The 57,671-nt window shown below is 48.2% G+C and carries 53 protein-coding genes and 1 riboswitch (2 of these 54 only partly in view); of the genes, 7 read left to right on the forward strand and 46 right to left on the reverse strand.

Annotated elements, in window-relative coordinates:
• From DCMF_RS08490 to DCMF_RS08555, 14 genes are all read right to left on the reverse strand, one after another.
• Positions 1 to 613, reverse strand: partial view of a pyridine nucleotide-disulfide oxidoreductase/dicluster-binding protein gene (locus DCMF_RS08490; protein WP_148134029.1) — the 5' end (the start) only. The gene continues 1,625 nt to the left of window position 1, outside the view; 613 of the gene's 2,238 nt are visible here — the first part of the coding sequence; its start codon is at positions 611 to 613; the stop codon falls past the left edge of the window.
• Between the two features lie 158 nt (positions 614 to 771).
• Positions 772 to 3,693 carry a molybdopterin-dependent oxidoreductase gene (locus tag DCMF_RS08495; protein ID WP_148134030.1) on the reverse strand — a complete coding sequence of 974 codons (2,922 nt, stop codon included), beginning with the start codon at positions 3,691 to 3,693 and terminating at the stop codon, positions 772 to 774.
• Between the two features lie 187 nt (positions 3,694 to 3,880).
• A riboswitch (molybdenum cofactor riboswitch) is annotated at positions 3,881 to 4,009 on the reverse strand.
• 106 nt (positions 4,010 to 4,115) lie between these two features.
• On the reverse strand, positions 4,116 to 4,460 hold the full coding sequence (locus DCMF_RS08500; protein WP_148137802.1) for a P-II family nitrogen regulator: 345 nt from the start codon (positions 4,458 to 4,460) through the stop codon (positions 4,116 to 4,118).
• 41 nt (positions 4,461 to 4,501) lie between these two features.
• Positions 4,502 to 5,815 (reverse strand): ammonium transporter, encoded by a 1,314-nt coding sequence (locus tag DCMF_RS08505; protein WP_148134031.1) that lies wholly within the window; start codon positions 5,813 to 5,815, stop codon positions 4,502 to 4,504.
• A 336-nt stretch (positions 5,816 to 6,151) separates the two neighbouring features.
• Complete coding sequence (locus DCMF_RS08510; RefSeq protein WP_148134032.1) at positions 6,152 to 6,373, reverse strand: hypothetical protein; 222 nt, start codon at positions 6,371 to 6,373, stop codon at positions 6,152 to 6,154.
• 195 nt (positions 6,374 to 6,568) lie between these two features.
• A complete protein-coding gene (locus DCMF_RS08515; RefSeq protein ID WP_148134033.1) occupies positions 6,569 to 6,877 on the reverse strand; it encodes a DNA-binding protein in 309 nt (102 codons plus the stop codon).
• Positions 6,878 to 7,058: 181 nt separating this feature from the next.
• Positions 7,059 to 8,519, reverse strand: coding sequence for a sigma-54 interaction domain-containing protein (locus tag DCMF_RS08520; RefSeq protein ID WP_148134034.1), 1,461 nt, complete (start codon positions 8,517 to 8,519; stop codon positions 7,059 to 7,061).
• Between the two features lie 84 nt (positions 8,520 to 8,603).
• Entirely contained in the window at positions 8,604 to 9,191 is a 588-nt protein-coding gene (locus DCMF_RS08525) for a TetR/AcrR family transcriptional regulator (protein ID WP_148134035.1), read from the reverse strand.
• Between the two features lie 115 nt (positions 9,192 to 9,306).
• On the reverse strand, positions 9,307 to 10,764 hold the full coding sequence (pdxR, locus tag DCMF_RS08530) for a MocR-like pyridoxine biosynthesis transcription factor PdxR (protein WP_214659199.1): 1,458 nt from the start codon (positions 10,762 to 10,764) through the stop codon (positions 9,307 to 9,309).
• 226 nt (positions 10,765 to 10,990) lie between these two features.
• Positions 10,991 to 11,470 carry a hypothetical protein gene (locus tag DCMF_RS08535; RefSeq protein WP_214659200.1) on the reverse strand — a complete coding sequence of 160 codons (480 nt, stop codon included), beginning with the start codon at positions 11,468 to 11,470 and terminating at the stop codon, positions 10,991 to 10,993.
• A 24-nt stretch (positions 11,471 to 11,494) separates the two neighbouring features.
• The gene (locus DCMF_RS08540; RefSeq protein WP_148134038.1) at positions 11,495 to 12,964 is read right to left on the reverse strand and encodes a sodium:solute symporter family protein; all 1,470 of its coding nucleotides are present in this window, start codon (positions 12,962 to 12,964) and stop codon (positions 11,495 to 11,497) included.
• Positions 12,965 to 13,033: 69 nt separating this feature from the next.
• Positions 13,034 to 14,218, reverse strand: coding sequence for a metal-dependent hydrolase family protein (locus tag DCMF_RS08545; RefSeq protein WP_148134039.1), 1,185 nt, complete (start codon positions 14,216 to 14,218; stop codon positions 13,034 to 13,036).
• A 259-nt stretch (positions 14,219 to 14,477) separates the two neighbouring features.
• Positions 14,478 to 15,926, reverse strand: coding sequence for a trimethylamine methyltransferase family protein (locus tag DCMF_RS08550; RefSeq protein ID WP_148134040.1), 1,449 nt, complete (start codon positions 15,924 to 15,926; stop codon positions 14,478 to 14,480).
• 335 nt (positions 15,927 to 16,261) lie between these two features.
• Entirely contained in the window at positions 16,262 to 16,768 is a 507-nt protein-coding gene (locus DCMF_RS08555; protein WP_236860223.1) for a GNAT family N-acetyltransferase, read from the reverse strand.
• A 278-nt stretch (positions 16,769 to 17,046) separates the two neighbouring features.
• On the opposite strand from DCMF_RS08555, the gene DCMF_RS08560 reads away from it, so the two are divergent.
• The gene (locus tag DCMF_RS08560) at positions 17,047 to 17,772 is read left to right on the forward strand and encodes a hypothetical protein (RefSeq protein WP_214659201.1); all 726 of its coding nucleotides are present in this window, start codon (positions 17,047 to 17,049) and stop codon (positions 17,770 to 17,772) included.
• A 133-nt stretch (positions 17,773 to 17,905) separates the two neighbouring features.
• Here DCMF_RS08560 and DCMF_RS08565 read toward each other — a convergent pair whose 3' ends face one another.
• The 4 genes from DCMF_RS08565 to DCMF_RS29140 form a co-directional block, all read right to left on the reverse strand.
• Positions 17,906 to 18,352, reverse strand: coding sequence for a hypothetical protein (locus DCMF_RS08565; protein WP_148134042.1), 447 nt, complete (start codon positions 18,350 to 18,352; stop codon positions 17,906 to 17,908).
• 21 nt (positions 18,353 to 18,373) lie between these two features.
• Complete coding sequence (locus DCMF_RS08570) at positions 18,374 to 18,886, reverse strand: hypothetical protein (protein WP_148134043.1); 513 nt, start codon at positions 18,884 to 18,886, stop codon at positions 18,374 to 18,376.
• 231 nt (positions 18,887 to 19,117) lie between these two features.
• Entirely contained in the window at positions 19,118 to 19,426 is a 309-nt protein-coding gene (locus DCMF_RS08575) for a hypothetical protein (RefSeq protein ID WP_148134044.1), read from the reverse strand.
• Positions 19,427 to 19,501: 75 nt separating this feature from the next.
• Positions 19,502 to 19,675: a hypothetical protein gene (locus DCMF_RS29140; RefSeq protein WP_214659202.1), complete on the reverse strand. Its 174-nt coding sequence runs from the start codon at positions 19,673 to 19,675 to the stop codon at positions 19,502 to 19,504.
• A gap of 237 nt (positions 19,676 to 19,912) precedes the next feature.
• Here DCMF_RS29140 and DCMF_RS30050 point away from each other — a divergent pair, with 237 nt between their 5' ends.
• The 3 genes from DCMF_RS30050 to DCMF_RS08585 all read left to right on the forward strand — a co-directional run bounded on the left by DCMF_RS30050 (position 19,913) and on the right by DCMF_RS08585 (position 21,149).
• On the forward strand, positions 19,913 to 20,044 hold the full coding sequence (locus DCMF_RS30050; protein WP_257790951.1) for a hypothetical protein: 132 nt from the start codon (positions 19,913 to 19,915) through the stop codon (positions 20,042 to 20,044).
• Positions 20,045 to 20,181: 137 nt separating this feature from the next.
• Positions 20,182 to 20,370: a hypothetical protein gene (locus DCMF_RS08580; protein ID WP_148134045.1), complete on the forward strand. Its 189-nt coding sequence runs from the start codon at positions 20,182 to 20,184 to the stop codon at positions 20,368 to 20,370.
• A 338-nt stretch (positions 20,371 to 20,708) separates the two neighbouring features.
• Positions 20,709 to 21,149: a hypothetical protein gene (locus tag DCMF_RS08585; protein ID WP_148134046.1), complete on the forward strand. Its 441-nt coding sequence runs from the start codon at positions 20,709 to 20,711 to the stop codon at positions 21,147 to 21,149.
• A 65-nt stretch (positions 21,150 to 21,214) separates the two neighbouring features.
• Here the strand turns inward: DCMF_RS08585 and DCMF_RS29145 are convergent, their stop codons facing one another.
• From DCMF_RS29145 to DCMF_RS08595, 3 genes are all read right to left on the reverse strand, one after another.
• A complete protein-coding gene (locus DCMF_RS29145; protein ID WP_214659203.1) occupies positions 21,215 to 21,361 on the reverse strand; it encodes a hypothetical protein in 147 nt (48 codons plus the stop codon).
• A gap of 124 nt (positions 21,362 to 21,485) precedes the next feature.
• The gene (locus DCMF_RS08590; RefSeq protein ID WP_335582398.1) at positions 21,486 to 22,301 is read right to left on the reverse strand and encodes an ABC transporter permease; all 816 of its coding nucleotides are present in this window, start codon (positions 22,299 to 22,301) and stop codon (positions 21,486 to 21,488) included.
• 7 nt (positions 22,302 to 22,308) lie between these two features.
• Positions 22,309 to 23,271 carry an ABC transporter ATP-binding protein gene (locus DCMF_RS08595; RefSeq protein WP_148134047.1) on the reverse strand — a complete coding sequence of 321 codons (963 nt, stop codon included), beginning with the start codon at positions 23,269 to 23,271 and terminating at the stop codon, positions 22,309 to 22,311.
• A gap of 159 nt (positions 23,272 to 23,430) precedes the next feature.
• Between DCMF_RS08595 and DCMF_RS08600 the strand changes: the two genes are divergently transcribed.
• The gene (locus tag DCMF_RS08600; RefSeq protein WP_148134048.1) at positions 23,431 to 24,309 is read left to right on the forward strand and encodes a hypothetical protein; all 879 of its coding nucleotides are present in this window, start codon (positions 23,431 to 23,433) and stop codon (positions 24,307 to 24,309) included.
• A gap of 18 nt (positions 24,310 to 24,327) precedes the next feature.
• Here the strand turns inward: DCMF_RS08600 and DCMF_RS08605 are convergent, their stop codons facing one another.
• The 8 genes from DCMF_RS08605 to DCMF_RS08640 form a co-directional block, all read right to left on the reverse strand.
• Complete coding sequence (locus DCMF_RS08605) at positions 24,328 to 24,735, reverse strand: DnaJ family domain-containing protein (RefSeq protein WP_335582399.1); 408 nt, start codon at positions 24,733 to 24,735, stop codon at positions 24,328 to 24,330.
• Positions 24,736 to 25,014: 279 nt separating this feature from the next.
• On the reverse strand, positions 25,015 to 26,205 hold the full coding sequence (gene metK / locus DCMF_RS08610) for a methionine adenosyltransferase (protein ID WP_148134049.1): 1,191 nt from the start codon (positions 26,203 to 26,205) through the stop codon (positions 25,015 to 25,017).
• 21 nt (positions 26,206 to 26,226) lie between these two features.
• Positions 26,227 to 27,426 carry a bifunctional phosphopantothenoylcysteine decarboxylase/phosphopantothenate--cysteine ligase CoaBC gene (coaBC, locus tag DCMF_RS08615; RefSeq protein ID WP_148134050.1) on the reverse strand — a complete coding sequence of 400 codons (1,200 nt, stop codon included), beginning with the start codon at positions 27,424 to 27,426 and terminating at the stop codon, positions 26,227 to 26,229.
• Between the two features lie 80 nt (positions 27,427 to 27,506).
• A complete protein-coding gene (gene rpoZ / locus DCMF_RS08620; protein ID WP_214659204.1) occupies positions 27,507 to 27,710 on the reverse strand; it encodes a DNA-directed RNA polymerase subunit omega in 204 nt (67 codons plus the stop codon).
• Complete coding sequence (gene gmk, locus DCMF_RS08625; protein ID WP_148134051.1) at positions 27,703 to 28,350, reverse strand: guanylate kinase; 648 nt, start codon at positions 28,348 to 28,350, stop codon at positions 27,703 to 27,705. The genes rpoZ and gmk overlap by 8 nt, the downstream gene beginning before the upstream one ends.
• Positions 28,331 to 28,612: an extracellular matrix/biofilm regulator RemA gene (gene remA, locus DCMF_RS08630; RefSeq protein ID WP_148134052.1), complete on the reverse strand. Its 282-nt coding sequence runs from the start codon at positions 28,610 to 28,612 to the stop codon at positions 28,331 to 28,333. The genes gmk and remA overlap by 20 nt, the downstream gene beginning before the upstream one ends.
• A gap of 19 nt (positions 28,613 to 28,631) precedes the next feature.
• Positions 28,632 to 28,940: an integration host factor, actinobacterial type gene (gene mihF / locus DCMF_RS08635; RefSeq protein WP_148134053.1), complete on the reverse strand. Its 309-nt coding sequence runs from the start codon at positions 28,938 to 28,940 to the stop codon at positions 28,632 to 28,634.
• Between the two features lie 22 nt (positions 28,941 to 28,962).
• Positions 28,963 to 29,841, reverse strand: coding sequence for a YicC/YloC family endoribonuclease (locus tag DCMF_RS08640; RefSeq protein WP_148137807.1), 879 nt, complete (start codon positions 29,839 to 29,841; stop codon positions 28,963 to 28,965).
• Positions 29,842 to 30,086: 245 nt separating this feature from the next.
• Here DCMF_RS08640 and DCMF_RS08645 point away from each other — a divergent pair, with 245 nt between their 5' ends.
• Entirely contained in the window at positions 30,087 to 31,820 is a 1,734-nt protein-coding gene (locus DCMF_RS08645) for an Rqc2 family fibronectin-binding protein (RefSeq protein ID WP_148134054.1), read from the forward strand.
• 233 nt (positions 31,821 to 32,053) lie between these two features.
• Here the strand turns inward: DCMF_RS08645 and DCMF_RS08655 are convergent, their stop codons facing one another.
• The 6 genes from DCMF_RS08655 to DCMF_RS08680 form a co-directional block, all read right to left on the reverse strand.
• Positions 32,054 to 32,863 carry an ABC transporter permease gene (locus tag DCMF_RS08655; RefSeq protein ID WP_148134056.1) on the reverse strand — a complete coding sequence of 270 codons (810 nt, stop codon included), beginning with the start codon at positions 32,861 to 32,863 and terminating at the stop codon, positions 32,054 to 32,056.
• A gap of 1 nt (position 32,864) precedes the next feature.
• Positions 32,865 to 33,719, reverse strand: coding sequence for an ABC transporter permease (locus DCMF_RS08660; protein ID WP_214659205.1), 855 nt, complete (start codon positions 33,717 to 33,719; stop codon positions 32,865 to 32,867).
• Positions 33,712 to 34,800 (reverse strand): ABC transporter ATP-binding protein, encoded by a 1,089-nt coding sequence (locus DCMF_RS08665; protein WP_148134058.1) that lies wholly within the window; start codon positions 34,798 to 34,800, stop codon positions 33,712 to 33,714. The genes DCMF_RS08660 and DCMF_RS08665 overlap by 8 nt, the downstream gene beginning before the upstream one ends.
• A 164-nt stretch (positions 34,801 to 34,964) precedes the next feature.
• Entirely contained in the window at positions 34,965 to 36,056 is a 1,092-nt protein-coding gene (locus DCMF_RS08670; RefSeq protein WP_148134059.1) for an ABC transporter substrate-binding protein, read from the reverse strand.
• A 301-nt stretch (positions 36,057 to 36,357) separates the two neighbouring features.
• Positions 36,358 to 36,888, reverse strand: a complete 531-nt coding sequence (locus DCMF_RS08675) for a cucumopine synthase-related protein (RefSeq protein ID WP_148134060.1) — start codon at positions 36,886 to 36,888, stop codon at positions 36,358 to 36,360.
• The gene (locus DCMF_RS08680) at positions 36,888 to 37,346 is read right to left on the reverse strand and encodes a hypothetical protein (RefSeq protein WP_148134061.1); all 459 of its coding nucleotides are present in this window, start codon (positions 37,344 to 37,346) and stop codon (positions 36,888 to 36,890) included. Before DCMF_RS08680 ends, DCMF_RS08675 begins: the two co-directional genes overlap by 1 nt.
• A gap of 658 nt (positions 37,347 to 38,004) precedes the next feature.
• On the opposite strand from DCMF_RS08680, the gene DCMF_RS08685 reads away from it, so the two are divergent.
• Positions 38,005 to 40,530: a BTAD domain-containing putative transcriptional regulator gene (locus DCMF_RS08685; RefSeq protein WP_214659206.1), complete on the forward strand. Its 2,526-nt coding sequence runs from the start codon at positions 38,005 to 38,007 to the stop codon at positions 40,528 to 40,530.
• A 221-nt stretch (positions 40,531 to 40,751) separates the two neighbouring features.
• Here DCMF_RS08685 and DCMF_RS08690 read toward each other — a convergent pair whose 3' ends face one another.
• From DCMF_RS08690 to xdhB, 11 genes are all read right to left on the reverse strand, one after another.
• Positions 40,752 to 42,218 carry a pyridoxal-phosphate dependent enzyme gene (locus DCMF_RS08690; protein WP_148134063.1) on the reverse strand — a complete coding sequence of 489 codons (1,467 nt, stop codon included), beginning with the start codon at positions 42,216 to 42,218 and terminating at the stop codon, positions 40,752 to 40,754.
• 45 nt (positions 42,219 to 42,263) lie between these two features.
• Positions 42,264 to 43,508, reverse strand: coding sequence for a threonine synthase (locus tag DCMF_RS08695; protein WP_148134064.1), 1,245 nt, complete (start codon positions 43,506 to 43,508; stop codon positions 42,264 to 42,266).
• A gap of 80 nt (positions 43,509 to 43,588) precedes the next feature.
• Positions 43,589 to 46,138: a selenium-dependent xanthine dehydrogenase gene (gene xdh, locus DCMF_RS08700; RefSeq protein ID WP_148134065.1), complete on the reverse strand. Its 2,550-nt coding sequence runs from the start codon at positions 46,136 to 46,138 to the stop codon at positions 43,589 to 43,591.
• A gap of 5 nt (positions 46,139 to 46,143) precedes the next feature.
• On the reverse strand, positions 46,144 to 47,532 hold the full coding sequence (gene hydA / locus DCMF_RS08705) for a dihydropyrimidinase (RefSeq protein ID WP_148134066.1): 1,389 nt from the start codon (positions 47,530 to 47,532) through the stop codon (positions 46,144 to 46,146).
• 29 nt (positions 47,533 to 47,561) lie between these two features.
• Positions 47,562 to 48,566 carry an ornithine carbamoyltransferase gene (locus tag DCMF_RS08710; RefSeq protein WP_148134067.1) on the reverse strand — a complete coding sequence of 335 codons (1,005 nt, stop codon included), beginning with the start codon at positions 48,564 to 48,566 and terminating at the stop codon, positions 47,562 to 47,564.
• A 369-nt stretch (positions 48,567 to 48,935) separates the two neighbouring features.
• On the reverse strand, positions 48,936 to 50,174 hold the full coding sequence (locus DCMF_RS08715; RefSeq protein WP_148137808.1) for a YgeY family selenium metabolism-linked hydrolase: 1,239 nt from the start codon (positions 50,172 to 50,174) through the stop codon (positions 48,936 to 48,938).
• A 372-nt stretch (positions 50,175 to 50,546) separates the two neighbouring features.
• Positions 50,547 to 53,810, reverse strand: coding sequence for a putative selenate reductase subunit YgfK (ygfK, locus tag DCMF_RS08720; protein ID WP_148134068.1), 3,264 nt, complete (start codon positions 53,808 to 53,810; stop codon positions 50,547 to 50,549).
• 16 nt (positions 53,811 to 53,826) lie between these two features.
• On the reverse strand, positions 53,827 to 55,185 hold the full coding sequence (locus tag DCMF_RS08725; protein ID WP_148134069.1) for an 8-oxoguanine deaminase: 1,359 nt from the start codon (positions 55,183 to 55,185) through the stop codon (positions 53,827 to 53,829).
• Between the two features lie 13 nt (positions 55,186 to 55,198).
• A complete protein-coding gene (gene ssnA / locus DCMF_RS08730; RefSeq protein ID WP_148134070.1) occupies positions 55,199 to 56,527 on the reverse strand; it encodes a putative aminohydrolase SsnA in 1,329 nt (442 codons plus the stop codon).
• Positions 56,528 to 56,531: 4 nt separating this feature from the next.
• Complete coding sequence (xdhC, locus tag DCMF_RS08735; protein ID WP_148134071.1) at positions 56,532 to 57,008, reverse strand: xanthine dehydrogenase subunit XdhC; 477 nt, start codon at positions 57,006 to 57,008, stop codon at positions 56,532 to 56,534.
• 82 nt (positions 57,009 to 57,090) lie between these two features.
• Positions 57,091 to 57,671 carry the 3' portion of a xanthine dehydrogenase subunit XdhB gene (gene xdhB, locus DCMF_RS08740; RefSeq protein WP_148134072.1) on the reverse strand. Its footprint extends 301 nt past the window's final position, so the window shows 581 of its 882 coding nt (coding positions 302-882); its start codon lies off the right edge, out of view; its stop codon occupies positions 57,091 to 57,093.

The raw sequence follows: 57,671 nt of genomic DNA on the forward strand, positions 1-57,671 counted from the left end.
CCCTTTCGTCCCGTTGCAGTCCGAAATCCGTCCCCCCTGCGCCGGTGGCCACGTATATGGCGTCAAAATCCAGTTCGTCCAGGCTGGTAATTTCTCTATTTAAACACAGGGTATAGCTTTCATAGGCGAACTGCCGCTCGATGTCGGCTAAAAAAACTTCCGGGGGCAAAAGATCCCAGAGATGCCCGCCCATCCGCCCGGACTTTTCAAAAACAGTGACCTGATATTTTTTCGCTGCCAAGCGGAGGGTACAGGCCAGGCCGCTGATACCGGCGCCTATCACGGCTACCTTTTTATCTTTGGGAGGCAAATTGTATTGATTAGGATTTAAGTTCCGGGCATACTTTAGGGCGGCTTTTTCCAGCAGCTTCATGGCAATGGCTTCGTCCTTCAACCGTCTGGGACACACGTTTTTGCAGGGCTCCCCGCATAATGCGGAGACAATGCCGGGAAATCCCACCGCATTGAGATAGGTCCTGTACGCAGCATTAAAACCGCCCCGCTGTATCTTGGGCATAAAGTCCCGGATATCCAGCTGAAAAGGGCAGGCCGCAGTGCAAAAAGCCGGTTCGTTCTGCAAACAAGTTTTGATTTCCTCTTTAAACTTTTCCATATGCTGCTCCGTTATAAAAGATAAAAGGTTCTTCTCTATATTATATATTAGTTTAAACCTAAAATGGGTTTAGATGCACGTTAATTTGGAATTAGTATCATTGTTGCGCCCGAACGGCACAGGTTCGGCCAGTTCGGGCGCACACAATGATTGATGGATTAGAAGAATCTTTCCGCAGAGGCACCGCCCAGCGGGATAAAGAAATCGTCGCCGCCGAACTTAACGGGATTTGCCTTGATCTCTTCCAGTTCATCGTACAGTTCGGAGCCGAGGAAGTATTTCTGGGGCGGTTCCACCTTTCCGCCGGCAGCGATGATATTCAGCCCGGCCTTTACTTTTTCAGGCGTAGCGGGCATCTCGTAAACCCGTACCCCGCAGGCATTGTTAATGGCGTTGAGGACAGCCATATGCCCGGAGGACTGGAAGGCCTCGGAAGCGCCGGAGGAGCCGAAGGGTCCCTCCTCATCGGGTCTTTCGAAATGAATCACGTTAATTTCATCCGGAATGTCCAGAATATAGGGCACACCGGCGCCAGCCATATTGGCATGCTTCTTTACGTCATGGTAGTTTTCGCTGAGGGCGAAACCGATGCAATGGGAAATGCCCCCGTAAGCCTGGCCGTTCACGGCGTCGATGTTGCCCACCCTGCCTACGTCATCCACGCAAGTGAAACGGAGGACCCGGGTTTTGCCGGTAGCGGTGTCAACCTCTACCTCTGCCAGATTCAAGCAATAGGTGTATGCGGGAGTGGGATCGCCGATGCCGGTATTGGGATCCAGGCGGCACAGTCCGGGAACAGATACGGTCTGATATTTGCCGTAATATTTGGTCTCAAGGCCCGCCGCCACCATCTCGTCATAGGTCCGGTAAGTGCCGTCGGGTTTGCGCATGGCGTTCAGCAGTTTTTCGGCAGCGACAATCGTCGCTTTGCCGCTCATGAAATGGGTGCGGCTGGCGCCGGACATACCGCTGTCCGGGCAAAGCTTGGTATCGTTTTGTACCAGCCTGATGCGGTCGGGTGTCACACCCAGGGGCTTGAGGGCTTCCAGGGTCAGCATCAGGGAGCCGATATCGCCGCCCTGACCTAATTCTTGATAAGTGTCATATTTGATGAAGGTGTTGTCCGGAGCCAGTTCGATGGCCGCAGAAGCACTGTCGGTACCGCCTTCGGTGACGTTGAAGCCGCCCCAGGAAATTCCCACACCGCGGCGCTTCGCGGGAGTATCGGCGGCTTTCGCTTCTTGCACCGCCTTCTCATAAATGGGCCGCATCATCTTCATCATTTCCTCCATGGGATACTGGCGGAAAGGATAGCTGTTAATATTGGTGTCGCCGGGCCGGGCAATGTTTCTCCAGCGGAACTCAAAGGGATCGATGCCCGCTTTTTCCGCCAGCATGTCCATCAAGGCCTCAGACAGAGTGTAGGCCTGGGGAGAACCATAGCTGCGGTAAGCGGTACCAAAGTTATGGTTGGTGTTGGCGATGCGCACCAGACCGGCCACATGGGGTACCTTATATGGGAAGAAGGAGAAACGGGCAGGTTTGGTCATAATATCGTCGCCGCCCCAGGAATAAGCCCCATGGTCCATACCGATGTCAAATTCGGCGGCGGTAATGATGCCGTTTTCATCACAGGCCACCCGGCCGTTGGAATAGCTGGGGCACCGCTTCCCGGAGAAATGCTGATGCTCCTCATAGCTCATGGAGAGAGCCACCGGCATCTTGGTGACCACTGCGGCAGCGCCTGCAAGGCAAATGTCGCCGGCATTGGTGGACCAGCCGAAACTGGCTCCCGTGGGATTCAATACGATGCGCAGCTTATCCTTGGGAACACCGAGGGAATTCCCGATCCGTCCGATAGACGAGTAAACACCCTGGGACTTGCACTGGATGGTCAGATAGTCATCTTCATCAAAGTAAGCCTGAACGGTGGTGCCTTCGATGGTCAAATGGGGTTCCCGGGTGGAATGGAAGCTGCCGGATACGCTATGCGCAGAATTGTCTATCACTTCCTGCACCTTGGCGGGATCTTCCAGTCCCACACCCTTCATTACCGGCTGCATGGAGAAAATGTTGGGCGTATCCTCGTGGACCCGCATGGCATCAGGCATTACGGCATCCAGATAGCTCAAGTATTCCGGAAGCTGTTCAATTTCAACCTTGATCTTGGCCGCTGCGGCGCGGGCGTGGTCCTTGGTGTCGGCAACGGCAAGGGCGACCACATCGCCATAACGGAAGATCTTATCTTCTGCCAGGATCTTCCGGCTGGGGACCATAACCGTGGTGCGCTCATGGAACTGACCCTCGGCCATCATATTGGTACCGCCGGCTTCTTTAAGTTCTTTATGCGTGATAATTTTCACAACTCCGGGCATAGTTTCCGCTTCGGAGGTATCTATCTTGAGAATCTTGGCATGATGGGCAATTCTGGGCTGGGCTACCGCCACATGGAGGGTTTCCGCCGGCATCTTCAGTTCCTGATCGTCTCCATAGTCGGCCAGTCCGCATACCTTGGCCAGTGCCGTAGGACGGACAACGGGCTTACCGTAATACTCGTTGTCTTCAGGAAGCTGGAAGGTAATATCTTCAATGGACGCCTCGCCGCGGACAACCTTTGCCGCTGCCATTACGGCGTCAACAATCTGTTTGTAGCCCGTACACCGGCAGACATTGCGGTGTTTCTGGAACCATTCCCGGACTTCTTCCCGGGTGGGGTTATTGTTTTCCAGGAGCAGACCGTAGGCGGAGACAATAAAGCCGGGAGAACAGAAGCCGCACTGTACAGCACCGCAATTCATCCATGCTACCTGCACAGGATGCAAGTTGTTGGGAGTACCAATGCCCTCAATGGTGATGACCTTGCTGTACTCTTCCACAGTCCGCATCTTCTTTGTGCAGGAACGGATCACCTTTCCGTCCAGTATTACTGAACACGATCCGCATACACCGGTGCCACAGCCAACTTTCGTGCCTGTCAGGCCCATGCGGCGCAACACATCAGCAAGGGAATCCTTTTCCGGATTGCAGGCAAACACGCGATTTGCCCCGTTGATGTTAAGCCACATTTTTCTTAGCTTCATGTACATGTACCTCCATTTTATTTATATTATGAACCCACCAACCCGGCGGATGATGGGAATCATCCAAGAGTGATCCACGTTCCGTGCCACGATTTTATAAAAACCTTTGACCGGCACATATTTTTATTATGATAAAAAAACAAAAAACCTATTCTGGAAAGCAGAATAGGTCGAATTAAATCCTACTATCGACGATAACCTATCTCCTTCCCACGCTGGGAGGCACATCTGTTTCCAGCTATACCCTAGTGGCCGGAAATTCTTAGCATCTAAATCGTTCTGCCTTAGAATAACCAGCTCGGAGGTTTCTTTCGTTATCCATCAATAGTCTATCTTGGCTGACATATATTGTCAATATTCTTGAAAAAGTATAACGGTCCTTGGGTCCCTAAGGGCGGAGGACCGTCAGATATGGGTAAAAATCAGACTTGAAGGGCACTGTCTCCCGATTCCCCCGTTCTAATCCGGATCGCGTCCAGCACATCGTAAATGAAGATCTTTCCGTCACCTAAATTGCCCGTACCGGCCTTTGCGGTAATAATTGAAATAGCTTTTTCCAGCACCGCATCAATCACGACCACTTCAATTTTGATTTTGGGAATGAGATTCACACTATAAGAATTGCCCCGGTAGGATTCTTTGATCCCCCTTTGCAGACCGCAGCCAATGACATTGGTCACGGTCATGCCTTTGATACCGGCCTGATCCAAGGCATCTTTTACATCGTCCAATTTTGACGGTCTCATAATGCACTCAATTTTTTTCATCATGCCAGCTCCTCATCTTTATAAAATTGCACTAGGAACAACTAACCGGTTACCATTTTGCTGGTCACCAAGGATCCCCCCTGAGAAAGTTCAGACGGCTCCCAAATCAGGTCAGTGCCCAAGACAGCATCCCCATAGGCTTTCTCCCCGTGCAGGCACAGGTCCAGGCCCATTTCTTCCTCTTCTCCCACGGATCTGAGGGGCACAAACAAAGAAATCAGTTTCAGAATCACAAACGTAGCCACTACGGCAACAGCAACCGTTGCTCCAATGGCGATAAGCTGAGAGGCAACTAAGGAGGGATTTCCGTAGAAAAGTCCGTCTGCGCCCAGGGGGTTAACTGTTTTGGTAGCAAACAGCCCGGTGGCAATTGCTCCCCATGTACCGCCTACTCCGTGTACCCCAAAGGCATCTAAGGCATCATCATACCCTAATTTCTTTTTGACCACCACCACGGCCAGGTAGCAAACAACCCCTCCCACGAATCCGGTGGCCAAAGCGGCCAGGGGAGTAACAAAGCCAGCAGCCGGGGTAACGGCAACCAATCCTGCTACGGCACCACTTGCCGCACCTAAAGAAGTCGGTTTTCCGTTGTGTACCCATTCTGTTAAAACCCAGGCCAGAGCAGCCGCAGCCGCGGCAGAATTGGTATTGACAAAAGCCACTGCCGCAAGACCATTTGCCCCCAAAGCACTTCCGGCGTTAAACCCGAACCAGCCAAACCATAAAATTCCTGCTCCTAAAACCGTCATTGGTAAATTATGGGGAGCAAAACCCGTCTTTTCCGATTTTGTTCTGGTCCCGATCACCAAGGCGGCAACCAGCGCAGATACCCCTGATAAAATATGGACCACAGTCCCTCCGGCAAAATCCAGGGCGCCTAATGTTCTAATCCAGCCTCCCACACCCCAGACCCAGTGGGCGATGAGAGAATAGGCGGTCAGGGACCAAATTAAGATAAATGCAATATACGCGCCAAAACGCATTCTTTCTGCAATGGCGCCGGAAATCAAGGCTGGGGTGATGATAGCGAACATCATCTGGAATCCCATGAAAACCAGGGCAGGAATCGTTCCTGCATAATCGGCGTTGGGTTCTATTCCTACCCCTCTTAACCCGATCCAGGATAAATTTCCGATCAGACCATGCACATCCGGTCCGAAAGCCAAAGAAAAACCGGCCAGAACCCAGGAAATAGAAACAAGAATGATGGCGACATAACTATGCATCGTCGTACTTAAGACATTTTTCTTTCGCACCATACCTCCATAGAACAGGGCCAGTCCGGGAGTCATTAAAAGTACCAGGGCTGAACAAACTAAAACCCAAGCAGTATCACCAGTATCAATGGTCATTTTTTATTCCTCCTTAAAAGTCTCGAAAATAAAAAACTCTCAGAAATCGTGCACCCATTTCCAAGAGCTTCGTTGCTCCTCGTCAGCATATACAACGCTGCATACGCCCAATAAAAAAACGCCTTCCAAAATTGAAAGGCGTCATTGCCGTTTGAAAGATACTTCATTGTATCTGATAAAAATTATGCCACATTCCAGTTCCTTTGTCAACAACTTCCTGATGCCATCGCCCAACAATAAGCGCAGCGAAAGCCCTGGATGAATTCGGAGATATTCCGGCACCTGAGAAATCCGTTCCGGAGAAGAAATAGGACCGGCTTCCGGTCCCTAAAACTATTAATGAAACAGCAAGCTTAAAGTCCATCCTAAGCACATGGTAAGAAAGGAGATAAATAAAGTCGCCCACACCGGCAATCTATTCCTTAAACTGTTGATGGCCTCCCATAACTGTTTATGTGCTTCCCTATTTTCTTCGGCATTGCTGTCAATCTTTTCGCCCAATGCGACGATGTTCGCGCAAGTTCCGCTGTGTTCTTTACAGACTTCTTCTCCGCTCATAGGCGTCCCCTCTTAAAATTCATAAAAAAATATGCAGCGATTAACGAGCGTTAAAAGAGTAGGCTATACTTTATTATATTATCGGGTTGTCCCAAAAGTGTCAGAATGGCCTAATTTCTTCTCACCTGCCCAAAGTACCGTCATTCTCAGCTAAATCCCTGCTCTTTCAAACGAGAAACCGTCGAGAAACAACAGTCACTTTAGCGATCTGTCATTCTTCTGCCCTCCTGCGGGGTCCAAATATTTCAATCGATCGACACCGGTACCGGTAATTTGGTAGTTAATCACTAATTCCCCTTTTGGGCCAAATGCTACCCGGCCCACCTCTATCATTCCCACCGCACACAAGGAGCTTAAATGTTGAGAAATCATCCTCTGATTAAACTGGCGTTCATTTTGATATTCTTGCTGAAGGTCCCGCCGGATATCATGAAGCGAAACTTCACCTTCCACCCCGGAAATGTAGGATAATATGCGGGATTTGAGCGGTAATAAATCTGCCATCTTCTTTTCTCCTCCTAATTCCTTAATTTTAGTAATTCTTTGGGGTTCGCTACCACCATCAACGTGCCTAAAGTGATGATGCAAGCCCATAAAGCCGCCCACATCTTGTGTAGGCGACCTGCTCCCGATCATTTCCGGGAGCGAAAATATTTCACCCATTGGTCTTTGTCCGTCTTTGAGCTCAGCTAATTTTTTTTAACTGAATCCCGAACCTCTTCATCCGGTAGTGCAAATTTTGCCGTAGCATGCCCAGTTCCTCCGCGGTTTTTGTGATGTTCCCCTTGTTTTTTTGCAGGGTGTCTTCAATCAACTTTTTTTCAAATTCCATCAGCATGGCGCGCAGGGTCCCTTTCCCGGCTAAGGAGGGGAAGTTTGACGGGGATTTTAATAACCGGCCCTGAAAATATTCCGGTAAATGATGGAGCCGTAAAGTCTTTTCATCCGGCTCCACAACATTCATGGCGCTTTCTACGATATTTTCCAGCTCCCGGATATTTCCCGGCCAATCATAGCGCTCAAAAAGGTAAATTAAATCTTCGGAAATGATGTTAATAAACAAGCCAAATTTGGTATTGAACTTTTTAATAAAATGCCAGGTGAGAATTTTCATATCCTCTTTTCTTTCCCGTAAAGGTGGGATCCGCATGGTCACCGTGGCCAGCCGGTAAAAGAGATCCCATCGAATGGCCGGCTCTCGCACCGCATCAAGAGGATCCATATTTGTGGCACTAATGATCCTGCAGTTTACCGGAATCTCCCCTTTGCTGCCGATCCTTCTGATCACCTTATCCTGGAGCACCCGTAAAAGCTTGGCCTGAAGCAGCAGGGGCATGGAATTGATTTCGTCCAAGAAGATGGTGCCTCCCTCAGCTTGCTCAAAAAGGCCCGGAATATCGGATGCTCCGGTGAAGGCCCCCTTCACCGTTCCGAATAGGACGCTTTCCAGTAGGGTGTCTGGAATCGCCGCACAGTTCACGGGAACAAAGGGTCCTTTAGAAAAGCAGCTGGCGTTGTGAATGCCGTGGGCAAAAAGCTCCTTCCCAGTGCCGGTTTCCCCCACAATTAACACGGGAGAATCATGGCCGGCAACCTTCCGGGCCAGAAAAACCGTTCTTTGAATACTCTCACTGTCACCGATAATATCCTCCAGGAGATAGCGGGCCCGGTCCTGGTGATTATTTTCTTCCCGGAGCAATTTTTTTTGCATCTCCATGGTAATGGTAATAAAATCGTTGATCTGATTGAGATTTCGGGCAATCGTATAAATCGCGGCCAGTTGACCCTGATCATAAAAAGGAAATGTGCTAAATATGATGTCTGCCGTACGTCCATTGGGTAATTTATATCGATAGGGCTGTTCGATCAAGGGTCTGCCGGTACTTAATATTTTTTTTGTTACATCCCTGGACCAGGAATAATCCGGGTATACGGCATCCTCTTTCTTTCCTAAAACATCTTCCCTTTTCATCCCTTCAATTTTTTCCGTTTCACAATTGTACAGAATGATTTCGCTTGCTTCATTGATGCAAAATACGGATTCGTGCATGTGATCAATGATGCTTTTTAACAATTGGTTTTCCTTTTGGAGGGCATTTTTCTCCTGCTCAAGGGAATTCATGCGCACCTGATCCATCTTTACCATATTTAGACCTCCCAGACATTTCAGCTATTGATACTTTCCCATCCGGTCTGTTTCCTTTCACCCTTGATCCGGTCCTATCCCCCGCTACCCTTGTTTGTTGCGGATAGATTCCCAAAATAATTCCCAGGTATCGTGAACGGCTTTTTTATAAGTACTGAGATCATAGTAATGGGACAAAACATACAACCCGTCCGCAAAACAGTAAAAGGCCGTCTGAAGCTTCTCGATAGGATCGTTTCTGAGGATTCCTTCCTTAACTCCCTGGGCAAAAGCAGGTCTCAGCAATTGAGAATACCTTTCTTCGTAAAAGATCAAAATGGCTTGGGTTTTGTCTTTTAAGTTTTCCGGAGGAAAAATGGCATTTCTTTTGTAAAAAACCGCTTGATCGCGGTGATGCTCTATCTCTTCCAAATGGTTGTGCAGGATTGTCTGCAGCAGCTCTTTTATGCCCTTATTTTCCACCCTGTTTTTCAATTCTGCCAGATCTTTTAGCTTTTCATTGACGACATCATCAAAAAGACTGAGAAATAATTGCTCTTTACTTTCAAAATGCGCATAAATGGTGGATGCCCTGATATTGGCCTGTTTGGCAATCTCCGCCACAGAGGTTCCCTCATACCCCTTATGCACAAAAAGGATCAGGGCTTCCTGCTTAATCCGGTCTTTCGTCATCTCTGCCCTCCTAACGAACGTTCGTTTTTTTCATTATAAAAAATTTTCCCCTTTCCGTCAACCGGTGGGCCGTTCCATGGCCCGGGGAATTTGTCCCCTCCGGATGGGGAGCACGCTATTGGGCGCACGCACTGATGGCTTGAAGAAGCAATCCAATGCCCTGCTTGATTTGCTCCAAGGAGGGGTAGGAAAAACATAAGCGGATATAATTTTCCCCCTTTGTGCCGTGGGGAAAAAAGACAAATCCCGGCAGGAAGTTGATCCCCATCTTGGCGGCTGTGATCAGCAAGGCGTTCTGGTTCACGTGATCGGGCAGCCGACACCACACGTAAAAACCGCCGGCCGGTTTCACATAGCTGATGCCTAGGTCCTTTGCCCTTTCCAACTCGGTACAGATCAAATCTCTCTTTTCCGCATAATACCGGCAAAGCCCTCTGATTTTTTTCTCATAAAGGCCTTTTTCAATAAAAGCACTCATCAGATACTGATTCAGGCTGTTTACAAAAATTAAGCTAAAAGCGGTGAGACTATGAAATTTTTCAATGATCGGCTGGGGAGCTACCACATAGCCAAAGGTCATCCCCGGCGCAAAAGTCATGGCAAAGGAATCCAAATAAATCACATGCTTATGCTTGTCTAAAGCTTTTAAAGGGGGAATAGGAGTTCCTTCGTAGCGCAGATCGAAAAACCAGTCTTCTTCAATAATAGGGATATTGTATTGATAGGAACAATCCAGCAACTGGTATCTTCTGTCCAGGCTCATCACGGTCCCGGTAGGATTATGAAAAGTGGGGAAAGTATAAATCAGTTTGGGGTGATATTTTAGGATCAGCTTCTCCAGGCAATCTGTCATCATCCCCTGCTCATCCATGGGAATGGTGATAATTTTTGCCCCCCGGAAGCGTAAATAGCGATAGACATCCGGTCCTACCGGCTCTTCCACAATGATGCCGTCTCCCGGGTTAATTAGTATTTTGGTCAGATAATCCAGGACCTGGCTGGTCTCCAGGACGATATGAATTTCATTGGGCGTGGCCGTGATCTGGCGGTCTCTCAGCAATTTGGCAATATTGCTTCTCAGAACAGCTACTCCTTGGCTGGAACAATAGCTGAAGATATCAATTTCCTTCGAGTTGATCAACTCCGTAAAAATCTCTCGAATCTCCTCTTTGGGATAGACATCGGGAGAGGGAATCACGCCTTGAAAAGAAATGCCCTTGGGAATGGTTGATTCGTGAAACAATTGGTCGTTCAGGTGGCTAACATCCTGATTCGTCAAATGCTCCCAGGGTATCCTGGATTTTTTTCCCCGCATGGTCCCCTGGTTATAAAACACCTCATAGGTGACGGAATAATACTGTCCTTTGGTAGAATTGATCAGGCCGTCCGCCTTTAATTCCTGATAGGCCCGAATAATGGTGTTCCGGTGCACATCCAGTTTTTTGGCTAGTTCTCTTTCGGAAGGAAGAATAAATCCGTGGATTAATTCACCATTGACAATCATTTCTTTGATCTGATTTTTAATTTGCAGGAATAAGGGGGTTTTATTTTTTCGGTAAATGCTTATTCTCATGGGCACATCTCCATCATTGAAATTATTTGTGGATTGCCGCTCGTATCTATTCCCGTGCAAATCATTGATGGTGGGTAAATCCTTCCCGCACATTGGCGAAACGGATATTATTTCGACGTATCATGGCTAATTTCCTGTAACGTGATCCGATTGCCTCGGCCAAATAAAAAAAGGGCAGGCATTTTTCCCATACCTGCCCGCCTCTTATGCAAAATGTTTCACCGGATCAACCCAAGTCATAACCGTCCCCGGGAAAAATCAGCGGTGCTCCCGGGCCATCTTGGAGACAACAAAACAACCGATAAATGAGGGTATGCTGATTTAAGCGGCACCGGGGAAAATGCCTGTATTTCCGGAAGATCGCTTTCGCTACGGTATCCAGGGCAATTTCTTCCCCCTGGTCCTTTGAGATTTGGGGTACCACGATTCTGCCCGGAAGGCTGTCTTCGTTCAGCGTAAGAAAATCAACTTCCCCGTTTACCAGGGCCGGCACCCCGCTCAAGGCGTCTACCAAGACAATTTCCCTGCTTTCCCGGTTTTTTTTCAGAACGGTGAACGTGGTATTCATTTCCGCATAGTAATAAGGCCGGTAAAGAATTGCCCTTTCGGCAGATTCGGGAATTTTCGCCAGCCGAAACCGGTTATATTGCTTTAGTTTTTTCCTGATCGCCTCTTCCAAAGGAATAAGGGGACGTATTATTTCCATCGTTTTTTCCATCATCGTAGAATATTATGCTTGTCTTACTCTATTTTCAATTTCTTCTACCGTGAGATTCAAGGAATCCAAAAACTCCAGCTTTTCTTTCGGCGGCGGCGGCGTCAGGTAGGATACCACAAGCAAAACCACCAAGGATACGATGGAACCGATAATCATGGGGTGCACAGCTCCTAACAGGCCGCCGATTTTTCCATACCAGAGGTAATTTCCTGCCACGGCCACCACTGATCCTATAATAACCGCCCACAAGCCGCCGTATGCATTCACTCTCCTGTTGTACATACCGAGAATAATCGGGAAAAATGTGCCGGCGCCGCACACCAGATTGGCTAGTACAATTACCTCTACCACGCTTTGGATCAAATAGGACGCCACTAAGGAAATAACGGCAATGCAAACCGTAGCAACCCGGGAAGCCCAGAGCAGCTTTTGATCGTCCACGTCTTTGTTATAGAATCTTTTATAGAGGTCGATGCTGAAGATGGCTGTAGAAGAGTTCAAGGCTGAAGAAGCGCAGTTCATGGTGGCGGACAAAATGGCCGCCAGCAGCAAGCCTTTGACCCCAATGGGCAAGACCTGTGTAATCACCGTGGGCAGGGCCATCTCCGTATCCTCCAGCCCCGGCGCGATCACGAAAGCGATAATGCCAATGATCGAAACAATAGCGGCATAGAAAATATAGTTTACGCCTGTATACAAATAGGCAAACCGGGCGGTAGACTCATCCTTGGCCGCAAATAATCTTTGGATATAGGCTTGATTTGTCGCATAGGAAAAGAAGCACAGGGCGATCCAGCCCAGTGGGTCGCTCCAGCCCATGGCGCCGATATCCCAATAGGATGACGGTACGGTACTGACTATATGGGACCAGCCGCCCGCTTTAGGGATACCGATTAATACGGCCAGCAGTACACCGCCCATGAGCACCATATAATGCATAATATCAGTCCAGATAACAGCAAGTAAACCTCCGGCAGCCGTGTAAAGCACAAAAACCGCCGTCGATACGATCAGGGTATATTCCTTCGGTATTCCCGTCAAGGTAGTAAATGCCAAAGCGGCGACAATGATCTGCGCCGTAATACCTAATGCGTTATTTAATAAGGACGCTATTGCAGTAATAATCCTGGTTTTTTCATCATACCTTTTTTCCAGTAATTCAGGTACCGTGGTGAGCGCTAATTTTCTGAATCCTCCCGCCATGGTAACGCCCAAGATAATCCAGGCCGGCACCGCGCACAAGTTCCACCATCCGCCGGCAATCCCCAGGGAATAAGAGAGCCCAGCCGCACCTACGAGACTGGAACCGCCAATATCTGCCGCGGCAGTACTAACCGCCGATTGAAACTTGCCGACTTTCCCTCCCCCAATCAAATAATCCTCCGTGGTATGGACTTTTTTCGTTGCCATTTGACCAATCACAATGGTACCGATAAAATATGCCGCAATGATCACCCAATCAAAGACACTTATTCCTGACATTGATTCCCCTCCCTAATTTTATTTATCTCGTCTAAAGGTTCCGTAATTTTAGGAAAAGTATGGTTGGTTCTAGTAAACTATTTTGCCCTCCTTGATCACATGACACAAATCTTTTTGCATCACGTCGACATCTTCGTCCGGATTGCCGTCCACCACAATTAAATCCGCATATTTACCCGCCTTAACGGTGCCTAGCTGATCCTGGAGCAGCACAATTTCCGCGCTGTATTTGGTCGCCTGCAGAAGCATCTCAATATTGTCAAAACCCAGGAGCCTTTTTCGTGCCACAAACTCATAACCCGGGTGATTCTTCAGGCTTTCAAAGTCAATATCGGATCCCCAGCCCAGCTTCAGCCCTGCCTGATAGGCATTTTTCGTGCAGATGCGGGTTGCTTCCGTCAGGGTATCAACCTTATCCCACATATGGTCGGGAATAAGCGACGGGTCGTCCACCGTCACCATATCAATGGCCATGGTCGGCACCATGAAGCAATTTTCATTCCCTTTGAGCAGGGATATGCCTTGTTCATCAATGAAAGAGGCATGCTCAACGGTTCTCACCCCCGCGCGGATGGCTAGCTTGATTCCCTCTACGCCGTGGCAATGGGCGGCTACATAGCTATTCTTCATTTTTGCCACGTTGACGGCCATAGCCAATTCCTCAAAGGAAGCAATTGTCTCTCCCGGCACTCCGCCTTCATTGTAGAAGGCTCCGGTTCCCATGATTTTAATAAAATCCGCCCCTTTTTGGAATTCTTTCCGGCACGCTTTTTGAGTCTCCTCAGGGCCGTCGGCTTCCGCATAGAGGGCCTTGAAAGTATCATTCCCTCTCTCAGTGGGTGTGACAATGAGACCTGAGGCGATCATCCTGGGCCCGTCCACAATTCCCCTGTTGATGGCATCCCTTAAGGCAATAGCGGCATTAAATCTGCTGCCGCAGTCCCGTACAGTGGTATACCCTTGTCTCAGATATTCCCGTCCGAATTCATAGGCTTCAAAAAGGATTGTTCCGGCGTCCTTTGTTTGCATTTTGTTAGCATCCTGACTTCGGCAATCGATATGGGCATGCAAATCGAACAGGCCCGGAATCACCGTTTTGCCGCAGACATCAATTTCCGCACAGGCTGCGTCAAAGTGAGAGCCTACCTCTTTGATGGCCTTGATGTACTTGCCCTCAATCAAAATATCCGCGTACTGGTTCGCATAATCCTCGGTCAACTCCCGCACAAGCCTACAGTTTTTTAAGACGATCATGTTTTTTACCCCCACGTTCCCTTACCAAGATAGTAACACTGTAATGCCAGTGATAACTTTTTCCCTCCTCTCTTTACCCCACTTCATGTTTTTGACAGAGACACAACTTGGTTGTTGTTTATATTTATTCTATTTTAATTAAGGCCACATAAAAGTACCAAGGTATGAAAATTTTGATGTGCCAGTTTGGCAAAAGCATTCGTCCTCTTTCCTTCCGCACAGCATCCCTGGAAAGGTGAGACGAAGGAAGATTCTTGATTTATTTCAGAAGCTTTTCCCGGCCAAACCGGAATATTTTTTCCAGCTCTTTTTCCTGGTCTTCATCAAGCACCTGTTGATGACTCTTGATCATTTCCCCAACTTTTATTTTTGCCTTTTCCATGATCGTCTTTTTCTCGGCATTGATCCACATTGAGTAATCTTCATAATTAACCAGCTTTCTGTTTTTGGCATATAACTCTCTGCTCCGCATATACTCCAGGGTATTCCCGTGCATGATTATTTCCGTGCCCTGATTTATTTTGTCTTTTATGGCTTCAAACCCCAAGTCAATTTCATCATCCTGTAAAGCGGTCAAACTGTGCAAAGCCGCGGAAAATATTTCCGCGTCAATCACCATTTGTTCATAAGACATGGCAATTCCTTTACTGATATCGCCCACGCCGGATAAATTATGTGCACCTGCCCATGCGGGCAAAATAATTTCCATCATTTTTTCAAAGGCCATTTGCTGGTCCCCCATAATGGCATTGGTTCCCGCCCCGTACACATCGGCGGGAAGTCCGTAATATTGTGCCATTTGCACGGCTGCAGCAGAACAGACCGCCTCGTTGGGCGTCCCCACCACAACGATCCCTTTGGCTAAATCCGCACTGCACAGCCGGGCGCAATAAATCATTTTTGCTTCCGGGTCAACTAACCTGGCGAGAACAAAAGTCGCCAGCATCTCCGCATTTTGCAGTGTCAAACCGCCCAGCATGGTAACGGGTGCCGTCAACCCGGTAATGGGACAGGGGGTGCAGCATACCGGCAAGCCCTTTTTCACCAAATAGATCATAATTTCCGTTTCATCTTTCCCCAGAATTAAAGGGCTCACCGGTGAGATAAAAGCAAAGGAGAGGGGCTTTTCCGCCATTTCTTTTTCGCTTTTCCGGAATAACATTAACATTTCGTAGGTAAGTTCCGCTTCCGTGATGCTCCCTGCTCCTGAAATATCTAATGGTTTGGTGGTATATTTTAATGCTTCTTTGTTTGCATAGAATAAAGACAATCTTTGATCAATGTCCTGGGGATAGACGGGAGTGACAAGATTATCGACAATATCCAGACCGTCCAGCACTTTGATCATATCGATGCAGTCCTGTCTGTTCGCATCTCGCAAAGCACCTGTCTCCCCATCAATAATACCGGTGGCCCCGCCCATATTATGCACATGGATCTCATCCTGCTGAAAGGCAACTCTTTTGCCCGTCCGGGAATACAAGGCGATCTCGTCCTGTTTCAAGGAAATCGCTTCATGAACCAGCTTTCGGGGAAGATACACCCGGTTCCGGTCAACCGGGCATCCGGCATCGGCAAACAATCTTCTCGCCTCATCCCCTAAGACTTCCACGCCTAATTTTCCCAGCATATCCATGCTTCTTTCATGGATCCTTTCCATCTGTACATCTTCTAATACTCTGTAACTGCTGATATTTCTCTTTTTCATGGTTGATCACGCCACCCCACATCCAGTACTCGATTTCTCTGATATTTATTCTAGGGCAAAGGAGAACGGATAAAAGTACCGGGGTCTGACAATTTTGATGTGCCAGTGCCTGCATCTTTTTCAAATTTCGGGCACCAGAAAACTTGGCCTGTGCCAAGCCTCTGGCGATGGCGGAAGCCTTAGTTGCACTTATACTTTCAACCCTTTGAAACTTATTAATTCTGAAAGTATGAAAAAAGATGCCCCTGGGAGATCCCTTGCATCCGGTCTACCCATGCATCCTTAATATTTATCCTTATTTACCTTTAAATGACCCTCCGGTTCGCCAGGTTCATTCAGGAATTTTCCGGTTCTCCCCTAATTTGTTTTTTCATGAAATAATTTAGAAAAATCTCCCCTTGATAGGGCTTTTGCTGTTCCCTCCATACCACATATCCCCGCTTGAGAAAAAATGGTTGGGCTGTAATGGAAGCTTCAGTATGAATTTCTTGCAGGCCTGCATAGAAAGCATGCTTTTCAATCTCCTCTGCAATCGCCGTGGCGATTCCTTGCCTTTGAAAATCCTTGTGCACAAATAATTTGTCAAAACAACCGCCATTTGTTAAATCCCCAAAACCGACAATGAGTCCCTTCATTTCTGCAACAATGGCATAATTGTTTTCCAATGAACCTTTCCATCTCTCTTTATTTTCCCTCTTCGGAGCCCATGCATCAAGCTGGGCAGGAGAATAATCCCGGCAATTAATATAATGTACCGTTTCGTAAAACAGTTTCATGATTTCTTCATAGTCTTTTTTTGCATACCGTCTAATCACCATATTCCTTTGATCAACTACTTTCATGATTGGATCCGTTCTTCCTTTTTCAGCCCCTGCTACTCATTATATACCTCTTTTCCGGCTTCATTTCAAGCGTATCTTCCCGCCCAATAAACGTGAAGAAAACGATATGGGTTCTCTCTTTTATAAAAATCGATACCTCCCGCTTTGTTTAGGAGGAGGTATCGCTCATGAATATGTTAATAAGTTAAGTGCCTGGCACCAAAACAAGACCGCCCTTTATGCGCTTTTTCCTGCTTCTGGCACGGATCATTCTCACAATAATGATGATGTTTATGTTTATGTTTGTGGTGATGATGCTTATGTTCTTCCTCCTGGGCACCCACGTATCCACACTGGCTCTGGTACGCATCACCGTAATGTTGTTGTTGGTGATGATGTTTTTCCTTGTGTTTGTGGTGATGATGCTTATGTTCTTCCTCCTGGGCACTCACGTACCCACACTGGCTCTGGTACACATCACCGTAATGTTGTTGTTGGTGATGATGTTTTTCCTTGTGTTTATGGTGATGATGCTTATGTTCTTCCTCCTGGGCACTCACGTATCCACACTGGCTCTGGTATACATCACCGTAATGTTGTTGGTGGTGATGATGTTTTTCCTTGTGTTTGTGGTGATGATGCTTATGTTCTTCCTCCTGGGCACTCACGCATCCACACTGGCTCTGGTACGCATCACTGTGATGATGGTGGTGATGATGTTTTTCCTTGTGTTTATGGTGATGCTGTTTATGTTTTTCCTCCCGCTCGCTCGCGCATCCGCACTGGCCTTTATACGCTTCATGGTGGTGGTGCTTATGTCCCATTGCATTACCCTCCTTTCATCGATGTGTTCTAGCAATACATACTATGCTTTTACCAATCAATGGGACACAGCCTTATTTAAAAAAAGCTGGATCAGGGCAAGCGCGATTTATCCCGCAAGGGAAAAAATATTTTTTATAGGACGTACAAAAATTCGCCCTCCGCAATATATTATTCCGACCGGGAAACAGGCATTCTGGTAAAGGTGTGTCCCCCATGTAATTTTATCAAAGTAATCAACCTTGATAGCTGCTTAACCGGCTGCCCCGAAAATTACAGGCGGGATCACCCGAAACTAAAAGCAGTTGGTTTTTCCCGAAAACCAACTACTTAAGGTCAGTAATTTTTGATCCTCCTAGTCCCCTTTATTAAATAAAAAGTAGCTAAGAAGCCAAATACCCCATGGGAAATTAAATCAAAGAGGACTTCCCAGTCCGCACGAAGCAGAATCGGCCTTAGGGATACCAGATTGGGAATCACAGCTACGTGAACGGTCCATAAAGCCAATGCGAAACCCACCCCTTTGAGATAAGGATAATCCATACCAAACCGCTGAAAGATCATCACTAAAATAACACCGGCTAGGGCGCCGGCCAAAAAATGGATGATTATACTATACATAAACCGTAAAGCTGTTACTTCTGCAAAGGGAAACAGTAATTGAGAAATATAATGTTCCGTCATGCTGGCTCTAAAAAATAGATAGCCCAAAAGATGAATAATATCATCACCTGCAGTGCCGATGAGCCCCCCGATGGTTCCCCTGAGTACGGTATCTCTCACGATTTGGCATACCTCCAAATTTTATTCTCTCTCGTCCGTTAATCTATGCAGAGGGCAGCTAAGCACAGAGGGTTTTGGTTTAAATAAATCCTTGTTTCCCAGCGTGATCACGGCTAGGGAAGAAACGACTCCCCAGAGAGTGCTTGTCAAACTTAAAGTCATGTTCGTCCTCGGATCACGGGGATAGGTTTTGCCCGGCCCGATATTGGCAATGATGCCGCGAAATGCCCCCATGCCAATGAGGCCGGTAAGGCCGCCTTTGACCAGGTAATAATCTTTTCCGGTAAATGACAATAAATAGACCAAAGGAATTCCTAATAGGGAGGACATGACAAAGTCTGCCCCCGCGCCAAAATGCATGCCCGTCCTGCTGCGCACTTCTTCTCTTGGCATAAAAATTCCCCCGATGATTTCCCCGTATCTTTTTGTTTCAATTCCTTTCCGAAAAAGGATTTCATTGAACACAGATTTAGGAATATTTCCTATAAACCCGCCCACTAAGCCAAGCATAATCCGGTCAGTAATCTTTTTCATGACATCACCCCAAGGATATTTTTTCCCGTCTGAGAAAGATTTATTTAATAAAAAAGCCTTCTGGGCTTTTTCCTGATCCTGACACCGGCGCCGGATTGGGGAAAGTCCAAAAGGCATCACATTTTCTCATTATCGCCTCTATGATAGGGCCTGCGAAAAGCATTGATTTCTCCAGAGCAGGAAAAACTTGTCTCGGCAAGGTTTTGGAAATTGCCGGGGGCAAAGACCCTTTTACCAGATATGTCCGTTTTGCCGGTAAACAGTGATCGCTTGAAGATTGGCATTAATTTGTTCCAGTCTTTGGCGAAGAGTCTCCATCTCCCGTTCTTTTTGCTGCTGCTGATTCCGGATGGAAGGCATTTCTACTTCTACCTTGTCTATTTTCCTGTTTAAGGCTTCCTCCAACACCTCGCAGCGAATTTTAAGCCTTTTTACCTGGTCTTTTAAATTTCTCAGTTTTTCGCTGATGGTCCTTTGTTCTCCGATCAAATCATATTCCCAACGTTTTAGCTCATCGGCAACAAGACAAATCTCGTTCACCCTCCTACCTCCTTCAACCTTTAGGAAGAATTCCGGCTAATTTTATCCCATCCCGTACCTTTTGGCACCTGGGATTTATTGCCTTCCGGGGCAAGGGCTTTTGAAATAATATCCGCATAATTCGCACTGATAGGCGTATTCCAGCAGCCCTTTTGCCATTGCGGCCAAGAGTGAGATACTGGGGCCACAGGTTTTCAGATGAGAACTATGGCATCTGGGACATGCCAATCCTTTATCCTGCTCATCCATACGTTCACCTCCCTTCCCCAAACATTCATCACCAGGAGGCAAAATCTTTCCCAAAGATTACATCAGGGCCCTTTCCTCTTCACTTTTTTTATTCTTATTGTACCTCCATTACCGCCAGAATTGAAGAGAAAAAAAGCAAGGAGAAGTTTGTCAGTAAATTAATTCTGTACCGACAAAATACGCAGTAGGAATAAAGTTCCAGATGTCGAACAACCCGAAACGAAAGGAGGTGAAAAAATGGCTGTAAACAAAAAAGAAGCGAAAGCTGCTCCCGCAGCATCGAAAGTTTCCAAGAATCAGGGCACCACAAAAACCTCAAAAACCTTAACGGCAGGTGCTTCTGCGCCGAAGACAAAAAAAGGAAAATAGCATGGTGTGTTTCTGGGCCACCCTTTTGGTGGCCTCTTTTTTTCCGGAGGTCAAAGAATGATTTTTCCGTGATAATTCAGGGGCGGAATGGGATAAACTATGTGCACATACCCGGGGAAAAAAGGAGCTGTATCAGGGTGGCCTATAAAAAACCGTTTGGGGATGATTTATCCGGCCAGGAAAATAATGTGAACTCCGTTGCCAGACGTGTATCCATGGCCTTTGAAACCGCTGAAGATGATCTATCCACGGAAAGAACGAAACAAAGGGGAAAAGATGAAGAGTCTCTGAAGAAAAAGTCCTGGCTTCAGAGACTGTTAGGGTAGCATTGAATACCCCGGGTATGTTCTCTTTGGTTCATTCGACTTCCCATCCGACATTTTATTTAAAATAATTTTTTTATTGAAAATTTTCTAAATTCACTAGCAATTATTACATGTCCGTGCTATAATTTACAGTAGCAATAAATCAATCCTCTTTCTGCAACCTCCTTTTAGGAGGTCTTTTTCTTTTCAAAAGAACAGCCGCCTCTCTGAGGCAGCTGTTTTTTTCTTTTTGGTTTCAAATTTAGGTGAATACATTTTTCGATTACACAAATATTATTACCATGTCAACCCGTGCATCCATCCCATCGAAGCAATGGAAAACTTCTGGAGTGATCATTTTGAAAAAAGATATTATTATCGCAGGCGTATTAGGGGGAGCCGTGGGAAATATCGCTAAATTGGCCCTGGCTTTTATTTTTCATTATCTAGGCTACATTGACTATTCCTTCGGGCACATCGCTGCCGGATATTTTATCCCCTCTACCAATATTAACGATACCCTTTCTCTGGTAAACGGCTATATCAGCGATTTTGGTTACGCCGGCGGGCTGGGCATATTGCTTTTACTGATTTTGAGGTCTACCGGTTTTTCTTTCGCCGCTGTAAAAGGCCTTTTATTGGGCAGTATGATTCATGTTCTTAACAATGGGGTCCTGCTCTTTTCCAATATTAACGGACTCCCTGAGCTGACACCTTTAACCCACTTTATCCTCTTGTTTCCCACGATGCTTTTCGGCTTAACCACCTGCCTGTTTCTGAAACGCTTTTATAGGAGGTGATCCCTGCGGCAAAAGGCGTCCTTCCTTAGGGCAATAAGGAAGGATACGCCAATTGGCGGACAGTGCTACCAGCGGATGCCCCGCCTGATCATTTTGGGCGGGCGGGCAATTCTTTCCTGGACAAAAATTTTGTTTAAAAAGCCCAGAAGGAATCTGAAAGCCAAAATTGCCGCCCAAATATTGCTCCTGAACCATTCACCGATACTTTCCATTTTGTATCACCTGCTCATACCGATTTTCCAGGCCCGTTTCTTTTCCCTTTACTCTATTTTATGTTTATTTCTCGGAAAAAAGCCCTGGTTTTATCGGGTAAAAAAATGCCTCTATTTTGCTTTTCTATTGAATTAGCCGATTCTTCACCAGCACCAAGGGCAGTCTGATCGTAAGCAACAAAAACAGGGCCAGCCAGACCAGGTCGCCGATCATGGCCCCCCTAACCTGTCCTAAAATCAGCGGTCTGATTACTTCCACAGCATGATACAAAGGCGTCAACCAGGGAAGAAAACGAATCCCGGCCGGTAAATTGTCGATGGGGAAAAAGACTCCCGCAAACAAAAACATGGGCGAAATAAAAAGGGTAAAAAAATAGCCAAAAGAATCATAATTGGGCGCAAAGCTGGTCCAGATCAGGGATAGCACCGAAAAAACAGCCACCATTAAAGCCAAAGGGATGGGAAGGAAGAGGGCCCAAAATGATTTCACCACACCAAACATGGCCACAACGGCAAAAAACACCATTCCATACAAGACACCTTTAAAGGTGCCATACAGGATTTCACCCATAATCACATCATCCATGCTTACCGGGGTTGCCACCATGCCATGAAAGGTTTTTTGAAAATTCATCCGGGTGAAACTCCCGTAGGTCATTTCGTATGTGGTGGCAAACATGGCGGAAGAGGCAATCAGGGCCGGGGCCAAAAAATCCAAATAGGAGAGGCCGTTGACTTGGGTCACATAGGTCCCCAGGCCAAAACCCATGGCCCACAAATATAAGACAGGTTCTACAAAGTTAAACATAATATTTGCTTTCCAGGTTTTTTTGAACACGACCATGTTCCGATAAAACACGCGCACCACCAGGGGCCAGGATAAATCAGGGCGCCTGGTAAAGCCTTTGAGCAAATGCCTTTTTTCTCTCATCTTGATCATTTTTCCCTTATTCCTCTTCCTTCCCCAGACTTTCTCCGGTCAGTTTCAGAAAAACATCTTCTAAATTTGTCGGTCTCAGCCTGCTGTAATGAATCATGATCCCCCATCTTTCTGCATTCGCCTGTAGCCGTCGCACAAGTTCCTCCCCCTCATTGGTAAAGAAGACTAAATCATCCCCCAACCTTTGCCTGGCCAGAATCAGTTCCCCTGAATTCTCGGTGAGGGAGCCTTCTAAACTTGAGTCGATCTCCAATTCCAGGGCTTCCTTGCCGACATGGCGTTTCATTAATTCCAGCGGCGTACCGTGGTCCAGTATTTCTCCCCGGTAGATCACCAGGAGCCGGTCGCACAATTGATGGGCTTCTTCCAGATAGTGGGTGGTGAGAAGCAGGGTGGTACCTGCTTCTTTTAATTTGCGCAGGCGCTGCCAGACCAGATGCCGGGCATAGGGATCCAGCCCGGTGGTAGGTTCATCCAGAATCAATAATTCCGGCTGGTTGATTAAGGCCCGTCCAATGGTCAGGCGTCTCTTCAGTCCCCCGGACAGGTGATCCACCACAGCATCGGCCTTATCAGACAGCTCCATAAAGGCCAAAATATCCTGAACCCGTTTTTTTGCTTCTTGCCGATTGATTTTAAAGTAACCGGCATAGATCAAAAGGTTTTCCGTGACGGACAGATCCGGATCCAGATTATCCTCTTGGGGAACCACCCCGATCCTGGCCTTCGCTTTTCTGGCGCTGACCCGAATATCGGCGCCGAAAACCTCCAGGGTTCCGGAGGTAACCGGAGAAAAGCCGTAGATCATCTTGGCGATGGAGGTTTTCCCCGCCCCGTTGGGACCCAGTAAACCGAAGCATTCTCCCCGGTATACTTCAAAATTTACTCCTTTTACAGCAGGAAAGTCACCAAATTTTTTTTCTAAATTTTGCGCCGCCACAATGGTTCTGCTTTTTAATTCATCCATCATTACTCCACCATTTGTCTTCCTTTTCGCCTGATTCGTTTTCATATATAATTAGATTTTACGTGTTTTAGAAAAATTCTTCAAACAAATTCCAGGGTAATTTTATCTTTTACTTAAATATTGTGCTTGCCGGCATGGAATAATATCCTTGAGGTGATCACTGTGGGCAGAAAAAGCTTATTATTTTGGAGTTTTATTATCCTATTTGCCTTATCCAGCACTTTTCTGGGCGGCTGTCGTAAAGGAGCCGAAAAAAAGCCTGCACCAAGCCAAGGAAAACAGGAAACCTCCCAAAAGCCAAAAGAACCGAAGGAATTAACCGCTATCAACAAAGAGATTGAAAGTATTCTGAAAGAGACCGAAAAGAAACTGGCCCTGCAAGATAAAACCGTTGGGGCGGCGTCTCAGAATAAACAAGACCAGGAATCAAAAACCTCCTCCCAACCGGGGGACAAAAAACAGGAGAGCCAACAAAAGAAAGAGGAGAAAAAGTCTCCGGAAAAAACCCTTCAAGATTGGTCCAAAGAAGAAAAAGCCATGGAGAACATTCATAAAAAGTGGAATTCCTTGGAAACCTCAGCGGTCAAAGCAGGGGCCGCCGATTCCTTAATTGAGGCATTTGAAACAGATTTAGATCGCCTGACCGGGGAAATTATGAAAAAAAGTATCCTGGGCACCCGCAATGCAGCCAATGAACTTTACGGAAACAGTACAAAAATTGCCAAGCTTTATCAAACCAACAACCCGCCGGATGTGGACATGATGAAATATTTTACCCGAAAATCCCTGCTGAATATGGAAGAAGATCAGTGGGAAGGGGCCCGAAAAAGCGTCCAGGATCTGGAAACCCAATGGGATAAGGTGAAACCCATGATGGATGAAAAAACCGCTAAGCTCATCGCCCCAACGGATTATTCCATCCATGATTTTGCCCGGTCCATTGAGCAGAAAAACAAAGATGTGGCCCAAATCAAAGGAGAAATTGTCCTGACCAACATTGATCGGCTCACCAAAGAAATCCAAAAGGCACAACAAAAATAAAAAGCCCCCCAGGGCTTTTTATTTTACCAGTTTGCCAAGGATGCCGGTGCGGTACTGATTCCGGGCGGCATTTCCCCGGTGTCTCTTTTCCATGAGCAAATCAAATCGGAGGATTTTCTGACGCACTTGCCTGGTTAAACTTTGCTTTTCCCCATCATCGGTACAGTAGTCAATCAATTCGTTTAAAGAGGCAATTTCCTTCCTCAATTCCATTTCTTCAGGAATCACATGGGCATTCTTTAGCACATGATACCCCATGCGCAAATCCTCCGGGATATGAGAGAGGTCTTCTATTTCCACCGGCTGGCCCATCAAAGCCAAATGATCAAACTCCCCTTTTTCCATGGCTTCCCGAATCTTTTGTTCCGCAATCTTCTCCATAATATCCATAGAGGTGATCATCTCCCCGCCATAAGGTGTCCTCAAAATTTTTTTCTCCTTAAAATAAATTGTAACTGATGAGGAGAATTTTTAAAAGTTAAAAATCAAGAACGGCTTGAACGCCGTTCTTGACAATTAACCGGAATCCCTTACCTGCCAATCTTCCCGCCTCTGGCCAGGCCTTTGCTTTTAGAGCTCCCTTTGGCCCTGTCATTGGAAGATTTGGTCAGATGGCTTTTATTTTTTTCCATCCCAGACACCTCGCTTCTTAATCCTTTCTTTATTGTGGCATCTGAAATTTTTTTTATGCTTGGTGGAAAAAAATTATATATTTTTGGCGCTTTCCTTGAGCTCGTCCACCTTATCCAGGCGTTCCCAAGGCAAATCAAGATCTTCCCGTCCAAAGTGACCGTAAGCGGCGGTCTGCCCATAGATGGGCCGGCGCAGGTCTAATTCCTTGATGATGCCGGCCGGACGCAGATCAAAATGTTGGCGCACCAATTCCACCAGTTTCTCATCACTGATCTTTCCTGTGCCAAAGGTCTCCACGGAAATGGAAACGGGCTGGGCCACCCCGATGGCATAGGCCAGCTGGATTTCACAGCGGTCGGCCAGTCCGGCGGCCACCAGGTTTTTGGCCACATGTCTCGCGGCATAGGCCGCGGAACGGTCGACCTTGGTGGGATCCTTGCCGGAAAAGGCGCCTCCCCCATGCCGGGCAAATCCCCCGTAAGTGTCCACAATAATCTTTCTTCCCGTTAATCCGGCATCACCCTGAGGCCCTCCAATCACAAAGCGGCCGGTAGGATTAACAAAATAGCGGGTTTTTTCATCCAGAAGAGCCGGGGGGATCACTACTTTGATCACTTTTTCGATAATATCCTGACGGATCACATCCAGTTCCATTTCCGGATCATGCTGGGTGGAAATGACCACGGTATCTACCCGCACAGGCTTGTCATCCTCATATTCTACGGTGACCTGGGACTTACCGTCCGGCCGCAAGTAAGACAGCTGACAGCTTTTTCTCAGTTCCGATAATTTCCTCGTCAGTTTATGGGCCAGGCTGATGGCCAGGGGCATATATTCCGGGGTCTCATTGGTAGCAAAGCCGAACATCATGCCCTGGTCGCCGGCACCAATGGCATCGATCCCCATGCCGGTCATTTCTCCGGTCTTGGCTTCCCAAGCCTTATTCACACCCATGGCAATATCAGGAGACTGTTCGTCAATGGACGTTAATACGGCACAGGTATCACAATCAAAACCAAATTTAGCCCGGGTATAGCCGATCTTTCGTATCGTTTCCCGGACAATCTTGGGAATGTCCACATAACAATTGGTGGTGATTTCTCCCGCCACCAGAACCAGTCCCGTCGTCACCGACGTCTCGCAGGCAACCCGGCCATAAGGGTCTTCGGCAAGGATGGCGTCAAGTACGCCGTCGGAGATCTGATCGCAAATTTTATCAGGATGGCCTTCTGTGACCGATTCTGAAGTAAAAAGTCTTCTCAATGATACCACTCCTTTGCATTCTTACCTATAATTAGCCAGCATCCTGATTTGGTCCAGAATAGCATGGGCTGTTTCAAGTTTCGTCATTTGGGGCAATTTGATGATTTGCCCTGCTCTGGTAATCATGGTCACAATATTGGTCGTGCCGCCAAAACCGGCCCCTTCCTCGGCCACATTGTTGGCCACCACCAGATCCAGGTTTTTCTCCCGCATTTTTTCTTGGGCATATCCGATCAGATTATCTGTTTCCGCCGCAAAACCGACCAAAAACTGGTTCTTTTTGGCTTGCCCCAGTTCCCAAAGAATATCCGGATTTCTTTCCAGCACCAGGGTTAATTCCCCGGCTTTCTTTTTTATTTTTTGGGCAGCCTGCTCTTTGGGGCGGTAGTCCGCCACGGCGGCTGTTTTAATGACGATATCCACCTGGGGATAGGCTTTTAATACCGCATCATGCATCTCCAGGGCGGAGACCACTTTGGTTATTTTTACACCGGCCGGGTCGGCGAGACACGTCGGTCCCGTGACCAGATGAACATCCGCTCCCCGGCTTTGCGCCGCGGCAGCCAAGGCATAACCCATTTTCCCGGTACTGTGATTGGAAAGAAAACGGATTGGATCCAAGGCTTCCCGGGTGGGCCCGGCTGTAACCAGTATGTTCTTTCCGGAAAAATCTGTTTTTGGATGCACTAAACCTAGCATCGCTTGTTCAATCACATCGATATCCGCTAAACGGCCTTTGCCTTCCGTACCGCAGGCTAAATGGCCCGTTGCCGGCTCCACCAGGTGATAGCCCAGTTGGATCAGCTTTTTGATATTATCCTGAACCACCGGATGAAGATACATATTGACATTCATCGCCGGAGCGATCAATACTGGGCAGGTCGCCGCCAGGACGGTGGTAGAAAGCATGTCGTCTGCCAGACCGTGGGCCATCTTTCCCAGGATATTGGCCGTGGCCGGTACAATCGCCATTAAGTCCGCTTTTTCCGCTAAAGATATGTGCTGCACATTCCAGGTTCCCGGTTCCGCAAACATATCCGTAACCACGGGATTCCCCGATAAGGTGCGAAAAGTTAAAGGATGCACAAAATGCTGGGCCGATGCCGTCATGATCACATGGATGTCATATTTTTTTTTCGCCAAGCGGCTCACAAGTTCCGCACTTTTATAGGCCGCAATTCCACCGGTAATGCCCAAGACAATGGTTTTTCCCTGAGACATCCGGCCACCTCCATACAGTCGAAAGTCTAAAGTCCAAAGTCTAAGAAGGTTCGACATTCGACTTTTGACTTAGATTGAAATTATTTTATTCCCGATTTCGTCCGCTCCCAGCCCACGTGGCCCTCAACTACTTCTTTTAAAGCTACGGAAACTGGATTGGTCCTGGTGCTGGTGCTTTCGGTCTGTCCCTCAGTCAGTTTACGGGCGATTTTTGCACTAATCACCACCAAGGTATACTTGGAATCAACTTTCTTCATCAATTCATCTAAAGATGGCTTAATCAAAAATATTTCCTCCTTTATGATTAAGACATGTGATATTCCTTGATACGCGGCACTTTTCCGCGGTAATGATGGCCATAATTTGGGCAGCGGCTTCTTCAATCCGGCTGTTGACCACGACATACTGATAACTGGCGATGGAGGCCAGTTCCTCGTCCACACAAGCCAGTCTGCGCCGAATCGTTTCCGCACTATCTGCCGCCCTGCCCTTGATGCGCCGTTCCAACTCCTCTTTTGAAGGAGGCAGGAGAAAAATAAATACTCCTTCCGGAAAAATCTCTTTTACTTTTAGCGCACCCTGAATATCGATTTCCAAAATAACGTCTTTTCCCTCACTTAAAGACTTTTCCACCGCGCTCCGGGGGGTCCCGTAAAAATTACCGTATACTTCGGCCCATTCCAAAAACTCGCCTATTTCTCTCCGGGCCAAAAATTCTTCCCGGGATAAGAAATAATAATTGACGCCGTCAATTTCTCCGGGACGGCATTTTCGGGTTGTCGCCGATATGGAGTAATTAAGTTTAGGAAATTCACTCCTTAAAAATGAGCATACCGTACCCTTGCCCACCCCAGACGGGCCGGACAGGACAACCAGCAGCCCCCTACCATTTAAGGGAAGCACTTTAATCCCCCGATTCTTCATTCTGATGATTTACTAAGTCGTCTTTTGCCGATAAACGGTGGGCCACGGTCTCCGGCTGAACGGCCGATAAAATAATATGATCACTGTCGGTAATAATCACCGCACGTGTTCTCCGGCCATATGTAGCGTCAATTAAAACGCCCCGGTCTCTGGCTTCCTGGATAATACGCTTGATGGGAGCAGACTCCGGGCTGACAATCGCCACGATCCTATTGGCCGACACGATATTGCCGAAGCCAATATTAATCAGCTTTATCTCCAAATTCCTGTCCTCCTGTTACTCAAGCCAATTTTTCCAACAGAAAGCTCTTTTGCCGGTGACCCAGACCTTGAATTCTCCTGGATTCGTCAATGCCGATGTCTTCCATGATTTTCTTTGCCGTGATCTTGCCGACCTGGGGCAGAGACTCTAAAAGATACTTCACGCGCATACGGGCCACAACTTCATTATCCAAGTCGTTCAGTAATTCTGTCAGCTTGATTTCACCAGATTTTAATTTTTTCCTCAGCTCCATCCGTTTGCTTCTCATCTCCTGCGCCTTTAACAGGGCATTGCTGCGTTCATCCACAGTCAGTTGTGGAACAGCCATGATTCATTCACCTCCAAATTTTTTATTCCAGATTCTGAACTTGCTCCCTAATTTTTTCCAACTCGCTTTTTACTTCCACGACAAACCGATTAATGGTAAGGTCGTTCGCTTTCGACCCGATGGTATTGATTTCCCGATTCATTTCCTGGCCTAAAAAGTCAAGCTTGCGGCCAATGGAATCACTACTGGCCAGGATGCTTTCCATTTGGTCCAAATGACTATTCAGTCTCACCAGTTCTTCCGCAATGGAAGCGCGGTCGGCAAAAAAGGCGACCTCATTGGCCAGTTTGGCCTCATCAATCTGTACTTCTGCGAGCAAATCCTGCACCCTTTGTGCCAGTTTATCCCGGTATTCCTGAACCACCAAAGGACTTCTCTCCTCAATGCGTGCCACCAGATTCCCAATCCCGCTGCGCCGCCTGAGCAAATCCTCGGCCAACTTTTGACCCTCCACTGCTCTCATGTCCGCCAGGCAGTCCACCGCTTTTTCTACAGCTTCCCGGACGATGGGCCATACCGCCTCCAGGTCATCCTCTTCATCCTCCAGGGTCATGACCCCGGGTAGTGTAGAAATACTCACCAAGTCAAATTTTTCCGGAATATTGCACGCATCTGCTAATTCCCTCAGTGCATTATAATACGCCAGCCCTAATTCTTTGTCAACCTTTACCAGGCGTTTTTTCTCACCTGTTTCCTCTAAAGATAAAAAAACATCCACCCGGCCCCGGGTGATCTTCTCCTGGATCATCTTTTTAATCCGTTCCTCTAGAGGAAGCAGTTGCTTGGGCATCCGTACCACGGTCTCTAAAAAGCGATGATTGACAGATTTTGCTTCCACGGTAATTTTCTTGTCGGCTGAAGCAGCCTCACCCCGCCCATAGCCGGTCATGCTTTTTACCACACCAGTCAGTCCTTTCGCCGTCAAAAAATTTTTCCCCGCCTTGGATGCGGAAAGATATGTCTTTTCTACCAGATAGTATTTACACAAACTTGTTTATTCTACTCGTAATAATAAAATCCTTTATTTCCCCATAAATTCTCTTGCCAGGAACCTTTTCTCATTTTTTTACCAGGCAGGATGTTTCCCCGCTCTGGTCAAAAAAAACGGCCTGTGTTATACTACCTTTGAAATGGAGGGAAGGAATCATGGCTTTTGACGGATACGTGATGGCCGCGGTTACAGCTGAATTAAAGGAAAAAATTATAACGGGGAAAATAGTAAAAATCTATCAACCGGAAAAGCATATGGTGGTCCTGCGCATCAGAAAGGGTACGGAAAACTTTCAACTGCTCATCTCCGCCCATCCGGTCACGGGCAGAATTCATTTTTCCGCTCAACCCAAAGAAAACCCCCTTCAGCCGCCCCTCTTCTGTATGGTACTCCGGAAGCACCTGGAGGGAGGCCGCATCTCTTCCATTGAACAAAAGGGCCTGGAAAGGGTGCTCCATATTCAGGTGGACGCTTTTGACGAAATCGGGGAGCAGGCGAAAAAGCTTTTGGTGGTGGAAATTATGGGCAAACACAGCAACATGGTGCTGGTAGACCCGAAAGACGGCACTATCCTTGACGGTATTAAAAGATATAGCCACCTGGTATCCCGGCACCGGGAAATCCTGCCGGGGAGAGAGTATCTGGCCCCCCCGGATCAGAACAAACTGGACGCGCTGAAAACCGATGAAGAAGAATTCCGGAGCACACTTCTTTCTCTCTCTTTGAATACCAAAGTAAAAAACGCCATTGTCAACAGGTTTTCCGGCTTTTCCCCCTTGCTGGCCCAGGAAGTGATTTGCCGCGCCCAATTGCCGGACGGCGTTATGATTGACGTTTTAGGAGATTATGAACTGATCCGCCTTTGGCAGGCCATGCAAGAAATCATCTTCGCCGTAAATAAGCACGACTTTCACCCCACAGTAGCCCAAAGCCCGGAAAAGCTTTTGGACTTTTCCTGCGTGCAGCTGCTCCAATTTAATCCGGAGCATCTGCAAGAATTTCCCTACATGTCGGCGGCCTTGGATTACTTTTTCTCCCGGCAGGAAGAGGAAGAGCTTTTTGCCGCCAGGCAGCGGGAATTGTTGAAAGTGGTAAAAACCGAAATGGACCGGGTGGAAAAGAAGCTGTCCCTGCAGATGGATAAGCTCCGTGAAACAGAGGATATGGAACAACTGAGGTTGTGGGGAGAACTGATTACCGCCCATATCTATCAACTGTCCAAAGGGATGGAAACAGCGGAGCTTGACAACTTTTATCAACCCGGAGAAAGGATACGCATCCCCCTCAATCCGCACTATTCTCCCTCGGAAAATGCCCAAACCTATTTTAAAAAATACAATAAAGCCAAATCATCGAAGATATTGGTTGAAGAACAAGTTGCCAAAAACCGGGAGGAACTGGATTATTTGTACTCTGTAGGGTCCTTTCTGGAGCAGGCCCGGACTTTAAAGGACCTGGAAGAAATCCGGAGCGAACTGGTTGATGCCGCCTACTTAAAAGAAAAGGCTCAAATAAAAAAGGGGAAAGCCAAAGAACCTGTTTCCCAGCCCTTATCTTTTACCTCTCAAGAGGGCTATACCATTCTAGTGGGGAAAAATAATAAACAAAATGACTTATTGACTTTGAAGATGGCCCAAAAAGACGACCTGTGGCTGCACACAAAAAATATCCCCGGCAGCCACGTGATCATCCGGCGCCAACCAGGGCAGGAAATCCCCTTCGCCACCATGGAAGAAGCCGCCAAATTGGCGGCGTTCTACAGCAAAGCAAGATATTCCTCCCAGGTGCCGGTGGATTACACCCTGGTGAGCCAGGTGAAAAAGCCTAACGGGGCCAAACCGGGAATGGTGATCTATTTTGAGCAGAAAACCCTTTACGTCACACCGTAAAAGCGGAGTCCTAAGGTTTGAAGAAGCCGATTCTTATTTCAATATAAATAAAATTGACTTGGCTAATACCAAGTCTTATTTTGAATGATGCCTTTTTATCCATTCCGCGACATCTTTTTCCTTCATTACTCTTTCTGCAGTTCTAAATCCCAAATCAATCAATTCTTGTTGCGTGTACGCTATTTTTAAAAGAACCGTCCCCACGTCTTTCCGTCTTTCTGATTCAAATCCTTCTATTTCGAATTAACACCGGTTACCCCGGACAGGCCGAAGAACTTATTCATAAAGAGTACAACAATAATGGTAAAGATGATTAAAGTAACGCTCATAGCCGCTAGAATCGGGGAATATTGGTAGAGTAAATACTGATAAATCTCTATAGATAAGGGATAGAATTTTGGTTTTGACAAGAAAATAGAAATGTTAAAATCATTCCATGACGTGACAAAGGCCAATAACCAGCCGGCGAAAAAGCCAGGTTTGATCAAAGGAAGCAAAATACTCATTACCACCCTAGTCGGTTTTGCGCCCACACTCATAGCTGCCTCATCCAATGATAAGGGTAACGATTCCAGATTTGCCGCAATTGTCCTTAAGGGGAAGGGTATCGTTAATAAGATATGGCCGAAAAGTAAAATCCAGATCGGTTTAGCCCCAAATACCATATAGGAAATTTGATAAAGGGCAAGACCAGCAACAATTGACGGTATAAACATCGGGGAGAGCATCATTCCATTTACGATTGACCTTACCTTCCCTGTGCAGTAACGCAAGCCCATTGCCGCTGATAATCCTAAAAGTGAGGAAGTAATACTGGCCAGTAAACCGAGGACCAAGCTTACCAGGGCAGCCCTCGTAAACTCCGAATTGCCGGCTAGTTCCCCATACCATTTGAGGCTAAAACCGTCCGGCGGGAAAGTCATTTTAACCGGGTTGAAGGAGGCCCCTGTCACCACGATCAATGGCGCCAACATCAAGATCACGGATATGATCATTATTACGACAATAAATTTCCCAAAGCTGCCGGGTATCACTTTATTCATATTATCGACTCCCCTTTCTCTTACCGTAATATAGACGGTTGCTCAACATGATCGACGGTATAATAAAAAGCATACAGGTCACCAATAGCATCAGACCCAGCAACGCGGCAAAGTTAAAGTTGCCGACCGACATTGACTGGTCATAGGCAACGACTGCCAGCATCCTTACTTTACCACCGCCCAACATGGCAGGGATTGCATACCCGCCGGCATTTAAGGCAAAGGACATCAACAATCCGGACATGACGCCCGGCATACTTAAAGGGAAAGTAATGGACAAAAAGGTCCTGAAAGGCCTGGCACCAACGCTGTAGGCTGCTTCCTCGAGAGATGTCGGCATGGATTCCAATACGCCCACCAGCGGCAGAACAATAAAGGGTATGGTAATCTGAACCAAACCTATCAGAACGCCAAGCTCTGTAGCCAAGAATTTTATCGGCGAACCTATCAGTCCCAGAGTCAAAAGCGCTTCATTAATTAGGCCATGATCAGACAAGAGTATACGCCAGCCAAAAACCCTGATGATAACGTTAACCCATAAAGGAACAATAGAAAGTATCAAGAGCAGCGTCTTTATATTTTTGTTTTTGGTTTTAGCAATATAGAGTGCGACCGGATAGCCCAAAATCAATGCCAAAATTCCTGATAATATGCCTTGCTTGATGGAAATCCACAAGACATCTTTTAAATAGTATGAATCGGCAAAAAAGCGCTGGTAGTTTTCTAATGAAAGAGCACCGGTTGAATTGGAATGAAAGGTAAGGATGATCATATAGATCATGGGGATAAACAGGGCTGCCGCCAAAAAAATACTAGGGATTGTGAGAAAATACCTAGCGGTGCGATTATCACTCATTTCTCTCCCTCCCCTCTTTTGAGACAAGGGCTCCTTTAATAATACGCAACTCCACTTTATCACCAACCGCATATTCCTTGGCTCCGGAAGATGCGATCCCCAACGTAATTTGAGAGTTATCTAAGGCGATCGTATAACGCATTTCTTTTCCTTCAAAAACAGCTATTGTAACCGTACCTGTAAGCTTAGTTTTTCCATCGTTTTCAAAATTGGCGAAAACCACATTTTCCGGACGCAGTAAAAGATACGCTTCTTTTTCATTGAAAGATAGATTTGTAACAGGGACTACCAATTCCTGCCCGTCCAGATTGATCGCCGCTTTGCCGTTGCCCAAACTATGCACTTTGACCGATACCATGTTATTGGTACCTAAAAATTTAGCGACAAAGACGTTGGCAGGTCTTTCGTACAAATTACGAGGATCGGCGATCTGTTCGATTTCACCGTTGCACATAACCACTATCCGGTCGGACATAGTCAAGGCTTCCGTTTGGTCGTGGGTGACATATATCGTCGTAATACCTAGCTTTTGTTGCAATAAGCGTAGCTCGACCCTCATTTCATCTCGCAGTTTTCTGTCTAAATTGCTTAACGGCTCATCCAGAAGTAGAATGGTCGGATGTAAAGATATAGCCCTGGCTAAAGCCACACGCTGCTGCTGGCCACCGCTTAGTTCAGCGGGCACACGTTTTTCAAACCCGGAAAGCCCCACCAGGTCCAAAGCCCATTTGGTTCTTTCCGTGATTTCATTAGGTTTAATTTTTGCAAGTTTAAGACCAAAAGAAAGATGCTCTTCTACATTTTTATGCGGCCATAAAGCATAATTTTGGAATACCATACCCAGACCCCGCTCATAAGCTGCCAATTTGGTGACGTCTTTACCATTAATAAGAATAGACCCGGAATGAGGCGCCAGAAAACCCGCTACTATACGCAAAAGAGTGGTCTTACCGCAGCCGCTCGGGCCGAGAAGCGTTAAAAATTCGCCGTTTGGTATATCCAGATTGATACCTTTTAAAACCTCGTTGCTCCCAAAACGCATTCTTATGTCTTTTATCGATACTAACGTTTTTTCTGTCAAGATAATCCCTTCTTCCTATAGCGTTAATAATAATGCGATATAGTGATGCTGCCGGCAACACTCGGGAGTAATGGAGAAGAAAGAATGCTGCCGGCAGCATTGAAGCCGATAAATTTGTTCCAACATATTTAGATAGCTATTGAGTATTTATCAATAAACAAAAACTATTTTTTAGCTTTCGCTACAACTTCTTTCTCCCATCTTTCACTCCATTGGTCTTTAACAGTGGCGATATAGCCCCAGTCAGCCATCTGAGCTTGTTCGATGTTATCAGGAGTAAAGCCCATCTTGGATTTTGTATCATCAGACAGTTTGGCATAAGCGTCTTTATTCATCGGGAAGTAACGAAGATCGTTCCCTATATCAGCCTGCGCTTCTACACCCAGCTCCATGTCGATATACTTATAAGCCAGGTCGAGGTTGGAACTATTCTTTACTGCGTTCATGCTGGTAACCAGACAGAAGCCACCTTCTTTGGGTATGGCCAGCTTGACATTGGCGCCCTGCTCCTGTGCCCAGGCGACGCGCCCGTCTGTCCAGGTACTCATGGCGATACTACCTTCCTGGAACAACTGCAACATGGCAGGGTGGTCGGTAACAAAGGTGTTTATATTAGGAGCAAGTTTAGCCATAGCTGCAAAACCGGGGTCGATATTTTTTTCATCTCCACCGGCTTGTTTTGCGGCCCAAACCATCAGTTCGATCGTGTCGGACTTTAAAACGCGGATAGCAACTTTTCCTGCGTATTGAGGATCCCATAGGTCATTCCAGGAGGTAGGCGGGGTCTTTACCAGATCAGGATTGTAAGCGATACCATAAGCGCCCACGTCATGAATCACTGTGCAATCGCTAAGAATGCCTCTCTTATAGAGATTGGCGACATTGGGTACAGTGGTTGCATTAATTGGAGCAAATAAACCTTTTGCTTCGCCTTGGAAGGATAAAACCGGATCGGAGAAGATCAGGTCGCATTCGCCGTTATTGACCTTAACCAAAATATCAGCACCGGTGGCATTAACAAACGTAACTTTGCAGTTATTTTCCGCTTCAAAGGCTGCCAGGTGTTTTGTCAGAGTCTCGTCATAAGCTCCACCAAAAGAAAGAACGCGCAATTCACGGGGTGCACTCGTCTGCTGGGCCGAATTGTCAGTCGTGGTACCGGACATATTATCGCTCGTGGTACCGCCAGTGCAAGCAGTGAGGGAAAAGGCTATTAACAAAACCGGTAACAAACAAAGCAAATGTTTAATTCTCATAGTTTTACCCCTTTCAAATTATTTTTGACGGATATACCAGATATAAATAACTGATTACCTTTATGCCATCACGCTTGGAATCCAAAAGATATTGCCCCCTACCTACCCCTCCAATCATAATAATTTCATTATATAGGAATATATTTTACGTATTTAATAATTTTGTACATAGTAACAAAACTTGTCAATAGAACTAAATTGAATTAGCTAAATATGCCTGCATATTCTGGTAAAATCTCTTAAATCTTGACAAAATAAGAGAGATGGAATTGGATTCTATTATTAACCATAGATTATACTGCTATTTAATGCCAGGGTTTACCTTTGTTTTTGGCACCTTATCCCAAACATATTCCCAGGGGAAGCAAATCATCGCCCACCTGTTGAGACAAGTTAAATAATTGGCCCAGCTGTAATATACTTCGCGAAAATCATCTTTTGTTTTGATCGAATCGTAAGAATCCACAATGTCATTAAAAAATTCCCATACTTTCGGTAAATTGAGCCAAGGCGCAGGGCAGTTCGGCGGAGCCATCGAGCCCAACAACCTGGCGGTACCGCCGGTCAGGTAACGCCAGAAAATCTTGATGGTTTCCACATCGATACTGTCATTATCAAGAGCAGCATACATACACGGCTCGACGACATGTCGGCCGATATTGGACGTGTCGGCGATCATAAAATACAGATTACCAACGGCAGAACCATCGGTGCCGGCGCCGCTGGGGAAGTAGCCTTTTTCAGCCATATTAAATTCAATCGGTTTGTCAAACCAAATTTTATCCAGTTCATTTTCGATTTTATCTTTTACTTCACTCCAATGTTTAGCCATTATGCATTCTCCTTTGCAATAATTTCCAAGGTGACCAGCCCATGGGGACCGAGATGATTACGCCAGACCCGTTTGCCCGCTTCATAGAAAATATCCAAATATTCAGGATCAACTTTTATAACTATGCCACCTCTGGCGTCCAGCGGCTCGGTCATATCGGGTCCGTAGCATACCTGGCAGTCCACACCAGTATATGTAATTTCCCCCGGTTTACGGTTGCATAGCTTGCCGTGGTGTCTTCCGGCAGGGTTATCCTGAGTGCCGGAAATACGGGCTTTGCGCGGGGGGCGGCACCTAGCATTAAAGGTATCCCCTGTTGAAAGCGTATTTACGCAGGCGCCCCTGAAAGGAAGTAGCCCCCAAAACATCTCGCACAGCTCGGGTTCTGTTTCGTCCTGCATAGTACCCACTACTTTAATGTCAAATTCCGGAAACAATATGTCGACTTTTCTTGCCATTATTCTAACCTCCATGATTATTTTTTGATTTCTCTTTACGGCTGTCTATATGCGGTTTTTCTTTTCTCCCTCCTCTACTTGATGTTACTTTCATGTAAATATAATTTAAAATAAACGGGCCGATAGATTATCTGCATTATTTTATTTGATGTCTTATATATTTTTTAAGTTGTTTTAGCCTGTCCCGTTAATTATAATTAAATTATATTTACAGTATTTATACTTAAATCATATTTGTATTTGTCACCTGGATGTCATTAGGAGGTGTCACAAAATAAAAATTACATTTTTTATTACCGGTTATCCCAAAGTTTTTTTTGACGATACCTTAATCCAGTTTCCTACTAAAAAACCCGAAGGGATTTTTTATTATCTTCTCATAAATAAAACCGCAACCAGGGAATACCTCGAAAACATGTTTTGGCCTGATCTTGAGCATATAAGCGCCAACAAAAATTTACGTAATGCCATTTACCACTTAAAAAATCTCTTTGACAAAGATATTTTTACCAATGAAAACGGCATATTGGCAATCAACCCCACGATCCCCGTAATAATAAATGACGACCCGCTACGGGGAAATATACTGCAAGGATTTTTTATCAAAAACTGTCCGGATTTCGAAATCTTTCTGGAAGATTATAAAAGAGGTCATAGTTTGGCTATTTATACAGGCCTCAAGGAAGATTTTATTCAAAGCCTGGATCAGTCAAATCAGGAAAAAGCATTAAAGTGTTTTTTTGCCCTTAAAAAAATAAATCCTTACGACGAAGACATCGTAAGGCTGATGATGCGTTTCTACCACAAACGGAATGAAATCGAGAAATGTATTTCTCTCTATAAAGATTTGGAGAGGGTCCTTCATGACGATCTTTCGGTAGAGCCTAATTTGGAATTGAAGAATTATTGCCGTAACATTTTGCTGGAAAAAAAATACCGGCCCCCCAAAAGCGCCAAATACTTTTACGGCCGCAAGAATGAATTGGGGAAAATCCAAAACTTCTATCTGAACTTTTCCAACGGCTTAAGACACAGCAGTATTATCCTGTTTGCCCCTATTGGCTGCGGCAAAACAGCATTGTTAAATCATTATCTTAATACCACTATCAACAAAGAGAATATCCTCATTCATTTCACTTGCTTCGAGGTAGAAAAAAATACGCAATTACGTATTCTAGAACTGATTATGTATAAGCTCGTAAGCGCTACCGGAACCAATATCAACTCGTTGCCCGAAAATTGCCGGTATTTGCTCTCCCATGTTTTGCCTCAAATATTCAATAACTTTGTCTATGATTTTCACTTTTCCGAGGCTGACACATCCCAGTTTTTCAGTCAATACAAAATCGAGGAAACCTTAAGCGAATTCTTTCAATTTATGTTACAGAAATATAAGTTGTTTCTGGTTATTGACGATCTGCAATTTTGCGATCTTTCCAGTCTCAGTTTTATCGCCCGGATCCTCTGCCCGGTATTTAAAGAACGGCTTTTATGCCTGTTCGCGGCGCGGGAAGAAAACCATAAAGACATCATCCGCTATTTTAAGAATCTGATCATGGAAAACGACATGGAAGTCATACATATCGGTAATTTCTCCAAGGAGGATGTCTCCAATATATTACAGGACATTCTGGACATTAAGGATCATTCTCCCTCTGATTCCTTATATGACAGCACCAACGGCAACCCGCTGTTCCTGATGGAAGTGATTCAAAACATGAGAAGCAACAACACCTCGCAGAATTATAAATTCCTTACCTTACTAGAAGAAAAAGTAGAAAAGCTGGATGCTTTGGAAAAAACGGTTCTTTCCATCTCCTCCCTGTTTTTTGATTTCATTAATTATGATATCATCTCCGGGATTATTAATCTGGACGTTATAAAAACCCTGGAAGTCTTTGAATCCTTAGTTAACCAAGGATTTATCAAAGAAGAAATATCCGCAAATAAAATTAAGCTGAAATTTTCTCATGAGAAATTCCGCGAATATATTTATCAAAAACAACCGCTGGTCAAGCGTATGAGCCTCCATGGCAAGATAGCCGATTACATAGCCGACCACATGCTTGGCGATACCTTTAACAGCTATCTAACCGACAGTATGATCTACCATTACAAACTGGCAGGCCACAACGTCAAATATCTGGAGTATAAGCTCAAGGTGTCCGGTCAAATCGTATGCAGCGGCAACGATCTGCCGGAATTGCTGACTCCGATCACCCAAAGTTATATCGAAGAACTGGAGCGGGAAATCAACGAAAACACCGTCACCCCTCAGATGAAGTTCGAATTTTATTTACTGAAAGGATGCTTTTTAATCAGAACCTGCCGTTATCGGGAAGGCCTCGACAATTTAAATTATGTGATAAAATATGATAGTGATTATTATCATTTATGGATCGCCTATAGACATTTGGTCTTATACAGCGTTCAGATATTGGATAAGCAAAATATGAGGGAACACACGTTATCCTCTCTACGCCTCTTAAGGAAATGGCCGGACGAATTAAAAAAAGCCGAAATTCTTAAGTTTTTTGCCCTGAGCGAAATGCACAACCTGCACTTTGAGAATGCACAAAAAGTACTGCAAAGAAGCCTTGATATCTTCCAACATGCCAAATCCAACAGCAATACCGTCAATAATATTGCCTGTATCTATAATTACATGGGATATGAAGCAAGGCATAAAGGCGAATATGAAAAAACGATTCCTTATTACGAGAAAGCCATCGAAATCTGTTCTAACGGCGGGATCATTTACGGCTTACCCTTATATTATATGAACCTAGGCCAGGCTTTTTATAAACTGGGCGATATAGATAAAGCCAAAAAATACTTTACAATCTCCAATAGCTTGCATTATAAAATCGACAACCCCCTCTCTAAAAGCCTGACTAATGCATATCTCGCTCTGATTTGTTTTCAAGCGGAGGAATATCGCCAGTCGGAGGAATATTTGTCACAAGCTATCGAAATCAGCAAAGTCCTTGATAATTTATATGAAAACGCCTATCTCTATAAAATTATCTGCCTTATCAAGCACCAGATTGAAAGAAATAAAAGTGCACAAGTCCTTTTTGACAGCATTATTCCTGAGAATTACAACTATTATTTAATCCTTGCCCAAAGCACATTCAAACAGCTTCATCTGGAACGGGAAATGGAGGATATCTTTAGATCTTAGACGCAGGGATGGTTCTTCTGTCTGAGGTTTAGTTAAGTTTAATTATTTATTTAGACAAGAGAACCGTCCCTATGTCTATGCAAAAAATGGGTCAGCCACCTATCAAGGGACTAACCCATTTTGTTTGCTTCCTGTCGATTATTCTCAACCTTGATCTGTCCTGGACGCCTGAGTGTTAACGGTATAGTTACAAAAGGGTTTAATTCAACTATGCACTACTCTTAGAGCAACCCTGTTCTCTGATTAAATTCAGTAATCAATTCATCGATCTGTTCGGCCTGCTTGCGGATGCTGCCCCAGTAATGATCATAATCATACCATTGGGCGTTCAATTCATCCAATTCTCTCCCCTGCTGCTCAACCCAGGTATAGTACTTCAGGTTGTGCACTCTTCTCCTGTCCACATAGGTCAGTTCCTGCATATTGTCTGTTGTTAAGGAGATCAAATGACGGTAATAATCACCGGCGGCATTGATTTCTTTGTATTCCCCATGTTTCTCTTTGAGTTCTTCCAGTCTGGACCCGTAAAGCTCCATGGAATCGGTGAGCACCGTTACCACAAAGTCTTTTTCCGTTAGCTCGTAATATTTAGCCAGTTTAATGGCACCCAGGACATTGGCAATCCCCGATATGCCCAGGAAGGATAACTTTTCCACCAGCTCTTCGGCCACACCCTGTTGTTCCACCAGGTATTTCTTACCGGCAGGTTCATTGAACAGCCGGATCAGGCCTACGCTATTCTCGTCATTAATGGCGACCACCAGATCGGTATTTTTTACATTGTGAATCCAGGGCACATGTTTATCCCCGATCCCTTCGATCCTATGCCCGCCGAATCCGTTTTCCAAAAGAGTGGGGCACTGGAGCGCTTCTCCTACGCCCAGCTTGCTGTATGGAAACTTTTCTTTTAAATAATCCCCGCAGGCCATGGTTCCGGCGGATCCGGAGGTGAAGATGGCGCCGGCAAACCGGTCGCCTGCACCCATGATTTTATTCAGGACTTCTTCCATGGCATGGCCCGTAACTTCATAGTGCCACAGGTAATTGCCCAATTCCTCAAACTGGTTAAAAATCATCACGTTGTCCCTGGTCTTTCTTAATTCCCAGGTTTTATCGAAGATTTCTTTCACATTGCTTTCGCAGCCCGGGGTGGCGATGACCTCGCCGGCCAGGCGGGACAGCCACTCAAACCGTTCCCGGCTCATTTCCTGGGGCAAAATAGCAATGGACTGGCAGGATAGCAGTTCCGCGTTATAAGCGCCTCCCCGGCAGAAGTTTCCCGTGGAAGGCCAAACGGCCTTATGGAAGGTGGGGTCAAATTGGCCGGTGACCAGCCTGGGCACCAAACAGCCGAAACTGGCGCCAACTTTATGGCAGCCCGTGGGAAACCATTTTCCCACCAGGGCGATAATCCTAGCCTTTACGCCTGTCAATTCTGGGGGGAATTCTAAATAATTAACATCTCCGTAGAGTCCCCCTTCTTTAACCGGCTGATTTTTCCAGGTGATGCGGAACAGGTTGTAGGAGTTGACATCCCACAGCCCGATGTGCTTGAGCTTCTCTTTAATTTTTTCCGGGATTAGTTCCGGGTTTTTCATCTCTTTAAATGTGGGAATGATAATATTTCTTTCCCGTGCCTTTGCCACAGTCCTCTCCAGTTGCTGTTCATGAATGGTTAAGTCAATCAATGCTTCTCCCTCCTATTTTTATAGAAATTATCCACCGGTAACTCTCTAAAATCGTACTAACCCGGCCAATTTCTTTTTTAACTCCCCTAAATCCGGGTCAACTTTAATCGGCGCACCGGCAGCCTTAACGGCATTGTTTACGTCTTTCAGTCCGTTCCCGGTGATACAGGTGACCACCAGTTCATCCCTGCTAATCAGGCCCCCGGCGACCAGTTTTTTGAGCCCGGCCAGTCCTGTCACTCCCGCCGGCTCTCCGAACACGCCGCAGGTGTGGCCCAGTAATTTCATGGCCTGCAGTATTTCCTCATCCGTGACATTGATCATCGTTCCCTTTGATTCCCGGATAGCATTTAAGGCTTTGTCCGGATTACGGGGCACACCCACCGCAATGCTGTCCGCCAGCGTGTTTTCCTCCATAGGCTCCAGGGGGTTGCCGCTCAGAAAAGCCCGGGTGATGGGGCAGCATCCTTCCGCCTGCACACCCGCCATTTTAGGCAGTTTATCGATGAATCCCGCCTGGTATAAATCCTTAAAACCCTTCCAGGCGCCGGCAATGGTGCACCCGTCGCCCACGGAAAAAATTGCCCAGTCCGGCACCTGCCAGTTTAACTGTTCGCATATTTCCAGGGTAACGGTCTTTTTCCCCTCCACCAGATAAGGATTGATCGCCGCATTCCGGTTATACCAGCCCCAGTGGGCGATGGCTTGGGCGGACAGGTGAAAAGCATCCTCATAATTTCCCTGGACGCTGATCACGGTAGCGCCGAAAATCAACAATTGGGCCACTTTTCCTTGGGGGGCCCTTTGGGGGACAAAAATCACACTTTTCAAGCCCATGGCGGCCGCATTGCCCGCCAAGGAGGAGGCGGCATTGCCCGTGGAAGAGCAGGCTACCGTCTCAAAGCCCTCTTCCCCTGCTTTTACCACGGCAATGGCGGAAGCCCGATCCTTTAATGAAGCGGTGGGGTTTAGCCCGTCATCCTTGAGGAAGAGCCTGCTCAGACCCAGCACCTCCATTAATTTTTGCGGATAGTACAAGGGGGTCCAGCCCACTTTTAAGGGTGTGCGCCGGCTCTCTTTTTGCACCGGTAAGAAGGGCAAATAGCGCCAGATGGAATAGTCCCGGTTTTGGGATAAGGTTTCCCGGCTGATATTTTTTTTAATGTAGTCGTAATCGTAAATGACGTCCAGAATTCCCTTCTCACCACATTCCGGGCAGGTAAAGACACGGTCGTCCGCCGGAAAGACCCGGCCGCAGGAAATACATTGAAGTCCTTTCACATTCTCCATGACAGTCATCTCCTTGACTAAAATCCAGATTTCCTCCAAACTATTGTCAGTACGCAGGGCTCAATAACCAAAAGCGCCATCTATTTCCGATAGGCCGTGTCCCGTAAAGGAAGCTGCAATCTAATTTTTCCGTCATATTTGTAATAGGCCGAGGCCACTGCGGCGGTGGTGGGGATGGCGGAAATTTCCCCGATTCCTTTGGCCCCGTAGGCCAAGGATGAAGCATTCTTTTCGATCACGATGGTCTGGATTTCCGGCATGTCCGTAGAGCGGAATAGGCCCAGGGTGCCAAACTTCGCCGTAGGAACGGCATTGTTCAGGGGAAAGTCTTCCCGCAAGGCATAGCCTAAGCCCATGGCAACGCCTCCTTCGATCTGGCCTTCAATGTTGAGGGGGTTGATCGCTCTCCCCACATCATGGGCCGCCACCACCTTCTTCACCTTGCCCTGCTCATCCAGAATCACCACGTGGGTAGCGTAACTATAGGCCACATGGTGGACCGGATGGGGTTTATCGGAGGTCAGGGAATCGGTAATTCCCCGGTATTCCCCGGAAAACTCCTGCCCGTCCAGTTCGGCCAAAGTGGCTTCCTTGAGGCGCTCAGCCAATTTCAGAGCGGCCTGCCGGGCCGCTTCCCCGGTGAACAAGGTCTGCCTGGACGCGGTAGAAGAGCCTGCATCCGGCGTCAGTTCCGTATCGGGAGGACAGGCATCCAACAAATGCTCAGGCAGGCCGGTAGTGGTGGATACAATCTGAAGCATCACCGTAGCCAGACCCTGGCCGATGCATTGGGCGCTGGTGAGCACCCGCACCCGGCCGTCAGTAACTACTAACTTGCACCGGCCGATATCAGGCAGCCCTACCCCGATGCCGGAGTTTTTCAACGCACAGGCAATACCGGCACCAGGATGATCGAAATAAGTGTCCCGTACCGCCATCAGGGTTTCCTTCACCGCCGTGTCCGCATCGGCAATTTGTCCCGTGGCCATCACATCACCGGGATCTAAAGCATTTCGGTATCTTATCTCCCACGGGGAGATGCCCACCTGTTCCGCTAATAAATCCAGATTGGTTTCCCCGGCAAAGACGGACTGGGTGACGCCAAAGCCGCGGAATGCCCCGGCTGGGGGATTATTCGTATAGACACATAAACCGGTCAGTTCGATATGGGGGATGCGGTAGGGACCAGGGACATGGGTACACGCCCGCTCCAGCACCGCCGGACCCAGAGAAGCGTAAGCGCCGGTATCGGCGACGATTTTTGCCACCATGGCCGTAAGCCTTCCCTCCCCATCACAGCCGGTGCTTATTTCCAATGTCATGGCATGTCGTTTGGGGTGAACCAAAAGGCTTTCCTTCCGGGTCAGGGTTAATTTCACCGGTTTCCCGGTATCCCTGGCCAGGAGGGCCGCATGATGCTGAACGCTTAAATCCTCCTTGCCGCCGAACCCTCCGCCCACGTACTTGCTGATCACCCGTACCTTGTCATCAGTCAGACCCAAAATGTGGGCAATTCCCTGTTTATCTTTGTGCACGCTTTGGGTCGCGGCATAAACCGTGATCCCGCCCTGATGATCCGGAACAGCCAGGGCGCTTTCCGGCTCCATGAAGGCATGCTCCGTAGGCGGAGTTTGATAGGTTTTTGTCACCACATATTTTGATTTCCCTAAGGCATCTTCCGGATTGCCTCTTTTCACATAGGTTTTGCTTAACAAATTGCCCCGGGGATGGAGTTGAGGAGCTCCCTCCTGAAGGGCCTGCACCGGGGTAGTTACCGGCGGCAGCTCTTCATAGTCCACCTGAATCATCTCCAGGGCCGCTCGGGCTGCTTTTTTGCTCGTGGCCGCCACCAGGGCTATCGCATCCCCCACGTACCTGGTTTCTTCTCCCACCCCAATCAAAACGGGCCAATCTTTAAAAATATAGCCCTCCAGCCTGCTGCCCGGCACATCTTCCGCGGTCAGTACCGCTTCCACTCCCGGATAGGTGCGGACAGCCGACACATCGATATGCTTCACCAAAGCCCGGGGGTATTTGGTGCGCAGCACAGCGCCGTAAAGCATATCCTGCACATGCATGTCGTCCACATACTGCCCTGTGCCCAGGACCTTTTCCCGTCCGTCCAACCGGAGCAGGGCGCTGCCGATGCCGGAACATTCCGGCCATGCAGGGGCCAGTTCCCCCCGGAAGACCCGGGCCGCCAGATCAATCGCCTGCTCAATCTTGACATATCCCGTACAGCGGCAAATATTTCCCCGGATTGCTTCCTTAATTTCCTGCGGCGTGGGCTGAGGTTTTTTATCCAGCAGCCCTTTAGCGCTGATTACCATGCCGGGAATACAAAAACCGCACTGTACCGCCCCCGCTTTCGTGAAGGCCCAGGCGTAAACCTCTTTTTCCCGGTCCGTCAAGCCCTCTACCGTGATCAGTCTTTTCGAATCAACCTTGGCCAGAGTCAGGAGACAAGCCCGCTGGGCTTTGCCGTCCACCAGCACCATGCAGGCCCCGCAGGACCCTTCCCCACAGCCATTTTTGAGGGAAGTCACATGCAATTCATCACGGAGGAAATCCAGCAGGTTCATATCTTCTTTTGCCTGGTAAGCATTTCCGTTCAGGTCTATTGTGAACATCCGGGTCACCCTCTCTTCCCAAAAGGCTTGCGGTGCAGATACACGCCTCCGGGACCTTCCTCAGATATTTTTCCCGCGCAGACCACCTGCCGGCCCCGCAGAAAGACATGTACAGCTGTGCCGATTTGCCGGAAACCTTCATAAGGCGTATAATCCACGCGCTGATGCTGGGTAGGGGCCGTAATCACAGAGGTGGCCCAGGGATCCCACACCACAATATCGGCATCACTGCCCACGGCGATGGTTCCTTTCCTGGGGAATAAGCCAAACAGTTGGGCCGGTTTCGTTGCGGTGAGAGCGACAAACTGGTTGATGCCAATCTTCCCGGACGCCACACCATAGGTATAGAGCAGGCCCATGCGGTGTTCCACCCCGGGAATGCCGTTGGGAATTTTGCTGAAATCCTCAAGCCCTAGCTCTTTTTGTCCACGATAATTAAAGGAACAATGGTCTGTGGCTACGGTGTCAAGAACACCTGCCCGCAAACCATGCCATAGGGCTTCTTGATCATGCGGGGAGCGCAGGGGCGGCGACATCACATACTTGGCGCCTTCAAAGCCTTCCCCTTGATATAAGCTGCTGTCCAAGAGCAAATACTGGGGGCAGGTTTCCCCAAACACCTCTACACCCCGAACCTTGGCATCCACCACCCCTTGGAGGGCTTCCCGGCAGGTCAGGTGCACGATATAGAGAGGAGCCTGAGCGGCCTCAGCCAGGCTAATCGCCCGCGCCGTAGCCTCCCGTTCCGCAACGGAAGGACGGGTTAAGGCATGATGGAAAGGAGCCCTATTTCCTTGGGCCAATGCGTCTTTGACCAGCCGCTGGACCAGATCTCCGTTTTCACAATGAAGACAGATCAGGGCGCCGTTCTCTTTGCTTCGCCCCAATGCCTCCAGCAAAACACCGTCGTCTACCTGCAAAAGGTTTTTATAGGCCAGATAGAATTTAAAAGAAGAGACGCCTTCTTCTTGGACCAGCCGGTCCATTTCCCGGGCAATCCTGTCGTTCCACTCCGTAATGGCCATATGGAAGCCGTAATCCGTATAGCTTTTCCCTCCGGCCTTGGCATGCCAGTTGGCCAGGGCCAAAGCCAGGGTCTCCCCTTTAAATTGGGTGGCAAAATCGATAATGGTCGTAGTCCCACCCAGGAGGGCCGCCTTAGTGCCGCTGGCAAAATCATCTGCCGTCACGGTCTGGCCCACGGGCAGATCAAAATGGGTATGGGGATCGATGCCGCCGGGAAACAAAAAACACCCTTCCACAGTCAGCACTTGATCCGACCCCTGCCTGATCCCATGACCAATGGCGGTAATCTGTTCCCCTTCCATACGCAGGTCTGCCTGATAATAATCAGCAGCAGTGACGATGGTACCTCCGCTTAATACAATACCCATCTATTCCATCTCCCCATCAGATACATGTATTACCTGCCGCCCATGAGCAGCGTCATCACGGCTTTCGCCGTATGCAGGCGGTTTTCCGCTTCATCGTAGACAATGGAATGGGGACCATCAATCACGGTATCTTCTACTTCATTGTTACGGTCGGCAGGCAGGGCATGCATATACATGACTTCCTTATCCGCAAGGGCCATCTTGGCCTCCGTGCATTTCCAACTCTTCTGAGCCATCAGCTTGTCGTCAACCACCTTGGCCGCACCGGTGAGGGTCGCCCCGGTCTGGTCATTAACCCAGCTGCCCCAGTTCTTAGGTATCACAATATGGGCATTCTCATAGGCCTCTTCTTCGTTATTGGTCACAGTAACCGTACCGCCGTATTTTGCCGCGCTGGCTCTGGCCTTTTCAATCACCCAGTCAGGCAGTTCCCAGCCCTTGGGATGAGCAAGATATACATCCATGCCGTAGCGGGGGAAGAGGAGCACTTGAGACACCGGTACCGAGATGGGCTTCTTGTGGCTTTCCGCATAAGCCCAGATAATAGAAACCTTGACCCGCTTCAAGTCGCCGATTTTCTCTTTCATGGTCATTAAGTCGGCCAAAGCCTGAAAGGGGTGATAAAAGTCACACTGTAAATTCATCACCGGAGCGGTAGACCATTGCGCCATTTCGTTCAGGTACTTGTTGCCGATACCCCAGTTGCAGTAGCGGCAGGCAATGGCATGGCCGTACCTGGATAAAATGATGGCGGTATCTTTGGCGCTTTCTCCATGGGCAATCTGCATCCCGCTGGAATCCAGGTAGTTGGCGTGGCCGCCTAACTGGGCAATACCGGCTTCCATGGAGTTTCTGGTCCGGGTGGACTGCTCAAAGAACATGAGGAACATGGTCTGATACTGCAGATAGGGGGTAGGCACACCCATAGCAAACTTTTTCTTCAGGTCTAAGGATACTTCCAGCATGGTTTCTACTTCTTCTTTTGTGAAATCTTCCAAGTCGATAAAATGTCTGCCGCGAAAAATTGATTGCATAATCTAAACCCTCCTGTATATGTACTTATTTTGTTGTTTGTTCATAATTAATTTATTATTTATTAATAGTTTTCCAAATGTTAATTGTTAGTGTCATGGGTTACCATCTCTCACTCCGATGCTTCACTCCGACAGTACTAAACTCGCTTCGGGCAAAATTGGGCCGCCTGAAATTCACCGTCCTGGTTCAGTGAAAGCTGGCGCGGGCTCAATTGGGGACATTCCTCCGAAGGAGGTGTGTCCCCTGACCGCTATCCCGTGCCCCCAATTTTGCTTCCTCAGCTTCGTCAAGTACTGTTACCGTCGTTCTGCAAGTCGTTCGCTCATGATAACCACATGCCTATCTACGGTACTACTCAAATGATATGATCATTTAACCAGGTTCTCCGTATGTGAAGGCATCTTGTCGGCATATTTACTCAGATACAGTTGAGGAATTGCCGCATACATTGCTGCCGCGTTTACCAGTTCTTTTTTCCAGGTCCTCTCATTGGGGGCATGGGCCTGATCTTCATGGCCAGGACCAAAGCCGATGCAGGGAATCCCGAATCTTCCCATGATGGAAACACCATTTGTAGAGAATGTCCATTTATCAAGCACCGGATTCTGGTTAAACAAACCTTTATACGTGTCGGACAAAGTTTGGCACACCGGATGGTCCTGCTCAATCAGCCAGGTCGGAAAATAAGCGTCGGTAGGATAAACCAAACCGGTATAAGAAGGTCTTTCGTATGTGTACATGGTAACCTCAGCACCAGCCGCTTTCACGGCCGGAAGGTTCTTAATCTGCCGGATGGCATAATCCGCATCTTCTCCGGCTGTCAGCCTTCTGTCCACAGAAATCCAGCATCCGTCCGCCACCGCGCACCGGGACGGTGAAGTGAAGAAGATTTCTGATACGGCCAGACTGCCTTTGCCCAGGAAATCGTGGTCAATCAGATTTTCATGCAAAGCCCTTAATTCCAAAAGAATGGGAGCCATCTTGTAAATGGCGTTATCTCCCCGTTCAGGAGCAGAGCCGTGACAGCTTACACCCTTGGTGGATACCTTTATCTCCATGCGGCCTCGCTGTCCCCGGTAAATCTTACCGTCCGTCGGTTCAGTGATCACCACAAACTCCGGCCTGATCCGGTCCTCGTTGACAATATACTGCCAGCACAAACCGTCACAGTCTTCTTCCTGTACGGAGCCGACGACAACCAGGGTATAATCTCCGTCCAGGCCCAATTCTTTAATGATTTTTCCCCCATAGACCATGGCCGCCATGCCGCCTTCCTGATCGCTGGCTCCCCGGCCCATGATGATTTCCTCGTCTTCATACCCTTGATAGGGGTCATACTGCCAGTTTGACCGATTACCCACCCCCACGGTATCAATATGGGCGTCCATGGCAATGAGATGCTTTCCATGACCGATGTACCCTAAAATATTTCCCATGGGGTCAATGGTTACCTTGTCAAAGCCCACCTTCTCCATTTCTTCTTTAATTCTCAGAACGACCTTTTCTTCCCCGCAGCTTTCGCTGGGAATGGCAATCATCTCTCTTAAAAATCGACTCATTTCCGGCTGGTACTTTTGCGCCAATTCCAGCACTTTAGCAAAGTTAATGTCCAAGACCGTTTTTCACTCCTTCCATTATCTACGTTTTTATTTTCGGCAATTCAATCAGCTTTTCCCAAATGTATGCAGTACCTGACCGAGGCATGCTGTGTTATCATTAGCAAACGAATTGCGGAGCGCCGGTAACAGTACTTGGTGAAGCTGAGGAAGCAAAATTGGGGACGCGGGCAGGACGTCCGTGTCAGCCTGAACTGAACCAGGACGGTGAATTTCAGGCGGCCCAATTTTGCCCGAAGCAAGCCTTAGTACTGTCGGCGTGAAGCATCTGAGTGCGCAATGATAACACCATGCCTCTAAGTCAATATCTAATTTCAAAAACAATTTCTTTTGTAAATTTAAATTTTTTATACCGATTTAAGTCTAGAGCAGAAAAGACAGTGTGTTAGTAATTCCTCTAAAAATCACAGCCATCTCTGCAGCTTCTCTTAAAGATAAGGCCCCTTCAAACGCCTTTTTTAAAGCCATCTCCTTAATCACAAAATCATCTGACATACTGATCCGAACCAATTTACTTTCAAAATCCCACCCATTGTTTACTAATGAAAGCTTCGACTCTACACCCTTTTCCCGCCGCCGGATGGTGTTCCCTTCCATATAGAAAGCATTGTCATTTTCCTGCACAAAATCGCTTTCTTTCAGGAAAAGCCTGGGCTTATCCTGATAGGGCTTTCCCTGGTGCACGCAAAAGGTGGCACAGTTGCCGCACTCATTACAAAAGTCATCCAGGTGAATGATCTGCCGGGTCTGCTCAATCCGGAAAGGCTCTTCCCCCGTCACAGCCAGTTCGCCGTCCTGGCAGTAGAGTAAAGGCAGCATCACATGGACCGGCGGGGTTAAATAGGTATAATTGGCCCGATTGGGACAGACCTCCACACATTTGTCGCAAAAAGCAGAGCACTGCATACAGCGGGCAGCTTCAGCACGTGCCGCTTCTTCCCTCAACGTTCCTTCCACCAGGTCAAATCCGGTACGTTCCGTCATGGGTAACATTTCCGGTTGGTGCCGGGCTTCTTTTCTCGTCCGGGCGCGTTTCGCCTGCAGGATCTCTTCTTCAGAAAGCCCCCGCTGGGGAGAGACCAATGTCTCAAAATGGATGCCGAATGACCCGCAAATCGCCTCAGCGGCCCGCCGCCCGTCGGCACAGGCCTGGATCACGATGGCCGGTCCCCGGACCGCGTCCCCTCCGGCATATACACCCGGGGTACCGGCCTGGCCGGTTTGAGGATCCACGGCAATGGCACCGTTTTGATGCAGGGAGAGGCTGCTGCCATCCAGAAAGGTCAGGTCCGGGCTTTGACCAACCGCCACCACAATAGCGTCTGCTTCCAGCACAAACCCGCTTCCCTCAATGGGAACCGGCTTTCGGCGCCCATCCGCATCAGGTTCCCCCAGCTTGTTCCGCAGACACTCCAGACCGCTCACCCGTCCGTCACGGAGAATGACCCGGATGGGTGAAACCAGTTCTTCCAGTACATTCCCTTCCGCCAAAAGCTCCTCCACCTCTTCCCGGGCGGCCGGCATCTCCTGTGCCGTACGCCGGTAGACAACGGTCGCCGGATTCCCTGTGAGGCGGCGGGCGGTACGGGCCGCATCCATGGCCGTGTTGCCCCCGCCGATCACCAGCACCCGGGAACCCAGATCCGGTTTTTCGCCCCGTGCTACCTGGTCCAATAGATCAAGGGCGGAAAAAATGCCTTTCCCCTCCATCCCTTCTATATTCAGCCGGGCATCCTTGGGGAAACCGCACGCCAGGTAAACGGCATCAAAACCTTCTTTCAACAATTCCTCCGGTGGTGTGGTAATGGGGTGAGAGAGCTTGATTTCTACCCCCAGCCCCTTAATCCGGTCTATATCCTCCTGAACCACTGCAGGCGGAATTCGGAAGGCGGGAGCCAAGGCCGGCATGCCTCCTGCCCTGTCTTTCGCTTCGAAGATAGTCGCCTGGACCCCGTTTAGGGCCAGATAAAAAGCTGCCGCCAAGCCGGCAGGACCGCTGCCGATCACCGCCACCCGCCGGTTGCTCTTTTCTCGCACCGGCAGCGTCACTTGCCCCTGCTCTGCCGCAAAGCGCTTCAAGGCCCGGATCGCCACCGGCTGATCGTAATTATTCCGGGTGCAGCAGGTCTGGCAAAGATGGGTGCACATATATCCGCTCACCGCCGGCAAGGGGTTGCGGTCGAGAATAACCTCCAGGGCCCGGTCGTCATCCCCCCGGGCAATCAGCCGGGCATAACCGGGCACATCCTGGCATAGGCCGCATTTGCCGACACAGGGAGCAGTAATGCAGTCAAAGCTTTCCAGGCCGGACTCCACTTTGGGTAAACCATGAGGATGGTAAGCTTTCTTGTACCGGGGATCGGCCAGCGCCTCTGCAGCGGCCTGTTCCAGGTTGGTCAGCTTGTCACGGGTAAGCTCTGCCAAGTTTGCCGCACCCCGGTTGCTCATTTCGGTGTCCAGGCTCTCTAAATACTGGAGGAGCCGGGAATAACCTCCGGGCTTCAGCAAGTCCGAAGCAACCGTAACAGGCCGGGCCCCGGCCGCCAGAATAGCGGTCACATTCAGGGCATCTGCTCCCGCCGAATAAGAGACAGGCAGGTCACCGTCAAACTCCCGGGCCAGCTGATGAAAAAGGTTCATCGTAATGGGATAGAGCGCCCGCCCGGACATATACATCTCGTTGCCGGTGAAGACCCCTTTATGATTTTCCATAGCCAGGGTGTTGCTTAATTTGACGCCAAAGGTAAGATTCCGCTCGATAGCGGTGTGCCGGAGCCTTTTGATCATCTCCACCGCCCGACCGTAATCCAGATCATGTTCAAACACTTGATCGGGAATGTTGATCTCATGGAAGCCGAGATGGTCATGGAGAATCGCCAGTACCCGCTCCTTGCCCAGCAGGGTGGGGTTCAGTTTCACAATGGTATGGAGACCCCGCTCCTCCATCAGGTAACGGGCAATCCGCTCAATTTCCTCCGGGGGACAGCCGTGCATGGTGGAAAGAGTGACATTGTTGGTAATGCGGGCGGGAACCGGAATCTCGGCAAACCGGGGAAACCGGGCGCGCAGCATCTCCCGCATGTGCCCGATTTCTTCGGAGGCATCAGCTAAACGGTCCATGAAACGGGTCATAGGCAGGCTTTGAATCCCCTCCAGATTGTAACCCACACTCATGTTAAAAATGGTACCCACGGGGAGCTGATCAAATCCCAGCAGCCGGTGCAAAATATGGATCAATACCCACGCCTTGATATACTCTTGAACAGATTGGTCCAGTTTCAGCTCTTGGGACCATTCCACGTTATACCCCTCATCCGCCATATCGATACAAGGCCGGGAGATCTCCAGCTCATCCATGATCTGGACGGTTTTCAACTCCATGAAGCGGCCTCCGGAGAGCCAGGCACAGAGGATGTTCTGGGCCAGTTGGGTATGGGGCCCTGCCGCCGGGCCGATTGGGGTCGCCAGGTAATGCCCAAACAGATCTCCCGTGGCGTATGGATGATCTTTTTGGGGGATGTAGAACAGTGAGCGGGGAATACCAAAAATTGACCGGTTTTCTTCATACTCTTGGAGCATCCATTTCAGCAATACTTCAAATGGTTGAACTTTCATCGCGTCAGACACACTGTCTCCTCCTCTATCAGATTCCTAAAATAAGCTGATGCACCAGCTTATTGGCCTCTTTCGCAATTTCACATTCTTCCACCCGGCACAGCTCGCCGTTTCTCACGACAATTTGCCCATTGACGATGGTATAGGCAACCGGCCGGGACACCCCCACCGTGGCCAAAACAGACTTGGGGTCAAAACAGGCCCCTACATATTCCAGCTTAGCGGTATCAATCATAAACAAGTCGGCTGCTTTGCCCACTTCAATACTGCCCAGGTCCTTTCTCCCTAAAAGAGCGGCGCCGCCCTTTGTGGCTACTTTCAACAAATCATATCCCGTGGGTGCCTGGGTGCTTGATGTCAAACGATGGATCAGATAAGAAGCCCTTAATTCCGCGAGCAGATTGGAACCGTCATTACTGGCACTGCCATCCACGGCTAAACCGACAGGAATGCCCAGTTCCAGCATGCGGGGAATTTTCGCCGTGCCGGAAGCCAGTTTTTGGTTCGATACCGGACAGTGGGCCACACCGGTTTTGGTGGCAGCCAATTTCCTTAATTCCTGTTCATGGAAATGAATGCCATGGGCGAACCAGACATCCTCCCCCAGCCAGCCCAGACTTTCCATATAATCCAAAGGCCTCAGATTAAAATTTTCCAAACAATATTGTTCCTCATCCCGGGTTTCCGCCAGGTGGGTATGCAAACGGACCTGCTTGGTCCGGGCCAGTTCTGCCGTCTGAACCATGAGGTCTCCGGTGACACTAAAAGGAGAACAGGGCGCCAGCACCACCTGGCGCATGGAATAAGGGGCCGGGTCATGATATTTTTCTATCAGGCGCACACTATCGGCTAAAATTTCATCTACCCTCTGCACCAAATCGTCAGGGGGCAGGCCTCCTTCTTTCTTTCCCCGGGACATACTGCCCCGGGAAGCATGAAAGCGGATCCCTAATCTCTCTGCGGCCTGAAACTGGTGATCGATCAATGCCCCGGAATTTTTCCGGGGGAAGACATAATGATGGTCAAAGCAGGTGGTACACCCATATTTCAGCAATTCGCCCATACCGACCAGGGAACTGTAATAAATCATGTCCGGAGTGAGTCCCCGCCAGATTTCATAAAGGGCCACCAGCCAGTCGAATAATTCCAGGTTTTGCACCTGGGGTAAATTCCGGCTAAAGGTCTGATATAAGTGATGATGGGTGTTAATCAAGCCGGGATAAACAAACATGTCCCGGGCATCGATCACTTCATCGGCGACAAAACATTCCTGGCCCAGATAGCGGAAGGAATTGTCCGCAATGAGAATATTCTGGTTTTCCAGGACCCTATCCGCATTGTCTACCGTCACAATCGCTTTGGCGTTTTTAATCAGGATACTTTTCATGGAAAAATACTCCTTAAAACCTTTCCCACAATTTTGTGCTTAACTCCCGGGCCTTGGCGTAAATCTCCGCCTCGTCGATACCGGTTAAGGACCTTTCCTTCATCACAATCCGCCCGTTAATGATGGTGGTGGCTACGGACCTGCCCCACATGCCGAATAAAATATGGCCGTCCGCATTGTTTTCATGAAGCGGTGTGGGGGGATCATAATCCACAATGATCAGATCGGCGTAACAGCCGGGGGCCAATCGCCCCAGAGGCCGGGGAAACATGCGGGCGCTGATGGCAGGATTATGCTTAAACAGCATGGCCGGGGCTTCCGCCCAGGCGACGCTGGGATTGGCCCGGTCATGTTTATGGAGAATTTGCGCCACTTTGAAGGATTCCAACATATCACTGGTATAACCGTCTGTCCCCAGACCCACGGTCACACCTTTTTCCAGCATGGCCAGGACCGGGGCGCATCCTACGGCGTTACCCATATTGGACTCCGGATTATGCACCACATTGGCCCCGGTTTCTTTTAAAATATCAATTTCCCGGTCATTAACATGGACACAATGGATGGCAAGAGATTGGGGGCCCAGGATGCCAAACCCGGCCAGCCGTTCCACCACCCGTTTGCCATAGCGGGCCAGGGCATCCTCCACATCGGCAATCCCTTCCGCTACGTGGACATGGAAACCGGCTCTCGTACCCGCATTGGCCTGACAACAGGCGGCCAGGGTTTGATCACTTAAAGTTAAGGAGGCATGCAGGCCGAACATTCCTCTGATCATCTCATCTCCGCTGCTGTTGGCATGGCGGATGAATTCCTCATTTTCCTGGATGCCCTGCCGCATCACCCCGGTGCCGTCCCGGTCGGAAACTTCATAGCACAAACTGCTGCGCACACCGGCGGCCCGGGCAGCCCGGGCTAAAACAAACAAGCTTTCCCGCACGGCCCCGGGACTGGCATGATGATCAAAAATTGTCGTCGTGCCGTTTTTAATGCCATCGATCAGCGGCACCATGGCGCTGTAATAGATGTCCTCCCGGGTCAGCACCTTGTCCAAACGCCACCATAACCGGCCCAGGATTTCCGGAAAATTCTCCGGCGGGGCATCTTTCAGCGCCATTCCCCGGGCAAAGGTACTGTATAAGTGCATATGGGTATTGATCAGTCCCGGCATGATCACCCGGCCCCGGGCATCGAGAAAATCAGCCTCCGGGTAACGCTTTTTTAATTCTGCACTAGCGCCCACTTCCGCGATGATATTGTCTTTCACGGCCACACAGCCGTCAGCCAAATAGGGCCGGGTTTCATCCCGGGTAATTACCTTGCCGTTGCCCACCAGCAGCATACATTTAACCCTCCTCCGACTCGTTCAAGGCTTTTTCCGCCGCCTTGACGATATTTTGATACCCGGTGCACCGGCACATATGGCCGGACAGTTCTTTCTTGATCTCCTCCCGGGTTAATTTTTCGCCCCGTTGCACCAGAGCGGTTGTCGACATCACAAAGCCCGGGGTGCAAAAACCGCATTGCACCGCTCCTTCTTCCACAAAGGCCTGCTGGACCTTGGACAGCTTGCCCTCTTTGCACTCACCCTCAATGGTGCGGATTTCCTTGCCGTCTGCCCATACCGCCAAATAGATGCAGGAATCAAAGGGTACGCCGTTGATGAGTACGGTGCAGGCACCGCATTCTCCTACGGCACACCCTTTTTTTACCCCGGTCAGGTGCAGCCTGTGGCGCAGCACCTCCAGCAAGGATTCCCGGATATCCACGTCCAGTACGATTTCGCTGCCATTTACTTTCAAGCTAATTTTTTTCGTTTTCATCGTTCCCCTCATTCCTTTCCAAGGCAGAAGATGCCTGAAAGTCTATCACATGATTCATGGTCAATGGTGCCATTCCCTTCTCTCATACCATCTCTCCCCCTGCATTGACAAATGCCTGTTGAAAGGCCCGCTTGCTCAGCTCTTCCACCAACTGCAGCCTGTATTCCCGGGAAGCACGCCAGGAAGTTCTCGGGTTGACTTCCGTGACGGCAGTGCGCCCAGCCTCCTGAAGCAGCTCCGCACTAAAAGCTTTTCCTTTTACCAGGTCTTCCGTTTTTAAGCAGCGCATAGGCGTGGGAGCGGCTACCCCCAAAGCAAGACGGAAATCTTCCACTGTTCTTTTATCTTTTAAACGGCACAAAACGGCGCAGCCCAGGGTGGCGATATCCATGGCATTGCGCATGGCAAACTTGATGTAGTGGCCTCCAAAACCCTCATAATTCTCCCGGGTAAGCAGAATAGCCGTCAAAACTTCATCATGGCGCAGGTCCACCCGGCCCGGTCCCAGGTAGAAATCCCCAATGGCCACCTCCCGCATGCCGCCGGCACCCTGAATCCTCAGCCGGGCATTTAAGGCAAAGAGGGTGGAGGCGCTGTCTGCGGAAGTAACCCCATTGCAAATATTACCGCCGATGGTGCCGATATTACGGATTTGCGGGCCAC

The organism is Candidatus Formimonas warabiya (genome assembly GCF_002777255.1).
GTDB lineage: Bacteria > Bacillota > Dehalobacteriia > Dehalobacteriales > Dehalobacteriaceae > Formimonas > Formimonas warabiya.

Bases quoted from the DNA above. Each gene is read 5' to 3' on its own strand.
- coaBC (WP_148134050.1), bottom strand. From the start codon at position 27,426: ATGTCTCAGGGAAAAACCATTGTCTTGGGCATTACCGGTGGAATTGCG.
- DCMF_RS08505 (WP_148134031.1), bottom strand. From the start codon at position 5,815: ATGACCATTGATACTGGTGATACTGCTTGGGTTTTAGTTTGTTCAGCC.
- DCMF_RS08595 (WP_148134047.1), bottom strand. From the start codon at position 23,271: ATGATGGATGAATTAAAAAGCAGAACCATTGTGGCGGCGCAAAATTTA.
- DCMF_RS08545 (WP_148134039.1), bottom strand. From the start codon at position 14,218: ATGATCGTCTTAAAAAACTGTAGGCTTGTGCGGGAGTTGACCGAGGAT.
- ssnA (WP_148134070.1), bottom strand. From the start codon at position 56,527: ATGCTGCTGGTGGGCAACGGCAAGGTAATTACCCGGGATGAAACCCGG.
- DCMF_RS08560 (WP_214659201.1), top strand. From the start codon at position 17,047: ATGTTTGTGGTGATGATGCTTATGTTCTTCCTCCTGGGCACCCACGTA.
- DCMF_RS08500 (WP_148137802.1), bottom strand. From the start codon at position 4,460: ATGAAAAAAATTGAGTGCATTATGAGACCGTCAAAATTGGACGATGTA.
- DCMF_RS30050 (WP_257790951.1), top strand. From the start codon at position 19,913: ATGGCTGTAAACAAAAAAGAAGCGAAAGCTGCTCCCGCAGCATCGAAA.
- DCMF_RS08520 (WP_148134034.1), bottom strand. From the start codon at position 8,519: ATGGTAAAGATGGATCAGGTGCGCATGAATTCCCTTGAGCAGGAGAAA.
- xdhC (WP_148134071.1), bottom strand. From the start codon at position 57,008: ATGAAAACGAAAAAAATTAGCTTGAAAGTAAATGGCAGCGAAATCGTA.
- DCMF_RS08510 (WP_148134032.1), bottom strand. From the start codon at position 6,373: ATGAGCGGAGAAGAAGTCTGTAAAGAACACAGCGGAACTTGCGCGAAC.
- hydA (WP_148134066.1), bottom strand. From the start codon at position 47,532: ATGGGTATTGTATTAAGCGGAGGTACCATCGTCACTGCTGCTGATTAT.
- DCMF_RS08660 (WP_214659205.1), bottom strand. From the start codon at position 33,719: ATGAGTGATAATCGCACCGCTAGGTATTTTCTCACAATCCCTAGTATT.
- gmk (WP_148134051.1), bottom strand. From the start codon at position 28,350: ATGAAGAATCGGGGGATTAAAGTGCTTCCCTTAAATGGTAGGGGGCTG.
- DCMF_RS29145 (WP_214659203.1), bottom strand. From the start codon at position 21,361: ATGGAAAGTATCGGTGAATGGTTCAGGAGCAATATTTGGGCGGCAATT.
- DCMF_RS08725 (WP_148134069.1), bottom strand. From the start codon at position 55,185: ATGAAAAGTATCCTGATTAAAAACGCCAAAGCGATTGTGACGGTAGAC.
- DCMF_RS08515 (WP_148134033.1), bottom strand. From the start codon at position 6,877: ATGGCAGATTTATTACCGCTCAAATCCCGCATATTATCCTACATTTCC.
- xdh (WP_148134065.1), bottom strand. From the start codon at position 46,138: ATGTTCACAATAGACCTGAACGGAAATGCTTACCAGGCAAAAGAAGAT.
- mihF (WP_148134053.1), bottom strand. From the start codon at position 28,940: ATGGCTGTTCCACAACTGACTGTGGATGAACGCAGCAATGCCCTGTTA.
- DCMF_RS08555 (WP_236860223.1), bottom strand. From the start codon at position 16,768: ATGAAAGTAGTTGATCAAAGGAATATGGTGATTAGACGGTATGCAAAA.
- DCMF_RS08670 (WP_148134059.1), bottom strand. From the start codon at position 36,056: ATGAGAATTAAACATTTGCTTTGTTTGTTACCGGTTTTGTTAATAGCC.
- DCMF_RS08680 (WP_148134061.1), bottom strand. From the start codon at position 37,346: ATGGCAAGAAAAGTCGACATATTGTTTCCGGAATTTGACATTAAAGTA.
- DCMF_RS29140 (WP_214659202.1), bottom strand. From the start codon at position 19,675: ATGGATGAGCAGGATAAAGGATTGGCATGTCCCAGATGCCATAGTTCT.
- pdxR (WP_214659199.1), bottom strand. From the start codon at position 10,764: ATGAGAATAAGCATTTACCGAAAAAATAAAACCCCCTTATTCCTGCAA.
- DCMF_RS08540 (WP_148134038.1), bottom strand. From the start codon at position 12,964: ATGTCAGGAATAAGTGTCTTTGATTGGGTGATCATTGCGGCATATTTT.
- DCMF_RS08695 (WP_148134064.1), bottom strand. From the start codon at position 43,508: ATGGAGAATGTGAAAGGACTTCAATGTATTTCCTGCGGCCGGGTCTTT.
- DCMF_RS08570 (WP_148134043.1), bottom strand. From the start codon at position 18,886: ATGAAAAAGATTACTGACCGGATTATGCTTGGCTTAGTGGGCGGGTTT.
- DCMF_RS08645 (WP_148134054.1), top strand. From the start codon at position 30,087: ATGGCTTTTGACGGATACGTGATGGCCGCGGTTACAGCTGAATTAAAG.
- DCMF_RS08655 (WP_148134056.1), bottom strand. From the start codon at position 32,863: ATGAATAAAGTGATACCCGGCAGCTTTGGGAAATTTATTGTCGTAATA.
- DCMF_RS08550 (WP_148134040.1), bottom strand. From the start codon at position 15,926: ATGAAAAAGAGAAATATCAGCAGTTACAGAGTATTAGAAGATGTACAG.
- DCMF_RS08525 (WP_148134035.1), bottom strand. From the start codon at position 9,191: ATGACGAAAGACCGGATTAAGCAGGAAGCCCTGATCCTTTTTGTGCAT.
- DCMF_RS08590 (WP_335582398.1), bottom strand. From the start codon at position 22,301: ATGATCAAGATGAGAGAAAAAAGGCATTTGCTCAAAGGCTTTACCAGG.
- DCMF_RS08495 (WP_148134030.1), bottom strand. From the start codon at position 3,693: ATGAAGCTAAGAAAAATGTGGCTTAACATCAACGGGGCAAATCGCGTG.
- DCMF_RS08535 (WP_214659200.1), bottom strand. From the start codon at position 11,470: ATGGAAATAATACGTCCCCTTATTCCTTTGGAAGAGGCGATCAGGAAA.
- DCMF_RS08675 (WP_148134060.1), bottom strand. From the start codon at position 36,888: ATGGCTAAACATTGGAGTGAAGTAAAAGATAAAATCGAAAATGAACTG.
- DCMF_RS08710 (WP_148134067.1), bottom strand. From the start codon at position 48,566: ATGCAATCAATTTTTCGCGGCAGACATTTTATCGACTTGGAAGATTTC.